Raw genomic sequence first — 55,014 nt, 5'->3', positions numbered from 1 at the left:
GTTACCCATGTGAGAGTAAGTCATCGCCAGCTCATTATTCTAAACACCCCCTTCAATACAAGGGGGTGTTTTTTTATATATATAAATTGAATTTGAAAATAATTAAACCCTTGTAATTAAATAAGAAGCTCCATTCAGTTAATTTATGCCAAAAGATTGATGATTCTTGCAATTAAAAAAACAACAATAAATGTCAGTATGCCTATGAGGATTTAAATAATTTCAGGGACATAGTTGATGCAATACAATCCGATCTATTACACAGATGAACACTTTGCATTTGCAGATGCAGTAAAAAAATTTGTAGAAAAAGAAATTATTCCCTATGTAAATGAGTGGGATGAAGCCGAATCTTTTCCACGAGAACTCTACAAAAAAGCTGCAGAAGTTGGATTGATGGCATCAGGTTTTGATGAAAAATACGGTGGTATCCCTGATACAGATGCATTCTATACTTTATTGGGGTGTGTGGAGTTGGCAAAGGCTGCATCAGGAGGGTTAATCGCTTCATTACTTTCACATATGATCGGTGCACCGCCAATCAATAGCTTTGCAAGTGAAGAGGTGAAAGCAGAGGTTTTGCCACAAATCTTATCAGGTGAGAAGATTTCGGCATTAGCAATAACAGAACCGGGAGGGGGGTCTGATGTTGCAGCACTTAAAACAAAAGCAGTAAAAGAAGGTAATTACTATGTAGTCAGTGGCGAAAAAACCTTTATTACTTCTGGTATTCGCGCTGATTACTATACCGTTGCCGTTCGAACTGATCCTGAAGGAAAAGGACCCAATGGTATCTCAATGCTACTGATTGATGCCCATACACCAGGTATTACAAAAACGAAGTTAGATAAAATGGGATGGTGGGCTTCTGATACCGCTCATCTACACTTCGATCAAGTTAAAGTGCCTGCAAGAAATTTGATTGGTCCTGAGAATATGGGTTTCTTTGTTATCATGAATAACTTCAATATGGAGCGTTTTTTCTTGGCTGCGAGTAGTTATGGTTATGCAAAAGTTTGTTATGAAGAAGCTCTAGATTGGGCTCAACAGCGACGTACTTTTGGTAAACGCTTGGTAGATCATCAAGTTGTTCGTCATAAATTGGTAGATATGGCAACACGTTTACAAACGACTCGCGCTTTACTTGAAGATACGGCATATAAAATGGGGCGTCCTGAACTTCAAGGGAATGAAATGATTGCACAAATTTGTATGCTCAAAAACGTAGCAACGCAAACTATGCAATTCTGTGCTGATGCAGCCGTTCAAACACTAGGTGGCATGGGCTTTATGCGTGGCATGAAATCTGAACGTATATATCGCGAAGTTAAAGTGAATATGATAGGCGGTGGAGCTGAGGAAATTATGAAAGATTTGGCAAGCCGACAGCTGGGCTTCTAAAAGAAATAAAAAGGTGGATAAGCCACCTTTTTTAATTGATCAGATATAAAGTTAAGCATTCATTGCCATATCCCAGACGATATTGGTTAACTCATCAAGTGACATTTTCCCTTCTGGATTGTACCAAGTTACGGTCCAAGCGATTGAACCACCAATCAGTCTTCGCCAGATAAAAGGATCGTGCTTAATTTTGCCTTTGTCATGTAATACCTTGATGACACTCAGCCATATCCCTTCATAATCATTTCTTAATTTTAATAGTTTCTTCTGATTTTCCTCAGAAAGTGAAAACCATTCATAGACCAATACAGCCATAGCGGAACCTGTATCCCCAGAGATCGCATCGAGTTCAGCTTTAATCAGAGCCTTGAGTTGTTGCTCTGGATGGTCTGAAGTGGATATGGCACTTTCAAGGCAAGCGTGATTGTAAATGATGGTTTGTTCCATCACATGCGCCAAAATATCGTCTTTGGTTTTGAAATGATGAAATAAACTTCCAGATTGGATGCCAATAAACTGTGCGAGTTCACGAACAGTGGTTTTGGCATAACCTTGTTTATGGAATAAATAAGCTGCCCCCAAAAGTAAACGACCACGTGGTGTATCGTCAAAGCAGGCTATTGGTTGAATTTGGTCAATAGAGGTCGCGATCATCTTGTTATTTTATCCTATTTTGTTTTCTAAACGCGTTGCTTCCATGCAAATTTTAGCGCAATAAGCAGATTTGCAAATAATAATAACATTTTGCACTTTACAAACCAAGCGCTTGCTTGGTAGATTAAGCTCAAATTCTAAACAGAATAATGAGATGGTTATGACAAATATTCAGGACGAACAAAAAATTGTAAAAATTGGCTGTGCTTCAGGTTTCTGGGGAGATACCAACACAGCTGCATTTCAATTGGTACACATGTCGGATATTAACTATTTAGTATTTGATTATCTTTCAGAAATCACCATGTCTATCATGGCAAAAGCCAAAATGAAAGATCCTTCTCATGGATATGCATTGGACTTTGTTAGTCGTGTTATGACACCGCTCATCAACAAAATTGCGGACAAGAAAATCAAAGTTGTAAGTAATGCTGGCGGTGTAAATCCATTGGCATGCCGTGATGCACTTCAAGAAGTGATCAAAAATGCTGGTTTAGATTTGAAAGTTGCGGTGGTACTTGGTGATGATTTAATGGATCAGCACGTTGAACTTCAAAAACAAAATATAAAAGAAATGTTTAATGGTGAGGATCTTCCTCCACATGTCGCAAGTAGTAATGCTTATTTGGGTGCTGTAGGGATTCGTGACGCTCTGGATTTAGGTGCAGACATTGTGATCACAGGTCGTGTCGTGGATTCGGCTGTGGTGATTGGGCCTTTATTGCATGAATACAAATGGGATTTAGCGGATTACGATAAATTGGCACAGGCGGCACTTGCAGGTCATGTGATTGAGTGTGGTGCACAATGTACTGGCGGTAACTTCACAGATTGGCGTTTGGTTGAAGGCTTTGACAATATGGGCTTCCCAATTGTTGAAGTGAAAGCAGATTCATCATTTGTGGTGACTAAGCCAAATGGTACAGGTGGTTTAGTATCTCCGGGTACGGTAGGCGAACAAATTGTATATGAGATTGGTCATCCACAAGCTTATCTATTGCCTGATGTAACGGCTGATTTTAGCCAAGTCAAACTTGAGCAAGTGGGTGTGCATCGTGTACTTGTGACAGGTGCAAAAGGTACAGCGCCAACACAACACTACAAAGTAAGCACGACCTATCCTGATGGTAACCGTGTATTAGTCAGCTTCTTACTTGCAGGCCAAGATGCAGAAGAAAAAGCTTATGCCGTTTCTAATGCAATTTTAAATAAAGTTGAGCGTGTAATGGCGCTTCGTTCAATTCCACCATTTACTGAAAAATCTATTGAGATTTTAGGTACGGAAACAACTTATGGTGCAAACCGACGTGTGCAAAATCCACGTGAAGTTGTGGTGAAAATTGCAGTTAAACATATGTTTAAAGAAGCATGTATGTTCTTTGCTTCTGAAATTGCACAAGCTTCTACAGGTATGGCACCTGCATTAACAGGGATTGTGGGGGGGCGTCCAAAACCATCTCCAGTAATTAAATTATTCTCGTTCTTGGTAGAAAAATCGAAATTAAATATCGAGGTGGATATCAATGGCGAGCGTCATAAAGTTGATGTTCCGCATGGTGAAGCACCACAAGAAATCCCAACCATTCCAGCAGGTGAAGTGGCAACTTTAACAGGTAATGAAGTTGAAGTGCCTTTAGTACAAGTTGCACATGCACGTAGTGGTGATAAAGGTAACTACAGCAACATCGGTGTACTTGCACGTAAACCAGAATTTTTACCTTGGATTCGTGCATCTTTAACTGAAGCGAATGTTGCGGAATATATGAAGCATGTGTTTGAAGGTGGTAATGGTGGCGAAGTACGTCGCTATGAATTGCCGGGCTTAAATGCACTTAACTTCTTGTTAATTGATGCGCTTGGTGGTGGTGGTGTTGCAAGTTTACGTATTGACCCACAAGGTAAAGCCTTTGCACAGCAATTATTAGATATGCCAGTGAAAGTGCCTGCAGATTTACTGTAAGCATAAATTTGGGCATCGCCATGGTGCCCAATCTAAAACAATTTACATCAATTAAAAATGGAAATATGCGCAATGGGTTATCAATCAATTTTTAGAAATGATGCATTCGCTGGCAAAGTCGTGATTGTAACAGGTGGTGGCTCGGGCATTGGTCGTTGTACGGCGCATGAGCTTGCATCACTTGGTGCGCAAGTGGTGATTACAGGTCGTAAGATCGAAAAACTTGAAAAAGTGATTGCTGAAATCACTGAAGATGGTGGTCGTGCACATGGCATCGTGTGTGATAACCGCGAAGAAGAACAAGTTAAAAAAATGATTGCGGAAGTGATCGAAAAATTCGGTCGTATTGATGGTTTAGTGAATAACGCAGGTGGTCAGTTCCCATCAACATTAGAAAGTATTTCTGCCAATGGTTTTGATGCGGTCATCCGTAATAACTTACATTCGACCTTCTATCTTATGCGTGAAGCCTATAACCAGTGGATGGCAAAAAATGGCGGTGCCATCGTCAATATGGCAGCAGATATGTGGGGCGGTATGCCGGGTATGGGGCACTCAGGTGCAGCACGTTCAGGTGTTGATAACCTGACCAAAACGGCTGCGGTGGAATGGGGTAAATCAGGTGTGCGGGTAAACTGTGTGGCACCGGGTTGGATTATCTCATCAGGGATGGATACCTATTCAGGCCCTGTCGCAGAATTCATTATCCCAAACCTTTCAGGCAATGTGCCTTTACAACGTATGGGAACAGAATCGGAAGTGTCTTCAGCGATTGTGTATTTACTTTCTGAAGCGGCCAACTTTGTTTCAGGGATGACAGTACGTATCGATGGTGCGGCTTCACAAGGTACACGCGTATTCCCATTATCATCTGCAGAAAATAGTGAGTCTTATAACGGCTTCCACCGTGCATTTATTCCAGATGTACTAAAGAAAAAAGACGAAAAGAATTAATCCAGATTATAAGGAACAAGGAGGAAACGGAATGGCAGTGATTCAGTCCGAAGTTGCAGTAGGAAGCGAAGTATTTGAACAGAATAAAGCGAAATTGCTCGAGCAAATCGAAGAGATTCGAGCGATTCAAAAAAGTGCGCTAGATCGTTCTTATAAAGCTAAGCCTAAGTTTGATAAAAAAGGAAAGATTTTACCGCATGAGCGTGTGCGTATGTTGCTCGATGCAGATTCTCCATTTGTAGAGTTGTGTGGTCTTGTGGGTTACAAGATGCATGATGATAAAGATGGTTCAGAAGCAGGTGGCGGGATCATTGCAGGGATTGGTTTTGTAAACGGTACACGTTGTATGGTGGCTGCCAATAATAGTGCGATCAAAGGTGGTACGATTGCTCCAATGGGTGTACACAAAAGCCTTCGTTTACACCAAATTGCGTTAGAGCAAAAATTACCAATCATTACTTTAGCAGAAAGTGGTGGTGCAAACTTAAACTACGCAGCAGAAGTATTTACTGCTGGTGGTACAACCTTTGCCAACCAAGCACGTTTATCTGCAAAAGGGATTCCACAAGTCTCTGTAGTCCATGGTAATGCCACAGCAGGTGGTGCATACCAACCGGGTCTTTCTGATTATGTGATTACGGTACGTAAGCAAACTGAAATGTTGCTTGCAGGACCGCCATTGTTATTGGCAGCAACAGGGGAAGTGGCAACTGCTGAAGAATTGGGTGGTGCAGAAATGCATGCACAAGTGGCCGGTACAGCAGAATACTTAGCAGAAAATGATGCTGATGGTATCCGTATCGCACGTGAAATCTTTAAGCATTTAAACTGGAAAGAGCAAGTTAAGCTTGAAACACCAGAATATAAAGAGCCACGTTATTCAGCAGAAGAATTACTTGGCATCATTCCATCAGATCCAAAACAACCATTGGATATGAAAGAAATCATTGCACGTATTGTTGATGATTCTGATTTCTTCGAATTTAAAAATGAGTATGATTCACATACGGTATGTGGTTGGTCGCAAATTGGTGGTATGCACTTAGGTATCATTACTAATAATGGCCCGATTACGCCACAAGGTGCAGCAAAAGCAGCACAGTTTATTCAATTATGTGAACAAACCAAACGCCCAATTTTATTCCTGCATAACACCACAGGTTTTATGGTGGGTACAGATGCAGAACAAAACGGCATCATTAAACATGGTTCTAAACTGATCCAAGCTGTTGCGAATTGTACAGTGCCGAAGATTTCGATCATTGCACATGGTTCATACGGTGCTGGTAACTATGCAATGTGTGGTCGTCCACTTGGCCCACAATTTATCTTCTCATGGCCGAACTCTCGTGTTGCGGTAATGGGTGGTGCGCAAGCTGGTAAGGTACTTCGTATTGTTGCAGAGGCGAAACAACGTGAATCTGGCATGGAGCCAAATGAGCAAATGTTGGACTTCTTAGAACAATCAACAGCGATGAAATTAGAGTCACAATCTACAGCGCTATTTAATACTGCAATGTTGCATGATGATGGCATTATCGACCCACGTGATACACGTAAATTGCTGATTTTCTTATTGCAAACGATTAATGAATCACAAGCACGTGAACTAAATCCAACATGTTTTGGTGTACCAAGATTCTAATAAATCCCTCTTGCGGAATATATTCCTCATCCCTGTGAAAAGTGAGGAATTCCCCCTCTTTTTAAAGTGGTGAGAAGCATGGCTTCGCAAGGGAGATTAAAGATTAAAAAAAATATTGAAATTTTAAGGAAGACAAAAATGAAATTTACTGAAGAACATGAAGCGCTACGCCGTACAACACGTCAATTTGTAGAAAACGAAATCAACCCATTTACAGCAGAATGGGAAAAAGCAGGTCGTTTCCCAATCCACGAAGTATTCAAAAAAATGGGTGATTTGGGTTTATTGGGTATCTGTAAACCTGAAGAAAACGGCGGTTTGGCACTCGATTATTCTTATAACTTGGTGGTTGCAGAAGAATTAGGTCGTATCAATGTTGGTGGTGTTGCACTTGCGATGGGTGTACAAACCGATATGGCAACGCCTGCGATTGCACGTTTTGGTTCTAAAGAGTTACGTGATGAGTTTTTAACGCCAGCAGTTGCAGGTGAAAAAGTTGCAGCGATTGCAGTATCTGAGGTTCAAGCAGGTTCTGACGTTGCAGCACTAAAAACCACAGCAACTAAAGATGGTGATGATTACATCATCAATGGTCACAAAATGTGGATTACAAACTCTCTACAAGCAGACTTCTTCTGTTTATTAGCGAATACCTCTGATGGTAAGCCACACTTTAACAAATCAATGATTGTGGTTCCTGCAAATACACCGGGTATTACATTCTCTGAGCCATTAGACAAGTTAGGTATGCGTTCAAGTACCACTGCACAGGTGTTCTTTGACAACGTACGTGTGCCACAGCGTAACTTAGTGGGTCAAGAAGGCATGGGCTTTATGATGCAAATGCTTCAGTTCCAAGAAGAGCGTATGTGGGGTGCTGCTAACGCCATGGGTGGTATGTTGCAATGTATCGAAAAAACAATTCAGTACACTAAAGAGCGTACGACATTTGGTCAGCCATTAATTGATAACCAATATATCCATTTCCGTTTTGCTGAATTAATGACTGAGATCGAAGCGCTGAAAGCATTAACCTATCGTGCTTGCCAATTACATATCGAAGGCGAAAACGTAACGCAAATGGCGTCTATGGCAAAACTGAAAGCAGGTCGTTTAACGCGTGAAGTTGCGGATAGCTGCTTACAGTTCTGGGGTGGTAATGGCTTTATGGCAGATAACCCAGCAGCACAATTCTACCGTGATGGTCGTTTAGTATCGATCGGTGGTGGTGCGGACGAAATCATGCTTGGCATTATCTGTAAGATGATGGACATCCTTCCTGGTAAGAAAAAATAAACAGGAGATCTGATATGACATTATCAAGTTCAATTGCCAATTTAGAGGTTGATGGCAGCATCATCCTAGAGCAAGACGGTGGCATTTTAACGTTATGGTTAAACCATCCTGAAAGCCGTAATGCCATGAGCCTAAAAATGGTGGAATCCATTCAGGCTGTATTTACAGCAATTAAAGATGATGTGTCTGTACGTGCTGTAATTTTACGTGGTAAAGGTGGTCATTTCTGTGCAGGTGGAAACATCAAAGATATGGCGGGTATCCGTGCTAAAGCCATGGAAGTCGGCAATAACACACCTTATACCGATTTTAACCGTACCTTTGGTGCAATGATTGAGCAAGTGGATCAAGCACCGCAAACTGTAGTTGCTGTACTTGAAGGTGCTGTACTTGGTGGTGGTTTTGGTTTGGCATGTGTATCTGATGTAGCCATTGCTCATGCAGAAGCACAATTTGGCTTACCTGAAACTGGCTTAGGGATTTTACCTGCACAAATCGCACCGTTTGTAGTGACACGTGTTGGCTTAACTCAAGCACGTCGCTTAGCACTTTTAGGAATGCGTTTTAAAGGTCAAACTGCTTTAGAGGTGGGGATTGTGCATCAAGTGGTTGCAGATGAAGTTGAACTTGCATCGGCACTTGAAGAAACCATTACCCAAATCAAACGCTGTGCGCCATTGGCATCTCGTGCAACCAAAGCATTATTACATCGTACCACCAAAGAAGAATTGGGGCCGTTATTAGATGATGCAGCACGCCAATTTGCAGAAGCAGTGGCAAGTGCAGAAGGCATGGAAGGTACTATGGCGTTTATCCAAAAACGTCAGCCAAGCTGGGCAGAATAAACCACATTCCAACGCCTGTATGAATGTGAATTAAAAAGGATACGCTCCTCAAAACAAGAGGAGCCTAAAGAATATTGGTGGAACTATGGCGTTTACAAAAGTATTAGTTGCAAACCGTGGTGAAATTGCTGCTCGTGTGATGCGTACAGCAAAAGCCTTAGGTTACGAAACCGTTGCTGTGTATTCTGATGCCGACAAAAATGCGCGTCATGTACAAGTAGCAGATGAAGCTGTTTATATTGGCCCTTCAAAAGTATCAGAATCTTATTTGTCGATTGCAAATATCATCGAAGCGTGTAAGAAAACGGGCGCAGATGCCGTGCATCCGGGTTATGGTTTCTTATCTGAAAATACTGATTTTGCTGCAGCATGTGCAGAAAATGGCATTACCTTTATTGGTCCGCCAGCAGGTGCGATCGAGCTCATGGGTAGCAAGCGTTTGTCTAAAATCGCCATGATTGAAGCAGGTGTACCTTGTGTACCAGGTTATGAGGGCGACCAACAAGACATCGACTTTTTAGCAGATCAAGCGAAAAAAGTAGGTTTTCCATTGATGGTGAAAGCATCAGCAGGTGGTGGTGGACGTGGTATGCGTCTTGTACATCAAGAAGCTGATTTGCTTGAAGCCTTAAAAACTGCACGTTCTGAAGCAGAAAATGCGTTTGGTTCGGGTGAGCTGATTATCGAGAAAGCAGTCATTGCACCTCGCCATGTAGAAATCCAAGTCTTTGGTGATACACATGGTAACTACGTGTATTTATTTGAACGTGATTGCTCGATTCAACGTCGTCACCAAAAAGTAGTTGAAGAAGCACCATGTCCAGTATTGACTGAAGAAACACGTCAAGCAATGGGGAATGCCGCAGTTGCAGCCGCTAAAGCATGTAACTACGTGGGTGCAGGTACAGTTGAATTCTTACTTGACCAATCAGGTGAGTTCTATTTCTTAGAAATGAATACACGTCTACAAGTAGAGCATCCTGTAACAGAAATGATTACTGGTCTTGATCTTGTAGAATGGCAACTTCGTGTGGCAAACGGTGAAACTTTACCGCTTAAGCAAGAACAATTGACTATGAATGGTCATGCCATTGAAGTGCGTTTATATGCAGAAGACCCACGCCAAGACTTCTTACCACAAACAGGTAAAGTATTGCGTTGGCAACCTGCGGATTTAGAAGGCGTACGTATTGACCACGGCATGATGCCAACCGATGAAGTTAGCCCATTCTATGATCCAATGGTCGCAAAAATTATCGTACATGGTAAAACACGTACCGATGCAATCCGTTTACTTGCACGTGCGGTGAATGACTCTGTACTGCTTGGTGTAAACAGTAATAAGGAGTTTTTAGTTAACTTATTACGTCATCCACTTGTGGTGGAGGGTGATGTGAACACTGGTTTTATTCAACAGCATTTCCAAAGTGATGTGAGTTTGAATAAACAGAGTCTAAATTTAGAAAGCTTAGCATTGATTGCAGCGTTGTTGATAAATGCATCTGCGCAAACAGATTGGAACACAGGAGTTTCTTCAGCATTACCACTGAAACTTCGATATGATGATCAAAAGTTAGATCTCATTGTGCATCGTGATGGTCGTTCAGTGAGTGTTGAAACCTGTGGTGAAAGCCAGTCGATTGAGGTTGTAGCGCAAAATACACAGCAATTGATTTATAGCATTAATGGAATTCGACGTCGAATCGACTATGTTCTTGATGGTAATTTTGTTTATTTAGATCGCGCGAATGGCAACGTCATGGTGGAAAATATTACCTATTTACCACCTGAGACTGCCGATGTGGCAGGGGATGGTAAAATTCGTGCCCCAATGGATGGTGCAATTATAAATGTCATTGCTCAACCTGGAGAGCGTGTAACTAAAGGGCAAACATTATTGATTCTTGAAGCGATGAAAATCCAACAGCAAATTAAGTCAGATGTCGACGGTGTTGTGGGTGAAATCGTAGGACAAGTTGGTCAGCAAGTGAAAAAACGTCAAATCTTGATGAATATTGAGGTTGATGCTGAATAAGCAATAAAAAAAGCCATCTAACGATGGCTTTTTTTATGACCGGATTTATGCAAATACTGTTTGTACGGCACAGTAAAGCACCCAAAGAATTGCAATCGCAACTACAGGTTCTAAAACTTTTGCCCAAGTTGGTGTAGCCACTACTTCTGGCTCAGCAACATCGTGGTGATCATGTTGAACTTGATTGACCATGTCATGAAACTCCTTCATCGTTTGGTCTAATGATATCTCTTCTTGAATGACAGGTTGAGAACCAATCAACTCATTTAGGTTATTTGTTAGCCAAACCCAATCTTTTGCTTTACCAGAGAGATGTTCAACTTGACCCTGAAGTAATTCATTCATGCCTTGTAGTTGATAATGACCTGTTACATCAAGTTGTTTAAGTTCATTAAGCTGTAAGGTCAAAATCTCTGATGTCGCAGTTTCAAGTTCTTGATGAGACAGCGTAGACTGATTATGTTGAGATGTCGTCAAATGCCGTGCGACTTCTTGAATATAAAGTTGGTCAGCGGCATGAATTTCTTGGTATATTTTTTTTTCGTCTTTACGCCATAGGCTGATGAGTTTACCTAAAGCTAAGATATTTAATTCATTGAGATATTCATGCCGTTGTTCAGCTGGATACTGTTTCAACAGCTGAGGCTTTTGAATTTTGGTCTGCTCAACAAAATATTGTACTAAATCAAAAGCCATTCAACTCTCCTGTAAGTTTTTTCAATCCAAAATTCTTAAACTCGGTTTTTTCTTTGGTGCTTCATTTTCTTGATTTTGTTGCTGTTTAGATTCTATCGGATTTTCATCCGTTTGTGCATTGGCATATTCATCAGGATCAAAGAATAATCCTTGACCATTTTCTTTTGCATATAACCCGAGTACAGCATTGATTGGCACATAAATATCTTTGGAAACACCACCAAAACGTGCAGAAAAGGTAATCGCTTCATTGCTCATGTGTAGTTGATGCACAGCATGTGGCACGATATTTAAAACAATCTGACCGTCTTGAACGAACTGTGTAGGTACATCGGTATAAGGCTGTGTGGCATCTACCAGTAGATATGGGGTGAGATTGTTATCGCAAATCCATTCATAAATCGCACGTGCTAAATACGGGCGAGTTGGACTTAATTTGATTTCTTGATCAGACATGTGACTCACTCTTTTGCTTTTTTAAGCGGATTTTAATTCAGGACTATAACGATTTTTTTCCTGAACCGTCATGGACTTAATGAAGGCTGGACGACTGAAAACACGCTGGCAATATAAATAAAACGGGCGGCATTGTTGCTTTGGAAGCTCAATACCCATCGTTCTTAACCGTATAAAAATCGGTGCCAACATGCAATCTAAAATTGTAAATTGTTCAGACATGAAATAAGGATAGTGCTGAAACAAAGGTGTCAGCGAGATAAGCGTATCTTTTAACTTTTTTTGGGCTGCCTTTTGTGCGTCAACATCAAGTGTGTCTGGGTGGCGCAACATATCATCTGCAAGTTTTAACCAGTCATTTTCAAAACGCCATATATATTGGCGTTGTTCTGCACGTGGAGCAGGAGCATCTGCATATAACTTATTCTGACGATAGCGATCATCTAAATATTCAGAAATGATGGATGTATTGAAAAGTTTTAACTCATTTTCAATCATCATCGGGAGTCGATTGTATGGATTTAAACTCGCAAGATCCTCGTTGTCTTCGTCGACAATAAATAAATTATGTTTAATTTGTTTTTCTGCCAGTAAGAAGCGAATCCAATGCGATCGAAAGTCATCTGCATGACTATAAATGGTGATGCCTTGTAATGGGGTGGTTTCGACTGACATATTCCAATCAAAGTATTAATGAATAGATAAGGATACTAAAAATGCACGCTAAAATCATCGTTTAATGAGCGATGCATATTAAAACACTTGAATTTTATATTGAGTCGTATTTATGTCTGGAACGTTTTTTTTTAATTTTTATCCTTGCATTGTTGAAATTCAATCTTAAACTTTTTTATCCAAAGCGATGTAAAAAGCCGATCTTTAAATCGGCCTTGTGCACTAATGTATGATTCCACTCCACCATTGACGGACGTCGCGATTGTTAGTTAATGCACTTGTGTCGCCTGGTCTAAGTTTATAGCCACACTTGTAAACCACTGAGAATTTTTGACCTAAAGATCGATGTACCAGACTGTTATTTTGTACAGGATATCCATCTGAGCATCCAACTAACTCTAATGCTTTATTTATGTTTTCATATGAAGACATTAATCTTTGTATGGGTCCATCACAAACATGCTTACCCGTATTGGATTGCCAGCACACGGCTAAAGCATCTATTGATTGTGAGTTATTTGCTTGTGCAATATTGGATGTACCTAATATTGTAGCGGCTACGGCGAATGATAAACATATTTCCCTATTTAACATTTTTATCCTCTTAATTTAAAAAACTGCATGAAAGTATTTTTAATGAAGTTATAAAAAGTTAACAATCCTCAAATTGGGATAGATGATTAAGCATATGTTTGTTTAAGTCAGTCAAAATAGAGCAATAAAAACTAGCGTCTTTTTATTGATATCAGAGTTTAATATTCATTTTAAAGTATCGTGTACGACTGATTTTCATGAGTAAGGGAAAATATAAAGATGAAAAAAAACCTTGGCATAAGCCAAGGTTTTTTTTGTCCGAATTCGGAAAACGAATTAACGTTTAGAGAATTGTGGACGTTTACGAGCTTTACGTAAACCAAGTTTCTTACGTTCAACTTCACGAGCATCACGAGTAACGAAACCAGCTTGACGAAGAGCAGGTTTTAAAGTTTCGTCAGCAGCGATCAATGCACGAGTAATACCGTGACGGATTGCGCCAGCTTGACCACCGATACCACCACCAGCAACAGTGATGTAAAGGTCATATTTCTCAGTAGCATCTAAAAGCTCAAGTGGTTGACGTACAACCATACGAGCAGTTTCACGACCGAAGTATTGTTCTAAAGAACGGTTGTTAATAACGAGTTTACCAGTACCAGCAGATAGGAAAACACGTGCAGTTGCGGTCTTACGGCGACCTGTACCATAGTTAGTAGCCATGTGCTGTATCCCTTAGATGTCCAAAACTTGTGGCTGTTGAGCTGTGTGAGGATGCTCAGCACCAGCATACACTTTCATTTTCTTGATCATAGCATAACCAAGAGGACCTTTTGGCAACATGCCTTTTACAGCGCGTTGGAAGATTTCTTCTGGCTTGTGAGCAACTAATTTTTCAAAGTTAGTTTCACGGATACCACCAGGGAAACCAGTGTGGCGATAGTATTTCTTATCAAGTGACTTATTACCAGTTACTTGAACTTGCTCAGCATTGATAATTACGATGTAATCACCAGTGTCAACGTGAGGAGTATAAGAAGTTTTGTGCTTACCGCGTAAACGACGTGCGATTTCAGTCGCAAGACGACCTAAAGTTTTGCCAGAAGCATCAACAACGTACCAGTCGTGTTGAACTTCAGCTGGCTTAGCGCTGAGAGTTTTCATTAACCACTACCTATTATAGTTGGTTTGGACGGTGGAATCTGTCCAAACAAAAAGGAGAGCGAATTCTAGCGGAAAAACACTAGAACCACAATCAAAATATTAAGATTTCGAGGGGCATATTCTATTTAATTTAGATTGAAAAGTATAGCGGTTTATTTAATCAATTTCTTTTAGAATGAGGAAATAATCATAATAATAGCTTTGAGTTTTGATGAGTTCACAAAATAATAATGATCGTTTCTCTCCTCCTGTTCATCATTCAGATTTATCTTCACGCCATGATCAAATCAAAGTGAGCAAGGTGACGAAATTTTTGACCGGATTTTTATTCATTTTTCTCGGAATATATTTAGTGTTAGGCATGGTGTTTGGCACTATTTATGGAATCGATGTTTTAAGTGTCATTCTTATATATTCAATGTATGCACATTTTATGATTTTCCCTTGGATCATCTATTTAATCGGTGGCTTTGGTTTCTTGTGCATTAAAGATTCAACATTTTATTCAGCGCGTTCAACGATTGGACAGATTCTTTTGTTGGGTTTGTTCTTCGTCATCGTGATTGTATGTGTATCCGAAGTCGCTCATGCTTTTGGTCTATTAAATGCAAGATTTCGTATGGATTGGCGCTAAAAGACTCAAAAGAACGATTAAAAAAATCAGAGGGCTAAGATTTTACCATTTTGGTATTGTTGAACATCCTACATTCGATCTGTATTAAAATAATAAAAATCCTTGAATGATGATCGTTATGCTTCCTTTGTATGTCACCAGCGGTGAGCCTGCTGGAATTGGTCCTGATATCTGTTTAAGCCTTGCGCAACGTTTGGATGAGCGTCCACTCGTCGTGCTTGCTGATATACAAATGCTCAAGCAACGTGCAGAAAAACTTCATCTTGAAGTTGAAGTGATTGAGTATCAAGGGCAACAAACATCGTCAAAAGTGGGTCAGCTTTATGTGGAACATATTCCTTTAAATGAAACTGTAGTACTTGGTGAGTTAAATGCTCAAAATGCGAGTTATGTCTTAGAGCAACTCCGCCGTTCTGCAGACTATGCGATGTCAGGTAAAAGCGTTGGCGTGGCGACAGCACCTGTACAAAAGTCAGTGATCAATGAGGCAGGTATTCATTTCAGTGGTCACACTGAGTTTTACCAAGAGTTTGCTGGTGTATTACGCGTGGTCATGATGCTGGCAACCAAAACCTTACGTGTTGCACTTGCAACCACGCACTTACCCCTTCGTGCGGTTGCGGATGCGATTACAGCTGAGCGCTTGCATCAGGTCATCGACATTCTGATTCATGATTTAAAATCAAAATTTAAAATCGAATCTCCCAAAATTTTGGTGTGCGGTTTAAATCCTCATGCAGGTGAAGATGGTTATTTAGGAGTGGAGGAGATCGAAGTGATTAATCCTGTACTTGAACGCTATCGTGCGCAAGGGATAGACATGAGTTTATGTCTGCCTGCAGATACCTTATTTACACCAGAAAATTTAAAAGATGCCGATGCAGTTTTAGCCATGTATCACGATCAGGGATTACCTGTGTTAAAATCGCAAGGATTTGGTGAAGCCATTAATATTACTTTGGGCTTGCCGTTTATTCGCACCTCTGTCGATCATGGCACAGCACTCTCCCTCGCAGGTACTGGACTTGCGAAAAGCTCGAGCTTACATGTGGCTGTGGACTTAGCGCTCGATTTAGCGCGTCAGTGATCTTGTCTTAATTACACGTTGGAAATCTTTATGTATCAGATTAATGCCTTAAACCCGAAAGATGAAGGGCATCACACGCGTAAGCGTTTTGGTCAAAACTTCTTACATGACCAACGTGTCATTGCCAAAATTGTGCGTTCGGTGAACCCGCGTACTGGTGACAATATTGTTGAAATTGGTCCAGGTCTTGCTGCTTTAACATCGCCTTTAATTGGTGAATGTGATGCTTTGACTGTCATTGAATTAGACCGTGATTTAGCAGCTGGATTACCCGGTCGTGTACCGCATCCTGAACGTTTAACTATTGTGGAAACTGATGCTTTACGCTACGACTTCACTGAATTGTTTGATGGTCGTCCGTTGCGTGTTGTCGGTAACTTACCTTATAACATTTCTACGCCTTTGTTATTTCATCTCTTAGAGTTTGGTGACAAGGTCAAAGACATGCACTTCATGTTGCAAAAAGAAGTGGTCGATCGTATTACGGCATCACCAAATACCAAAGAATATGGTCGTTTATCAGTCATGATTCAGTACTACTGTAAACCGACATTCTTGTTTGAAGTGCCACCAGGTTCGTTCAACCCACCACCCAAAGTAACTTCTGCGGTATTTCGCTTAGAGCCGTATGATGTAAAACCAATAGTGGCGAAGAATGAAAAAGCCTTGGCACGTTTAGTCTCCCATGTATTTACACAACGCCGTAAGACACTTCGCAACAGTTTAAAAGGCATGTTGCAAGAGGAAGGATTTGAAAAAGCTGGTGTTGATCCAATGGCGCGTCCAGAAACATTAACACTTACTCAATTTGTTGCACTTGCAGATCAAATGGTAGATGCATAAATGGCTGGTGAAAACATTCGATATAATTACGTGATTGGTGATGTTCAGGGCTGTTTTGAAGCTTTGAAAATGTTACTCAAGGAAATCAAATTTGATCCTGATCAGGATTTTTTATGGTTTGCGGGTGATTTAGTCGCACGTGGTGAAAACTCGATTGGCGCTTTACGTTTCATCAAGAAACTGGTCGATCGAGGCGTTGCTGCGACAGTCTTGGGTAATCATGATTTGACCTTGTTAGCGGGCGCAAGGGGCATTAAAGAGATTAAAGAGAAAGACAATACTCGTGATGTGATTGATGCGATTGACAGTGATGATTTAATCGACTGGTTACGCAAACAACCCTTATGTTTATGTCCAAATGAAAATATTGTCATTACACATGCGGGTATTCCACATATTTGGACAGTAGAGCAAGTGAAACAGTTTGCTCAAGAGGTTGAAGCGGTTATTGCGCATGATGATTTTGATGTTCTGGATGCATTTTTGAAAGAAATGTATGGTAAAGAACCTACATTATGGTCAGATGATTTAACAGGACATGAGCGCTTACGATGTATCGTGAATTATCTAACCCGTATGCGTTTGACTGATCCAGAGGGACGACTCGAATTTAGTTTTAAAGATGCTTTAGATGAGCCGATGCCAGCTGGCTATCAGCCATGGTTTGAATATGAGTCAAAAGCTGCTCAAACTCATCAAGTCATTTTTGGACATTGGGCTGCCTTACAGGGCAGAACAATATCTGCGCATATTCAGAATGTTGACGGTGGTTGTGTCTGGGGCAATCAATTAATGGCGTATCGTCTTGAAGATCAGCAAATGTTTGCTGTAGATAATCCTATGTTTGCATAGAATCTACTTTAGGTCGTTTTCGTCTAATAAAAAAGCCACTCATCAGTGGCTTTTTTATTTTCAATCGTGGGTAAATCAAGAGGTCGCTTTTAAAAAGTGAATAAAAGTAGGGAGCCAAACGGCTGTAAACGTTGCATTTACCGCCATACCAAATGCAGCATAACGACCAGCTACACTGCCTCGTTGCCAAGCTTGAGCTGTCCCAATTGCATGAGCTGCTAAGCCGAGTGCTAAGCCTGAGGCACGCTCATCATTAATATGACGTAGTATGAGTGGTGAAAAAGCTGCGCCGATAACACCAGATAAAATGACGATTAAAATGGCTAAGCTAATTGGTGCATGGAGTAAGGTCGCAATATTAATTGCGATTGGTGTCGTCACTGCACGTGTAGCGAAAGCCATAATGGTCGAATCCGCCATATGCAGTAAATAGGCTAAGCCCATAGGCAATGCGACTGCACTGACACTAGCAAACACTAATATTCCTAAAATGCCTTTTAGTGGTAAATCGTCATAACGCATCGCTGCAAGAGGGATCGCGAGAGCCACTGTGACGTATCCTAATAAATGATCAAAAATCGGATTGACATCTTTCATGTAGTGATCATAAGGAATACCAATAATCAGTAAGATGACGATCACAAAGAACATCCCGAATACAATTACAGGAACCTGTGGTACGACACGGTTACAGGGTTTTGAAATAAAATAGGCGAATAACGTAATAGCAAAGCCGATTAAAATTGCGAGCATATTTCTCTCCTATAACCAGCGTTTTGCCATTTTGGCGTAAACCCAAAGTGGAATAAGTGTACTTAACGTGAGTACGAGTAAAAAAAGAGGAATTTCTTTACCCATATGAACCAACATAACCAATGCCCCAGCACTAATTGGTAAAAATGCGAAAGCACTTTCTTTCATGATTTTATTATTTACATCGACAACTCTGGTTGGAAGAGTGCCAAATCTACGCCAAGCAAACAGTACAAGTAGTAAGGAAAGCAACCCGACAAGATTGCCCAGTTCGGGATGATTCAATTGAGTCATAAGCCAAACTGAACCTTCTCGGAAGCCAATAATAAGCACTATGGTGCCAATCCATGCTGGCCAATCTATCGTTTTCATCCACTGCATCATGATTATACTTTTAACATTATTTATCACGTTTTAACTGATTTATGATTTGATTTCAAACTCTTCTAAAGGTCTTTTAAATTGTTGCGCCTTATCACCAAGAATTTGATCAATTGGTAAATGTGCTTGTTTTATAAGTTGCTCTAATTTATGTGGCGCAATTTGAATATTTAAAATCAAATGACCTAGATCATCATAATGTTCAGACTGAATCACATTTAATTCATACAGTTGATTGCGTAATTTGCCATATTCAGGTCTGAGTGTGAGTTCAAATTGTTGTATTTGCCCCATTAAACACGCTTGAACGGCTTGTCGCAGTAAATCTAAACCTTGACTTGAGTGTGCTGAAACATAGACTCGATCAGGCAAATTGGGAGAAGCATAAATGATTTTAGGTTTTTCACCCGTTTGATCAATTTTGTTGTATACGCGTAGTATTGGCACTTGAGCCCCAATTTCTTTTAGGACTTTTTCAACAGCATCAATTTGCTCAAGCTTTTCTGGACTATTTGAATCGATAACATGTAAAAGCAAAGTCGCCTCAAGTGTTTCTTCAAGGGTTGCTTTGAATGACTCTACTAACGAGTGTGCAAGATTGCGAACGAATCCCACTGTGTCAGCCAAGACCAATGTTCCAATGCCATCCCAATTTAATCTTCTTAAAGTTGGGTCAAGAGTTGCGAACAATTGATCTGCTGCATACACATCACTTTCAGCAAGAATATTAAATAGAGTGGATTTTCCTGCGTTGGTATAACCGACTAGAGACACTGTTGGAATAGACGCTTTTTGACGCGCTGCACGACCTTGAATTCGTGTTTGGCGGACTTTTTCAAGTTTGTCTTTGAGCTGGGTTATGCGGAGACGAAGTAAACGACGATCTGTTTCTAATTGTGTTTCACCTGGACCACGTAAACCAATACCACCTTTTTGGCCATCTAAGCCCATGCGACCACCCACTAAACGTGAAGCGAGATGGTCTAACTGAGCCAATTCAACTTGTAGTTTACCTTCATGTGTGCGTGCGCGTTGTGCAAAAATATCTAAGATAAGGCGAGTACGATCGATGACACGACATTTAATAACACGCTCGAGATTACGTTCTTGAGATGGTGTGAGGGAATGATCGAAAATGACAATATCAGCTTCTACCGCTGCAACAAATTCGGCGATTTCTTCAGCTTTACCCGAACCAATAAAAAATTTAGGGTCAGGTTTAATGCGTTGAGCTTGTATATGTTCAAGAATCTCTGCACCAGCAGATTTGGCCAATAAACGAAATTCTTCTTGATCAAGATCTTCTAATATTTGGACATTAACACTCACCAAGACCGCACGTTCATTTGCTTGATTTTGTCCAGTAACTTCCACTCAGCTAATACTCCACATCAAAACTCTAGTGTAGAGGAAATTGAACAATTGAGGGAAATAGATTTAAATTAACCTAAAGCAGTTTTGAACATAAGTATAAACGCCAGCATAAATAAAAAGACGCCACCGACAATTGATGCCAATGAGAAGAGTGCCGACCAGATGGGAATGACTTGATTTGATGGTGATTGAGTTGTAGTTTGCATAATTTTTAAATCTATAAATTCGATTTAAAAATTATATTTTATTGGGTATTTGAATTGAAATTGAATTTTCAAATCTATGTATACGGTTTTTATAATCAATGCATCTCTGGTGAGCTCAGTATAGAATGGAGCTATAGTGGATAACGCCTGTTATTATTTAGTGAAATAATTTATGACAACATTAAAGCCTAAAAAACTCAATTTATTTTCAAAAACAGCGCTATATAGCCAAAAAATCATCTCAGGTACTGCTGCTGTCACTGAAGGGTTTTATTTAATTTTTAGGCATCAAATGTATAAAAATCCGAATAATCCAAACAATACTCGCTATGTACAACATTTTTGCCGTCGCTTATGCAAAGTTTTTAATATCGATTTACAAGTACATGGCAACATTCCTCGTGAACCCGCATTATGGGTGAGCAATCATATCTCTTGGTTAGATATTCCTGTATTAGGTTCGAGTGCGCGTGTATTTTTCTTAGCAAAAGCAGAAATTGAAAATTGGCCGATTTTTGGGAAACTTGCCAAGGGTGGTGGAACACTGTTCATTAACCGAGGTTCAGGAGATTCGGTCCGTATTAAAGAGCAAATCACAGAATTTTTGAAGCAAAATATTCCTGTCTTATTTTTTCCAGAAGCAACCACGACTGATGGAACTAAAGTCAAAAAAGTGCATGGAAGACTTTTAGCTGCAGCTATCGAGGCTCAAAAACCAGTGCAAGTTTGTTTAATCTGTTATGTCAATCAAGAGGGGGAGTTAGATCAGGTTGCTCCCTTTATCGGAAATATTGGATTTACAGCGCATCTCAAAGCAGTATTGGAAATGCCTCAAGTCGTTGCACATTTAACAGCTTTGCCCACGATTGATGTTACTGGACATACAGTTGAAAGCTTAACGAGAGAAGTGCAAATCAGAATGCAGGAAGGATTGGAAGTATTACATCAAAAAGTACTCAAAGCTTAATCAGTAAAAGCAGGGATCATGATGATCCCTGCTTTTACATGAATCCTTCGATTGGCAACCAGGAGATAACTTTCAAGCTTGCTTTTTGCCACCATTTCATTTTTGGTTCTTTGGTATAGATTTTAATACCTTCAGGTGTCGCTTGTTTCCAATTAATATTATTTTGTGAATCTAGAACTAATTTATAGGCATATTTTTTTAGGTTCTGATCCATGGTTTTATGCACAGCTTGCGCTAGGGGCTGGCTGTTTAAAATGACGCCTATTTCAGTATTTAAATTGGCTGAACGTGGATCAAAATTAAATGATCCGATAAATACTTGCTTATCATCCAAAGCCATCATTTTTGCATGCAGGCTTGAGCGACTCAGCCCTTTAAGGCTCACTTTGGACTGCTTAGAAATTTCAATATTATTTTTATTTTGGAATTCTTCTGGCAAAGCAGGGAGGAACTCATATAACTCTACGCCGTTTTGCAGTAAATCTTGACGGTATTTCGCATAAAACGCATGTACAAGTGCAACATCATTGGCTTTAAAAGAGTTGGTCAGTACACGAACTTTAACGCCATCTTGTGCGATTGCACTTAAACGTTGCTCACCCTTGCGCTCAGGAACGAAGTAAGCGGAAATGATATCGACACTTTTTTCTGGTTTCTCTAAGCGTTCAACCAGTTGAAAGTTGAGATGTTCTTCTTTCTTAGCTTTCGCTTTGATTTTTTCAGGAGAATCTTTGATGACTTCTGCTTTCACCCAATCCAGCTTAATTTCTTGATTGAGCCAACGATCAAAATCATGAGATTCACGAGTAATTTCAACATAACTACGTACAGCACCATCATCAAAGTGCTCTTGCAGTTGCTGTTTTAAACCTTTATAGCGCAATGTATATTGTTGATGATTGACAATATTTTTAACTGGATAGGCATATTCATGATTCCAGTACTCATCAAATGAGTGTGTAATATCACTTACTGCATGACCGACAAGCATGACATCAACATCTGAAAATTGATATCGGTCACTGACATTGTAGTATTGATTACTCATATTTCGGCCGCCAATCAGGGTAATTTGATTGTCAGCTGTAAACGTTTTGTTGTGCATCCGTCGATTGATACGTTTCAGATCCAAAATCATATCAACGGGTCTAAGGCGTCGGAATTTATAAGGATTGAATAACTTTACGTCAATGTTTTGATGTTGATCCAGCGCGAGATAAATACTTTCCATCGTCTTAGCGTTATTATCATCCATTAACAATCTGACTTTTACACCACGATCAGCAGCTTGAATGATTTTATAAAGAGCCAATGCACCTACACGGTCGTTATCCCAAATGTAATATTGAAGGTCGAGTGTTTTTTCGGCTTTCTCAATTAATTGAAAACGTGCAGCTATCGCTTCGATTGGATCATATAAAACATGAAAACCTGTTAATTCAGGATTCTTAATTTTCAAAGGTTCGACAATTTGCGCCAATGAAGTGTCATGAGTGTCGATGTCATACGCATATTGAGGTGCAACAGCTTGTTGAGTGGGTAAAGTTGAGCATGCGGGTAAAGCAAGAATCAAACATGAACTCATGATGAAGCGCATTTTAAAAGATGTTTTCTTTTGGCGATTCAATTGTTGAGATTGATTCTTTTCCATGTGATTTGCTTGCATAATCTATTCTTTGAACTCAATGTGCTAAAGTATAAAGAGCACCATTTAAAAGATAAATGAACCACTCAGATTATTCGTCTGATTTAATGAAAGAGATTGAATATGTGGACAACAAATAACATCCTTGCTGCGTTCTATATTATTTTCTCGCTCTTCGCTATTTGGGGAGTCACGCAAGCATGGATGAGCCAATCTCGAACTGAAACCATACATCCATTTAAAGCCTTTGTTCATCTCTTGGCATTTTATCTTTCTTATTTACTTGTTCCGTTGTGGTTTTTTAGTATTTTTGCTACTTGGCAAGGTATATTTTCATTGCATGAAGGTGTGTTTATTTTCTTGTTGAGCAGTGTATTGATTTATGCACGTTTCATTGAGCCACATCGTGTAGTAGTGAATAACCTGAGTTACAAGTTAAGTTCGGCGCAACCCTTTAAACATCCGATTAAAGTGGCATTAATTGCAGACTTACATATTGGATTGTTTTCTGGGCATGAAAGACAACTGAAAATTATCGTGAATAAGATTAATCAAGCTCAACCAGATTTAGTGGTTGTGGCAGGTGATTGGACCTATGAACCAGAAAATAAGCTGGCAGAAGAGCTCCGAGTATTAAGAGAAATTCAAGCGCCTGTCTATTCTGTGAATGGTAATCATGATGAGCAATATCCAGGTCCACCGATTCAGGCATTATTAAAAGATGCGCTAGCTTCAAATCAGGTGATGGATATTGAAGGTAAGATTGTTGAGTTTGATGAGTTTAGATTGATTGGTGTGGGGGATTTGTGGGCAGGTAAGGCTGACATGCGGGATATGCCTGATTTACCACAAGATAAGCCGTGGTTAATTCTGTCACATAATCCGGATACGGTGGATATGGTGCCAAAATTGCCAACTCATCCGTTGATGTTGTCAGGGCATACTCATGGGGGACAAGTGGAGCTTCCGTGGTTGACAGATTACATCATGAAAAAAGTGTCTATCTTGGGTCATAAACGTGGTTTATATAAGCATGAACATGCCAATGTTTATGTGTCCGTAGGTACTGGCATGGTAGGTGTCCCATTCAGATTCAGAGTACCACCGATGATTGATATCATTGAGCTCAGCTAATAAAAAAACCGGCTTAAGCCGGTTTTTTTATTAGCTGAAAGCATCAAATTTGATTATTCACATCATCATGTTTCGTTTCGCGAATCATGAGGAAAGCAATCAGCGAAAGGATTGATGCAGCCGTCAAATAATAGCCTACTGCAGACAAACCATATTCAGTTGCCAATTTCGTTGCAATCAAAGGTGCGAAAGATGCACCAAAAATACCAGCAAGGTTAAATGTTAACGCCGAACCAGTATAACGCACCGATGTCGGGAAGATTTCTGAAAGTACTGTACCGATTGGACCATAGGTTAAGCCCATAATCGCAAGACCAATACATAAGAATAAGAACACAATCAGTGTGCTTCCTGACTCCAACATGTCCGCAAAGAAAATACCAAAAATAGCAGAAATTACACACACCGCGATCGAAGTGGTTTTACGACCGAACTTTTCCGCAAAAATTGCAGAAAGGGGAATAAATGCTGCAAAACAAAGCGTTGCAACCAACTGAAGTTGTAGGAACTCTTCACGAGAGTAACCTAATTGTTTTGTACCCCATTGCAAAGCAAATACAGTGGTTAAGTAAAAAACTACGAAAGTACAAATGGCTGCAATCGTTCCGAGTACAAGCATTTTTGAATGCTTTTTAAAAACTTGTACAAAAGGAACATTCACTTCTTTTTGTTTATCAAGCACGTTTTGGAATGCTGGCGTTTCATGCAACTTTAAGCGAATCCACAAGCCTACAATCACCAATAAGGCACTTGAAATAAATGGAATACGCCATCCCCATGACATGAATGCTTCTTCACTCATGAATGCCCCAAGCGTAAGGAAAGAGCCTGTGGCAAGGATGAAGCCGATAGGTGCACCAAGTTGAGGGAACATACCGTACCAAGCACGTTTGCCTTCTGGCGCATTTTCAGTTGCGAGTAGAACTGCACCTGACCATTCGCCACCTAAACCTAAGCCCTGACCTAATCGGCACAAAGCTAAAAGTAAGGGTGCCACAATGCCAATTTGCGCATAGGTTGGAAGTAAACCAATCGCAACGGTAGAAAGCCCCATGGTTAGCAAGGCTGCCACTAAGGTTGCTTTACGACCGATTCGATCTCCCAAATGACCGAATAGTGCGGCGCCGATAGGACGTGCGATGAATGCGATTGCAAAAGTTGCTAATGATTGAATCGTTGCTGTCATAGGATCTGTGCTTGTTGGAAAGAACAAGTAGGGGAAAATTATGACCGCAGCTGTTGCGTAAATATAAAAATCGAAGAACTCGATGGTTGTACCAACGAGGCTTGCAGTTAATACCCGAGTTTTAGAGTTTGCGGGCTGAGCTTGTTGTGATGCTGTATTAGACGCCATGAGAGACCTTACACTTACTAAAAATAAAAAACTTAGATTTAATAGCGTAATCTTTTTAAAAAAGGCGTAATTTCTTAAAAAAATACGAAATACCAGCTTGCTCTACGGTGTTAGGGTTGCTAGACGATGTAGTTAAAGTGGTTATAGCACGTAAAGATAAATAGACAGGAAATGTGATCCTGCACCTATCAATACAAAAATATGCCAGATAGCGTGAGTGTATCTTACCTTTTTTAAGGCATAAAACAATGCGCCTATGGTGTAAGCAAGACCACCAACAATAAGGAAGGTTAAACTTTGATCAGATAAATATGTGCGCATATCATCGATCACAAGTAATGCTAACCATCCCATTGCGAGATAGGCAAAAAGCGATATTTTTTGAAAATGGTGAATAAATACCAATTTAAATAAAGTGCCAATCGCCGCAATTACCCAAAGTGCAATTAATAAATAGTGAGCTTTTTGCGTTGGTAAAGCTATAGATAGAAAAGGCGTGTATGTTCCTGCGATGAGATAATAAATAGCCGTGTGGTCCAATTTTTTAAACCAACCCCGACGCTCAGGTGTTTCCGCAAAATGATAAAGACTAGACGCCGTAAAGAGTAGAACTAAACTAAGTCCATAGACCCAAAGCCCGATCCATTGTGCCATAGGATAAGCAGCACCTTTTATAATCAATAAAATGGCACCGATGACGGCCAAGACAGCACCAATGGCATGACTGATGAAATTAATTTTTTCTTCTAATGGATCATACGAAGCAGGAGATGCTTTCATTGTTCACTTACACATTTAATTATACATCTGTATCGTAATTGAATTTTGCTTTTCGCGTAAGACGCATTAAAATTTAATAGCATTTCTTTTTTTGGCACTGTTTATGACCGTTTCGGCATCCTCCACACCGCAAGAGCAACAATTTCTTGAAGCATTTCATCAAGCATTAGCTTCTCAGCGTTTTGATCGTATGATTCTGAGTCAGTATCAGGGCGAGATAGAAGCTTTAGAGAAGATGACTTTACGCATGATTCGATTACAAGATGAATGGATGCTGAATGTTCTGTATCGCTTTAAAACTCAAGATGTGACCAAAAATTTTCCAATTGATGAAGCTGATCCGTTGGTGAGTAAATTGGTTAGTGAATGCAAACAAGCCAATCTTTTTACATTGGACAGCGAGTTACAGCTCAAGAAAAATAAGAAAAAATCGATCTTAACTCAAAGTAAAAAGGCTTCAGTCTCCAAGATCATTGAAAAATCACACGACCGTCAAAAACACCGTTTTGTTGAGCAAGAAAGTTATTTTCTTCAACCGTTGGGTATTACGGATCAAAAAGAACAAATTATTCCAAGCATGGCGCGTAAGTGGAAACAGATTAATAAATTTGTTGAGATTTGCTCAGGCGCATTAAACCAAATTCAAGTTGATCAGCAGCTCAACGTTGTCGATTTTGGCTCAGGTAAAGGTTATCTCACCTTTGCACTGTATGACTACTTACAAAAAAATGATTATAATCCTTATGTTACAGGTGTGGAACTGAACGAGAAAATGGTTCAATTCTGTCAAGATGTTGCCCGTAAATCAGATTTTAAGCATTTAGATTTTTTCCAAGGAGATGTACGAACTTACTCGCCTGAAAAACTCGATGTCATGATTGCGTTGCATGCCTGTGATGTAGCAACTGATTTTGCGATTCATACCGGTATTCGATTGAATGCGCAAATGATTATGTGCGCGCCGTGCTGCCACAAAGAGTTGAGACCTCAAATGCAAAGTCCCTCTGTATTAAAACCAATGTTGCAGTTTGGTATTCATGAGGGGCAACAAGCTGAAATGCTGACAGATACAATTCGAGCGCTATTGTTAAAAGCCTATGGTTACGAGACTAAAGTTTTTGAATTTGTGGCTTTGGAACATACCAGCAAAAATAAAATGATTTTAGCCACCAAGCGCAAAGATTTGAACGCACCAGATCAGCAAGTGTTAGATCAAATAATTGCATTAAAAAATATGTATGGTATTCAAAAGCACTCATTAGAGTTGCTTCTAAAAGGAGAGTGGGAGCAACAAAATATTGGTGAAAAGTGCTAACACACCTTTGGGAATTAACACATGAGTAATGTCTTCGATGTTCAAGTAGGTTTATGGTCGCAATTAAAGTGCTACGCGATGCAGATACGAGAGCAAGTATTTATTCTGGAACAACAAATTTCACCTGAAGACGAATGGGATATGGAAGATGAGACATCGATTCATTTCGTTGTTTTCCATGAAGGTGAGGCAATCGCCACGGCTCGACTACTTCAAAACCATAGTATTGGAAGGGTAGCAGTCATAAAGGCTTATCGAGGAAAAGGTGTTGGGTTTGAGCTCATGAAATTTATAATTGAGTTTGCTCAAAGGGAAAAGCGACCAACCTTGAATCTTTCTGCTCAAGTTCATGCATTACCATTTTATCAACGTTTAGGGTTTGAGCCCCAAGGTAAGGAATACTTAGATTGTGGTATTCCTCATGTTTATATGACGATGCAGCTTGAATAAAAAAACGGAGCCAATGCTCCGTTTTTTCATCACAAATATCAATGACTATGTGAACCTGATTCACCATCATGTGTATGACTGTGTTCGCCCATTGCTGCGTGTTCATCTTCAGTCATATTGTGTTCAGTTGCACTAGCTTGAGCAGCTTTGTTGGCTTCTATTTTTGCTGCTGCTTCTTCAGACATCACAGGTGATGCTTTGAATGCATGATGTTCACTGGTTTCTGTTCGTTGTTTACTTGGCATATAGTCAGGTTCATTTTCAATGGCTATATAGAAAATCACCATAAATATAATACTTAAAATGATCGCGATAATTAGCGCTTTCCAACCCCAAGGAGATTTTTCTGGTGAAGAATGATCAGTCATAATGCTATACCAAGTTGGGTAAAATGAATCTGAGAATATGTTACTTTATAACACATATTTATCGACAAGACCGAAAAAAACCTCTCCGAAAAGAGGTTTTTAATTTATATCAATCAGATTGATTGACCAGACTGAACTTTGTCCTTGAGGAGTTGAGGTGCTTTAAAACGCTCACCATACTTCGCTTCAAGCTGATTCGCGCGCTCAAGCGCTTGTGCGAGTCCATATTGATTGAGGAACTGTAAAGCGCCGCCAGTCCAAGGGGCGAATCCTATGCCAAAAATAGAACCGATATTTCCATCAATGACAGACTCTAAAACTCCCTCCTCCAAACAGCGCAGCGTATCCAAGGATTGAACAAATAGGAAGCGATCAATCATTTCTTGTTCAGAAATATCTGTTTCTTTCGTCCAATGGTTTAAACCATCCCAAAGGTATTTTTTACCACTTTCTGGATATTCATAAAAACCAGCACCAGCAGCTTTCCCTTTACGCCCAAATTCATGGATCATTTGCTTTAAAACATCTTCAGCAGGGGAGTGTGGTAAATCTTTGCCTTCAGCCTGAAGCGCTTTACGCGTTTCGTTGGTCACATGCTCAGACAAGGTTAATGCGACTTCATCTTGGATTGCTAATGGACCGACTGGCATACCTGCTTTTAAAGCAGCCATTTCAATTTTGGCTGGATGTACTCCCTCAGCCAGTAAACGCAAACCTTCGTTGACAAAAGTACCAAATACGCGGCTGGTGAAGAAACCACGACTATCATTAACAACGATAGGTGTTTTTCCAATTTGTTGAACATAATCATAGGCTTTAGCTAGTGTCTCAGCTGAAGTCTCTTTACCTTTAATAATTTCAACCAACTGCATTTTATCAACAGGGCTAAAGAAATGCAGTCCAATAAAGTTTTTCGCATCTCTACTTGCTGTTGCAAGACCTGTGATTGGTAAGGTTGACGTATTAGAAGCCATCACACCGCCGTCAACCAAATATTGCTCAGCTTCTTGAGTTACTTTAGCTTTGAGTTCTTGATTTTCGAATACAGCTTCAATGATTAAATCACAGCCTTGTAAATCGGATGCATTCGCTGTAGGGGTAATGAGAGATAAAATTTGTTCGCGCTTTTCAGCAGTCATTCGACCTTGTGAAACACGTTTATCTAACAGTTTTTGACTATATGCCTTACCTTTTTCCGCATTTTCAATCGATACATCTTTAAGGACGACTTGAATCCCCTTAACCGCTGTCGAGTAGGCAATGCCAGCACCCATCATTCCAGCGCCTAAAACACCTACTTTAGTCGCTTGCCATTTTACAGGCTCTTTAGGGCGGCTTTCACCTGATTTGATCGCATTCAGTCCATGCCAGAAAGTACCAATCATGTTTTTCGCAACTTGACCAGTTGCCAGATACGTAAAATAGCGAGATTCAATAGTTAATGCAGTATCAACATCTACCTGAGCACCTTCAACGGCAGCAGCCATAATGGCTTCAGGGGCTGGATAGCAACCTTTTGTTTTGTCACGCAACATTGCTGGTGCAATCGCAAGGACTTGAGCCACTTGAGGTGATGATGGCGTACCACCTGGAATTTTGTATCCTTTAACATCGAATGGTTGTTGAGATTTTGGATTTGCTTTAACCCAAGCAATCGCTTTATCCATGAGCTCTTGTTCAGAATCAGCCGTATCTTGAATTAAGCCTAGAGATTTTGCTTTTTCTACACCAAATTGTTTGCCTTCCATCAGGAAAGGAAAAGCATTCTGCAAGCCGAGCAGTCGTACCATACGCACGATACCACCGCCACCTGGTAACAATCCTAAGGTAACTTCAGGTAGACCAAATTTAGCTTTAGGATCATTTAATGCAATACGAGCATGACAGCCTAGTGCGATTTCCCAACCACCACCGAGAGCTGTTCCATTTAATGCAGCAACAACAGGTACACCCAAGGTTTCAATATAGCGGAATTCCGCTTTCATTTTTTGAATCATGCCAAAGAATTCAGTGGCGTGTTCTGGTTGAGCTTGAATCAACTCATCTAAATCACCGCCTGCAAAAAAGGTTTTCTTTGCAGATTTAAAAATGATACCTGTAATGCCAGATTCGGCTTTCAGTTTTGTTACCGTCTCTTCCAAAGCAACTCGGAAATCTGCATTCATGGTATTGGCAGACTGATTAGGTGAGTCTAAGGTGAGAATAACAATGCCATCAGCATTTTTTTCAAATTGAATTGCACTCATTATTCTTCTCCTTATACCAATTCAATGATCGTTGCGATACCCATACCACCACCTACACACAGTGTAGCCAAGCCACGTTTTTTACCTTGACGTTCAAGTTCATCGAGCAACGTACCTAAAATCATGGCACCTGTCGCACCGAGTGGATGACCCATTGCAATTGCACCACCATTTACATTGACTTTTGCAGGATCGACATTCAGTTCATTAATAAAGCGCATTACTACAGCCGCAAACGCCTCGTTCACTTCAAATAAATCGATATCATCAATGGTTAAGCCAGCTTTTTCCAAAGCTTTGCGTGCCGCAGGTGCTGGACCAGTTAACATGATTGTTGGATCAGTTCCGACAAGCGCAGTTGCTAATACTTTGGCACGTGGTTTTAAGCCTTGTTCTTGAATCGCTTTTTCAGATGCAAGTAGAACAACAGCAGCGCCGTCTACAATGCCTGAAGAGTTTCCTGCATGGTGAACGTGATTAATCTTCTGAGCTTCTGGATATTTTTGTAATGCGACTGCATCAAATCCCATACCACCCATCATTTCAAAGCTTGGATTTAATTTGGCTAAGCCTTCAACGGTAGTCGTTGGTTTGATGAACTCGTCTTTATCTAAAACGACAACGCCAGCTTTATCTTTTACTGGTACAACTGATTTATTGAAGTAACCATTCGCTTGAGCCGCTGCTGCTTTCTTTTGGGAATCTGCAGCAAAAGCATCTACATCAGCACGAGAGTATCCATCTAAAGTTGCGATTAAATCAGCACCAATCCCTTGTGGAACAAAGGTAGATTTCAGGTTTGTTTCTGGATCGAGTGCCCATGGCCCGCCATCGGAGCCCATTGGAATACGCGACATTGACTCTACACCACCTGCAACGACAACATCTTCCCAGCCTGAACGAACTTTCTGTGCAGCAAGATTGACAGCTTCTAGTCCTGAAGCACAAAAACGGTTGATTTGAACGCCTGCTACATCATCATTCCAGCCTGCAGCAATTGCAGCAGTTTTAGCGATATCACCGCCTTGATCACCAATTGGAGTTACACAACCCAGCACGATGTCATCGACTTTAGAAGTATCGAGTTGATGGCGAGTTTGAAGTTCATTTAACAGCGTTGTGAGTAATGTGATTGGTTTTACTTCATGTAAAGAACCATCTTTTTTTCCTTTTCCGCGTGGTGTGCGAATGGCATCAATGATGTAAGCCTCGCTCATAATAGTTCCTTTTTTATAGGTTGAAATTGTTATGGTGTTTTGAGTGTAGATGATCTATGTGATTGTGCAATGACGAGAACGGATGAGTCGTTTGATATTTTTGGTCACTGAAAAATTAAGTGTTTTAAATTGTGAAATGAAAGTTTTTGACGAATTAAAAAAAATTTGTATTGCGAATGCTTTGATTATAATTTTGCTATATCAAATCTTTGGCGCTTGATATGGCAAGCTTTACACCATAAGAACCTTCATCATCTTTATCAACATACCAACCACCGTTAATTACAGCGGGCACTTTTTTATTGATAATCTGCCCTTTCAGCTTTTCAGCTTCTAATTTACTTAAATAGCCAACTGTTAATCCGTTGATTTCAACTTTGATTGCATTTGGATCGTATTGGTTAAATGGTTCTGACAGAACATGAGCAGTACATTCATGAAATTTAGATACAGCTTTTTTTTGACCAGCTATTTTAAGTAAATTTTTTTGATATGCATTTTCTCCGACAATATTATAAGTGTACTGTATATCAGCTTGAGGTCGAGAGCTGTGCGATTTTACACTGTAAAAATAAATTGCTATTCCAATCAAAATTGAGATTAAGATTGCAGTAAGTGTCATCTTATTATTCCTTTAAATATTACGAATATTTTAATTTCAACTTGAATATTTTTGTTAAATAAGCACTTAAATCCATATGTAAAAAAAAGCCTGAACAATGTCAGACTTTTTTATGTTTGAATAAATTAATGATAACCATGTAATTGACGATACAGTCCTGGTGTTACCCCTGTCCACTTTTTAAATGCTCGGTGGAAGGTACTGGTTTCACTAAAGCCGACTTGTTGTGCCACATCTTCTAAAGTTAAAGATGGGTTTAACAGTAAGTGAATTGCAGCGTCTCGACGTAAGGCATCTTTTACACCTTGATAGCTCTTACCTTCAGCAGCTAAGCGACGGCGAAGCGTCTGTGGTGATAAATAAAGCATGGCTGCAACATCATTTAATGTTGGCATTTCTTCACCAATTTGGCTCTTCAATACTTCACGAATACGTGATGTGAGCGAATTGGTATTTTTGAATTTCACCAACAGTTTCGCTGGAGCACCTTTTAGAAACTCTTCCAAGGTGTTTTCATCTTGGCGAATTGGAAGATCTAAGTAGTCTGCAGCAAATGTGATTTCAGTACGAGCTGAATCAAATTGGATTACTGGCGCAAAAAATAACGCATCATATTCATCTGCATGTTGTGGGCGTGGATATGAAAAATGTACACGCTCTAACGGGATACGACGCTCAATGAGCCACGATGCCAAACCATGCCAGATCATGAGCATACTTTCAGTAATGAAATGGTCAGGATCCATTGTTTTTGGAATGAGTGGAACTAAGCGTGCTTCATGCTTATCGCGCTCTAAAGTCACAGACCACTCATCACCAAATAACTTGTAGAACTGTGATGATAACTCAAGCGCATCACCTAAAGTTTTGGCATGTATGATCAATTGACACATGATCGCAAAGGTCCCTAAGCGACGTGGCTGGATATCAAAACCAACGTGTTCATCTTGGGTGACCATCCACAGCATTTTAACAAAGCGTGTGTACTGCTCAGGAGAAATACGTGCTTTAGGTTGGCGGAGTAGTTCAGCTTCAATGCCGACATGTGAAAGTAAAGTGTCAACATCCATCCCTAGACGTTTTACCCCAGTCAGGGCTGCATTCACAAAATGGATACTTATCGTATCGCGACTCATGTTAAATCCTTCAGTCTCTTTGATGTTCACTGCTACTTGACCTAAATGACACAAAAAATAATTTAATTGGCAATTATCACTAGAGTAATTGCTCTTTTACATCATAAATTGCCGAAATGATCAAGGTAAATGGCTGAACATGACATTGTTAATCTTGTTTTATATTTCTATTATGGGTGAAAAATCAACATATTCTTGGTGAAAATAACAATGACAGCTGCATTAAAGGGATTGAAAGTTTTAGATTTTTCCACATTATTACCCGGACCCTTTGCGACCTTGTACTTAGCAGATCTAGGGGCAGAGGTGGTCCATATAGAGTCACCAAATCGACCAGACCTTGTCAGAATGTTGCCACCTTATGCAAATGGTCAAGCCACGGCGCACAGTTATTTGAATCGTAACAAGCAGTCGATTGCCCTAGATTTAAAAGATAGTCAGAGTATTGAACTCATTAAATCAAAAATTTCAGAATACGATATCGTCATTGAGCAGTTCCGTCCTGAAGTGATGCGACGTTTAGGACTCGACTATCAAACTTTATCTGAAATAAACCCACGTCTGATTTATTGTTCAATAACAGGATATGGGCAAACAGGTCCTTATAAAGATAAAGCGGGACATGACATTAATTATGTTTCGCTTTCAGGGATTGCTGGACATTCAGGTCGACAGGAAAATGGACCACCACCAATGGGGATTCAAATTGCAGATGTCGCAGGCGGTTCTTTACACGCAGTGATCGGCATTTTAACAGCCGTGATCGAAAGGCAACGAAGTGGTTTAGGTCAATATATTGATATCTCTATGACGGATTGTGCGGTGACTTTAAACAATATGGCCGCGGCAGCTGTACTTGCAGGTGGGCAGAATCAGTACCCTGAAAATGAACATCTGAACGGGGGAACATTTTATGACTATTATCAAACGCAAGACGGGCGCTATATCTCAATTGGAAGTTTAGAACCTCAATTTATGACAGGTCTGGCAACTGTATTAGAACTGCCTATCTTATTGGAAAAAGGAACTTCATTTGATGTTGAAGATCGAAAAGCAGTCAAGACTGCCATCGCTGATAAAATCAAGGAAAAAAGTTTTGATGTATGGCGTAAAACATTTTCTGAATTAGACGTATGTGTAGAACCTGTGTTAAATCTAGACGAAGCTCTGACGTCAGATTTGGCTCAACAACGTGCTTGGACAGTGGATGTACCTCTAAGGAAAGATGCAAATGAGGTAGAAAAACAGTTGGCTTGCCCAATTAAATTTTCAAGATCCAAGGCACAATATCATTATATTGGCCAAACACTGGGTGAAGGGAACTGGTAGTCAAAGTATTGAATATATGAAAAAAAAGAACCGATTTGTATCGGTTCTTTAATCTATGTTTTCATACAATAAATGAAATACTTTAGACTAAAGTCTATAATTGTCATGGAATGAAATTAGGCTGAGTCCCAATGGATTTAATTCAAGTAAATGGTCAACCGCGCTATGGGCGTTTTACAGAATTGCCAAGTGCAATTTCTGTCTCAAAATATATTTATAAAACGCCATATGGCAAAGTGCTCAAAGGATGGAGAAAAAAACTTAAATATAAGAAATTTAAGTTTTGTAGTATCCAACATGAGCATTACAGCATTGGGATGGCTATCGTCGATATCGCTTGGGCGGGACATGGTTTCATCTATATTTATGACCATAACACCGGACAAGTCGTCGAGTGGAATGCGATTAATGTATTGGCACACAGTACGGTTTTAGATGAACAGCCACTATTTAATCATAGCCATTTTCAACATGGAAAAATCCAACTCGATATCCAACATGCCAATGGTGTTCGTTATATCAAAGTGATCAAACATGGTGAAGAAAAACTGTCTGCACGAATCTTTTGTGCTGGAACAGATCCTTTGTCGATGTGCAGTCCTACTGGTATAAATGGTTGGACCTATACTCAGAAACTAACTACATTGGCCGTTGAAGGGTATTTCATTAATAAACAAAAAGAAAAAATTGAATTTAACTCACGAACTTTTGCTTCGCTTGATGATACTTGCGGTTTTCTAAGACCTGAAACGGCTTGGTTTTGGCTATCTTCTAATTTTTGGGATGCGCAAGGAAACCGTGTGGGTTTGAATCTTGCCTCTGGCGTGAATGAAAGCTTTGGCAATGAAAACTGTTTGTGGATTAATGGACGCCTTTATGCGTTGACGGATGTTCTTTTTGAAATGCAAAATGATCAGATGTGGACCATACGATCTATGGATGACAAATTACAATTGACCATTGAAACAGGCTGGCGCCGTTATGAAAATCTTAATCTTAGAATGGTAGGCAGCCAGTTCAGTCAGTGGCAATCTAAAATTACGGGTTTTATTATTTCAGATGATGGTCAGCATATTGAGCTTAATCAAGAGTATGGACTATTAGAGCAACATTACGCTAAATGGTAACGGCGTCATAACAACAAAAAAGTCCGATTGATCGGACTTTTTTTACATTCTTTTTTATATCGCAGCTTCCCAAAAAGCTTCACCTGCTTGAAGTGGATCTTGAGTTTCAGCGAGCGTATCAACCCAAACTTGGTATTGATGAATAATAGGGTGTTGATTTGGGTGAAAATCAGCTTTAAACCAGTCTAAATATTCTCGTTTTTTTGCCGTTAAAATGCCATCTTTTCCAAGCAACCATTTCAAGCCTTGAGCAAACATTTTTAACCTTTCAATTCGAGTAAAACCATCTTGTTTGAGAAGTCCATGTGTTCTTTGCATGGTAAATCCAAACATCATAAGCGTAACTAAAACCAAGGCGGTATAACGTGTAAGGTTTGAAGTCTGCGCTACCTCGATCATAACATCATAAGCAACATCGCGATGTTCCATTTCTTCAATACTATGCCATGCAAATAAACCCCGGACAAAAGGATGTGCATGGGCCATCGTACTTTTATGACTGAAAAATGTCGTTGCCATTAAAGCGGTTAAGTGTTCGCATGAAGCGGTGATCGCAATATTAAAACGATCAGGATACCTTTTTAACGCATGTTTGAAACGTTGATTGACTTGATGAATATATTTTTCAATCGGCATACCTTGCTCAATTAAAATTTTATTCATTTTGTCATGGGCAATACCGTGTTGCGCTTCTTGTTGAATAAAGTCTTTCACACGTTTGGCTAAGACAGGATCTTTAATATGCGGTTGAAATAGTCGGACACACTGTATGAAATATCGTTCTCCATCTGGAAATGTCAAACTCAAAGCATCAAATACACGTGTTTTAAAAGGATCGTTGTTAAACCAAAATCGTGGTACTTCGTTGAGTCGGAAATCAAGGTGCTTACGAATCACTGGATGGTATGTGGTAATTGCATTCATTTTATTTTTATCACTTATGCAGAAAGAACAAGTATGTAAAAAAATCACATTAAGGTCATTATCTCTACAGGACAAAAGAAGAGAGAAGGAGATTAAAACTGTAAGTAATGTTGGCTAAATCATCCGAATAAAAATGATTTAGCCAGTAATAGAAATACTATCGAGCTGCTTGCCAGAATGCTTCACCAGCTTGAATTGGATCATTGGTCTCGGCTAATGTTTTTACCCATACATCATATTGGGCAATCACAGGATGTTGGCTTGGATGGAAGTCTTTTTTAAACCAATCTAGGTATGGACCTTTCATTCTCGTTAACATGCCATTTCGACCGATAAACCATGGAAGTCCTTTGACGGTCATTTTGAAACGGTCTAAACGACTAAATCCGTCATACTTCAACATGATATTGGCACGATAAGTTGTAAATCCAAGCATCATGAAAGTTGTAAATGCCAAAGCAAATTGTCGAGTAAGTTCTGGAACATCACCGACTTGTTTCATGACATCAAAAGCCACATCACGATGCTCCATCTCTTCGATAGCATGCCATGCTAAAAGCGCGCGCACATAGGGGTGAGCATCTTCAAGGGTTGCTTTTTGACTATAAAAAGTATCAGCCATTAATGCAGTTAAGTGTTCGGCTGCAGCAGTCATGGCAATATTATATTGAGGTGAACGACGTGTCAGTTCGAATTTAAAAATTTTGTTAAGAACCTTAATAAATTGATCGACAGGCATACCTTGATCTTTCATGACCTGATTCATCTTGTCATGCGCAATTCCATGCTGTGCTTCTTGTCGAATAAAATCTGCGACGCGTTTTTGTAATTCAGGGTCTTTGATTTTATCTCTAAATAATCGAACTGATTCAATGAAGTAGCGCTCTCCGTCTGGGAAAGTTAGACTCAATGCATCAAACATACGGGTTTTGAATGGATCTCCACCAAACCAAAAACGAGGAATTTCTGAGAGCTTGAAATTGAGATTCGTGCGTACGACAGGATCAACCTGATATTTTACCAATGCGTTCATCTTATTTTCATTCATCCGCTTTAGATCGTTTAAGTATGTATGGCATTGGTCTGATTGTTTTGACAGTACTTGCCATTTTTTATACATTTTACGACAAATGAAAATGAATAAAGTCAATTTTGCCTAAAGGAATAGTGCATCGTGAAAGATATTCAAATACCCAATGGATATTTCCATTTATGGCAAACATTTATTCAAGTGAAACAGCTCGATAAAGAGATAAAGACTGCGTTAAATCAGGATGTTGATACGCTGAATAAAATTTTGGCAGCACCGATTGCCATGCAATCATCATATTCTTTTTTCTTAAAACTTAACTCTCTCACGCAGGTTTATTTGAATCGCGCCAATTATATTTTTGAAATGGCTCAATATGTGAAACCTGAGCATTTTGGTGTGCTTGGATATATGGCGACACGAAGTGAGACGGTGGCGGAAGCACTGAACTATATTTTAAGATTTAGCCGCTTGGTGATTGATGGTGAAGAGATTACACCCATGCAGATTCACCAGAACGGTGAAATACTGATTTTAAGCTGGCCGTTTATTTGTGATGACTATAATTTTATCAATGAGCTGACGAATGCCATGATGGTTTCATTGGCAAAGCAAATATTAGTGCATGATACCTTTCCACTGTATAAAGTGATCATGGCGCATGAAGCTATCGCACCATTGTATGAATATCAAAAGTTCTATGGTTGTCAGGTAGAGTTCAGCCAAGTTGAATATCAGTTTCAAATTCGCACTCAGGGGTTGCAGCTAAAACCCCAACAAGCAGATCCTTCACTTATGCAATTGTTGGTTCAACAAGCGGAAGAGGCGATTGCATCAAAACCCGTGCAATCGAGTCTTGATCGGCAACTCCACTTAATTATTGCTGAGTATTTGCGTATTCGTCACGAAGCGCCAAAGATTGAAGATATTGCGACAGAATTATGTTTGTCGGTGAGGACTTTGCAACGACAATTAAAAGATCGCGGAACATCATTTAAACGCATACTTGAGCAAGAGCGGATGTCACAATGTGAGCGCCTATTAAATCAGGGGCTAGAGTTAACGGATATCGCAGTGCAACTCGGTTACTCAGATCAGTCTGCGCTTGCTAGAGCATTTAAAATGTATAATGGAATAACGCTGTTGCAGTTTAAAAAACAACTTAAACAACGACCAACTCACCACCATAATCTAAGTTAGATTATGGAAATAAAAAAGGTAAGCATGTAGCTTACCTTTAAAGACTTCACTTTTATGCCAGTCTAAAATTGATTCATCTGTATTTTGGGATATCTAAAAGCAATGGAGAGTATAGCAATCACCGCTAAGATCCAGCAGTAATAAACGTTTTGGATCATTTCCATTGGCGATAATTTTGCAATTGAACATGCCAATAATAATTGTGCGCCAAACGGAATTAAGCCTTGAACAACACAAGAAAAAATATCCAACAAAGCAGCCGAGCGTTTTGGGTCAACACCATATTCTTTAGCAACTTCACGTGCCATATCGCCAGATAGAATAATGGCAACCGTATTATTTGCCACAAAGAAATTAGACAAGATTACCAGAAGGCAGATTCCGATTTCACCAGCTCTTTGCGTTCCCACTTTGAATAAACGCGTAAGTTGATAAATGCGTTGTATTAGCCACTCTAAGCCACCTTCTTTTCGCATAAGGGCAGAAATACCACCGAGTAACATTGAAAGCAATGCGACTTCAAACATGCCCAAAAAGCCATCGTAAATCGCAATATTTAATTTAAGTAGGTTAAAGTCGGGGGCTTGAATCAGACCGACGAGTCCAGACATAACAATGCCCAGCATCAGTACAGCCAACACATGTAATCGGGTAAAAGCCAAAGCAAATACAGCTAAATAAGGTAAAATCAGCCAAAAATTATAGTCATTGAAAGAAACTTGTTGCGTATCACGACTCATCACAAAATAAATCAAAATCGTGAAAAGTGCTGCTGGTACTGCAATCCATACATTGACTTTAAATTTATCTTTTAGTTCTACACGTTGACTACGAGTTGCGGCGATAGTGGTATCTGAAATCATTGACAAGTTATCACCAAACATGGCTCCTCCAACCACAGCACCAATCGCAACAACAGGATTTATATCGGTGACTTGAGTGAAGCCAAATGCGATCGGCGCACAAGCAGCGATAGTACCCATCGAGGTGCCCATCGCAGTAGCAATAAACGCTGAAATAACAAAGAGCATTGGCAGGACAAAAGCCGAAGGAATGAGAGATAAACCTAATTGTACTGTTGCATCAACACTACCAATGGCACTACTAATACTGGCAAAAGCACCTGCCAGCATAAAGACCATAAACATTAAAATAAGATTAGGATGGCTTGCCCCACGGAGAAACTCATCTATACCTGTATTTAATTTGCCACGATAAAGTAATACCGCAAGAATGAGGGCAGGGATAGCAGCAATGGGTGCTTTAATTTGGTAGAAGGCAAACTCAGTGCCAATCAGAGTGTGATAAATACCGCTGCCCAAAAAAATGGCTAAAAACACAATAAGCGGTAGAAGGGCAAGCGCTCGCGAAGAAGCTTTGCCTGGGGAGATTGTGGTCATAACATAAGAAATAAAAGAGTAAGCATGTATAGTATAGAACAGCTTTGGCTAATTCAGAAAAGTTAAAATGTAAGTGCTAAGCTATTTGTTTTTAAACATTTTTAATCAATAAACATAAGTTCATATAAATATTCATGATTTAGAAAAAACAGAAAAAATCGAGCTTTTTGATCATTGTTAAAAAAATCAAAACATTGATAAATATGCACTTGGAATACTTAACTGAAAAGAGTGTTTGGTGCTTTTCATCACACTCTGTTCAATGAGTAAAAAATAGCGTTACAATGGGCCGTCTTGTATTTTACAAAACCAACTCCTCAATTCTATACAATTCAAGGAAAGTACATCCCTATGTCACGTTTAGCCACACGATTTGCACAGCTTAAATCTCAACAGCGTAAGGCTCTAGTTTCTTATGTCATGGCAGGTGACCCTCATCCACACGTAACGGTTCCTTTGTTACATCAAATGGTGGAAGCAGGTGTGGATGTAATTGAACTTGGCTTACCATTTTCAGATCCAATGGCCGATGGTCCAGTGATTGCACTTGCGGCTGAGCGTGCATTGGCAGCCGGTACAAATACATTGGATGCATTGGAAATGGTCAAGCAATTCCGTGAAAAAGACACAGATACACCAGTGGTGTTGATGGGTTATTTGAATCCTGTAGAAGTCATTGGATATGAAAAATTTGTATCAACTGCTCATGACTGTGGTGTGGACGGTATTCTGTTGGTGGACTTACCACCTGAAGAAGCACAAGCGCTCGATGTTGTCTTGAAAAAGTTTGATATGGATCAGATCTTCTTGTTGGCGCCAACATCTACAGATCAACGTATTCAACATGTCGCTAATCAAGCGAGTGGTTTTATTTATTACGTGTCTTTGAAGGGTGTAACAGGTGCAGCGACTTTAGATGTGAATGAAGCTGCTCAACGCATCGAAAAAATCAAGTCGATGACGGATGTACCTGTTGGTGTAGGTTTTGGTATTAGTGATGCAGCCTCTGCAAAAGCAATCGGAAGCGCAGCGGATGCGGTCATTGTTGGTAGTGCTTTTGTTAAACCATTTGCACAGACAACTCCTGATCAAGCAGTTGAACAGGCGGTCAATAAAGTCAAGGAGCTTCGAGCAGCGCTCGATGAGTTAGTATGAATCAAGAAGTTAAATCAGGGAAAACTTTAGCACCTGCAACACCTTGGACAGATCGTTCAGTACCAGGTATTCAAATCCCTGATCAACAGCAATCGTTAAAAGCGACGTTTACTGAGCCTACGATTGAATGTCCAGAATGTCATGCTCTGGTGACTCGTACGGCGATGTCTTTCAATGCTTATGTTTGTCCTCAATGTGATGAGCATTTAAAAATGAAAGCACGTGACCGCTTAAATTGGTTCTTTGATCAAACCGCAAAAGAATTAGGTCAAGAGTTTGTTGCAAAAGACCCACTCAAGTTTGTGGATAGTAAAGCTTATCCTGTGCGTATGAAAGAAGCACAAGAGAAAACTGGCGAAACTGAAGCACTCGTGGTGATGGAAGGACAAATCAAAGGTTTATCATTAATCGCTTGTGCATTTGAATTTGATTTCATGGGCGGTTCGATGGGAACTGTAGTTGGTGATCGATTTGTACAAGCAGCAGAGCGTGCGATTGAAACCAAACAGCCAATGATTTGTTTTGCTGCCTCTGGTGGTGCTCGTATGCAAGAAGGAATGTTATCTTTAATGCAAATGGCACGTACGTCAGCTGCGATTCAAAAAATGAAAGATGCTCGTATTCCGTACATTGTTGTATTAACTCATCCAGTATATGGTGGTGTGACCGCATCTTTAGCCATGTTGGGTGATGTGCATATTGCTGAGCCTAAAGCAATGATTGGTTTCGCTGGTAAACGTGTCATTGAACAGACTGTACGCGAAAAGTTAGAAGAGCCGTTTCAACGTGCTGAATTCTTGCTTGATCATGGTGTAGTCGATCAAATTGTTCATCGTCACGCATTACGTGATACAGTTTATCGTATCGTAGCGAAATTGATGAATTTGCCTTGAACCTCACTGCTCCACTCAGTACAGATAATTTACAAACATGGCTCGATTATTGGAGCCATGTTCACGTTACAGGAATTGATTTAGGGCTTGAACGCGTCATTCCTGTGGCTGAAAAATTGGGCGTTACACACCCGCAAGCGAAAGTCATTACTGTCGCTGGTACGAATGGTAAGGGTTCAACAACCACAACCTTAGCTTCTATTCTGAATGCTCAAGGATATCAAGTCGGTTTGTATCAATCTCCGCATATCTATCGTTTCAATGAGCGTGTAAAACTCGCAGGTCAGGAAGTTTCAGATGAGCTTCTGATCGAAGCATTTGTTCAAGTTGATCAAGCACGACGTGAATGTGATTTAAGTTTATCTTTTTTTGAAGCAACAACCCTTGCAGCTTTTGTCATCTTCAAACAACAGAAATGTGATGTTTGGGTATTGGAAGTTGGACTTGGGGGACGTTTGGATGTTGTGAATGTCGTTAATCCAAATGTTGCGGTCATTACCAATATTGGATTGGATCACACAGATTGGCTGGGTGACACCATTGAAAAAATTGCTTTTGAGAAAGCGGGTATTATTCGTCCAGATATTCCAGTCATTTTTGGTGGGCAACAAATACTTCCAACATCAATTCAGGATAAAGTCATTGCATGTAATGCGACGCTGTCATGTCTAAATCAGGATTATTTTTATCAAGCAAATGGTGATGGTAAAACTTGGACATTTTCAAGTTCAGCACTGACCTTAAAATTACCATGTGGTCAGTTGGCCCTAGATAATGTTTCTACTGCCGTAGCTGCATTATTGGTCAGTGGATTGAAAATTTCTCAAACTGCACTAGAGCAGGGCATTATTCAAGCACATTTACCAGGTCGATTTGAAATAAGGGAAATCGCAGGAAAAACAGTGATTTTCGATGCGGGACATAATCCGCATGGTGTAGAATTTTTGTTAAAGCAATTGCGAAATTATTTAGAATACAATAAACAGTACACAGAAGTTATCGCTGTGTTTTCGATGTTAGCGGATAAAGATATAGATTCAGTCGTTAATTTATTGAAAAACACGGTATTTACGTGGAAAATTGCGCCGATGGATGTGCCTCGTGCAGCACCATTAAAACAATTAAAGTCAGCGCTTCAAGGTGAGACAGTACAACAGTATTCAAATGTACAGGTCGCATTTAAATCAGCACTTGAAGAAACAAAAAATAATCAGCTGATTTTGGTGTGTGGTTCGTTTCATACCTTAGAAGCGGTCTGGGAGTATTTAGAGAATGTCAATGAATAACAAACAACGCTGGATGGGTGGTGTTGTTTTATTGGGTGGTGGTGTTTTATTGGCAGCATTACTTCTAAAAGGCAAAGAAGAGATCCACCAAAATAATGTTGAACAACCGGTTGAAGCTGTTCAACAAAAAAAGAATGAACCTGAAGCAGTACAACTTCAACCTCTCACAGTTGATGTGGAAACTGAAAAGCGTTTACTTGAAGAGCAACGACGTGCTCGTGAGAAAGCTGTGGCAGAGCAAGAGGCGCGTGCTGCTGAATATTTAAGAATGCAACAAGAGGCCGAAGCTGAAGCCGCACGTCGCGCTGCTGAAGAATATGCTGCAATGAATGCTCGTCGAAACGCTGCTCAGCAAAGTTCAGACAATATTCCTCCTGAATTGGTTGAGGATGAAGCTGAAAAGAAAAAGCGTTTGGCTGAAGAAAAACGCATAGCTGAACAGAAGCGTTTAGCTGAGCAAAAAGAACAACAGGCGAAATTCTCAGAAGAACAAAAGCGTAAAGCCGAAGCAGAAAAACGTGCAGCTGAAAAGAAAGCAGCAGAGCAAAAAGCTGCTGAGGAAAAACGTAAAGCAGAAGAAGCGAAGAAGAAAGCTGAAGCTGATAAAAAAGCTGCAGAAGAGAAAAAACGCAAAGCTGCTGAAGAAGCGAAGAAAAAAGCTGAGGCAGAAAAAGCTCGTGATCTGCTGGAAAATGGAGATCGTCAATGGATGGTTCAAGTGGCATTGGCTGCGAATGAGGCGAATGCAGATGCGCTTGCGGCTAAGCTTCGTGCCAAAGGATATAAGGTAACGAAGAGTCCAACGTCGAAAGGTATTCGAATTATGGTTGGTCCATCTAAAGATCGTGATTCGGCAGATGCGTTACGTAAGAAAATTAACAGTGATGCAAGTTTAAATATGAAATCAGCATGGGTGATTGATTGGGTACCACTGGATAAGCGTCAATAGTTTCTTGCTTTGTTTTAGAAAAAAGGATTCAAACTATAATTTGAATCCTTTTTAAATCAATATGTTAAAGATTATAAGCCATAATCAAAAAAAGCCTATCTGAGGATAGGCTGAACGCTGAAACTTGATGGTTCGTCAAAATTAATCAAGATCAGGTTGAGGTGTTAAACGTAGATAAGGTGTCACTGCCTTGTACCCTTTAGGGAAGCGTTGTTGAATTTCATTTTCGTCTTTAATAGACGGAACAATCACAACATCTTCACCATGTTGCCAGTTTGCAGGGGTTGCCACTTTATAGTTATCTGTTAACTGTAATGAATCTATAACACGTAAAATTTCATGGAAATTGCGACCAGTTGACGCTGGATAAGTAATAATCAAGCGTACTTTTTTATTTGGATCAATGATCACAAGAGATCGGACCGTTAGGGTCTCGTTGGCATTGGGATGGATGAAATCATATAAAGTCGAAACTTTACGATCCTGATCAGCAATGATTGGGAAGTTCACCGTGGTAGACTGAGTTTCATTGATATCTTTAATCCAACCATGATGTGATTCAACATCATCTACAGAGAGAGCAATCGCTTTAACATTACGTTTTTCAAACTCGTCTTTTAGTTTTGCTGTAAAACCTAATTCCGTCGTACATACGGGAGTATAGTCGGCAGGGTGTGAAAATAAAACTCCCCAATGATCTCCTAGAAAATCATAAAAATTAATTACTCCTTCACTTGATTGCTGTTCAAAGTCTGGAGCGGTGTCACCTAAACGTAATGCCATATATACCTCTATTCTTATCAAAACCTTAATGTGCTGAAATTAATATGGCGGAAACTCTTTATAATTAAAAATAGTGTTTTTTTATTTGGTTATGAAAAAAACAGATTTATTTGAATGTCTGAAGGCAAATAAACGTTCGTAAATTTGAATTTGAACGATATATATTTCTGATCAAATTTGCTACATTAACTCGCCGTTGCTCATGCGTCATGGAAAATAATCCAGAAATTTTTTGATTGCATTTGTTTAAAACCCTTGTACTTCAAATTTCTAGCACCATAATAACGTTTGAGAAAAATCATTTTGATAAGTAAGTTTTAGAGAGTCTATATGTTGGCAAGTCTGATCGGAGGAATCTTCGGTACTAAAAACGAGCGCGAATTGAAGCGTATGCGCAAAATTGTCGAGAAGATCAATGCGCTCGAGCCGACGATATCTGTGTTAAGTGATGCAGACTTATCTGCAAAAACAGAAGAATTCAAACAACGTTATAAAAACGGCGAAAGTCTTGATCGCTTGTTACCAGAAGCTTTCGCAGTATGTCGTGAAGCTGGTAAGCGTATTATGGGTATGCGTCATTATGACGTACAGTTGATTGGTGGTATTACCCTACATGAAGGTAAAATTGCAGAAATGCGTACAGGTGAAGGTAAAACCCTAATGGGTACTTTGGCTGTATATTTAAATGCAATTAGTGAACAAGGTGTTCACGTTATTACTGTCAATGATTATCTGGCGCAACGTGATGCTGAGTTAAACCGTCCACTTTATGAATTTTTGGGATTATCTGTTGGGGTGATTTACTCCATGCAGAATCCTGTCGAAAAAGCAGAAGCTTATCGAGCAGACATTACCTACGGTACAAACAACGAATTTGGTTTCGACTATCTTCGTGACAATATGGTGTTCTCGTTAGCCGAGAAAAAACAACGTGGTCTTGCTTATGCGATTATCGATGAGGTTGACTCAATCTTAATTGACGAAGCACGTACTCCACTTATTATTTCGGGTCAAAGCGAAGATTCCTCACAACTGTACGCGGCAATGAATGCGATTCCGCCAAAGTTACATGCTCAAAAAGAAGAAAAAGTTGCAGATGGTGGGCACTTCTGGATCGATGAAAAGCAACGTTCAGTCGAAATCACAGAAGCTGGTTTTGAAGCCATTGAAAGTGAACTTATTGCGATGGGATTATTGGCAGAAGGTGAGAGTCTATATTCTGCAGCCAACTTAAATCTTGTTCATCATGTCACAGCTTCTATTCGTGCACATTACTTGTATCATCGTAACGTGCATTATATCGTCCATGACGGTGAAGTGATTATTGTCGATGAAAATACAGGTCGTACGATGCCTGGTCGTCGTTGGTCTGAAGGTTTGCATCAAGCGGTAGAAGCGAAAGAAGGTTTAGAAATTCAACCTGAAAACCAAACGCTTGCAACGACCACATTCCAAAACTATTTCCGTTTATACCGTAAACTTTCAGGTATGACAGGTACAGCAGATACTGAAGCTGCTGAAATGAAAGAAATTTATGGCTTAGATGTGGTGTTGATTCCAACCCATCGTCCAATGATTCGTAAAGATCTGAATGACTTAATTTATTTGAATCGTAATGGTAAATACAATGCGATTATTGAAGAAATTAAGAAAATTCATGAAGCTGGTGTTGCACCGATTTTGATTGGTACGGCAACAATTGAAGCTTCTGAAATCTTATCGGATAAACTGAAAGAAGCGGGTATCGCACACGAAGTGCTGAATGCCAAACAGCATGAGCGTGAAGCGGATATTATTGCACAAGCCGGCTCTCCACGTGCCGTGACTATTGCGACCAACATGGCAGGGCGTGGTACGGATATCTTGCTCGGTGGTAACTGGAAAGCGAAACTGGCGAAAATTGAAAATCCAACTCCTGAAGATGAAGCACGTTTAAAAGCAGAATGGGAACAAAATAACCAACTGGTGCTGAATTCTGGTGGTTTACATATTATTGGTTCTGAACGTCATGAATCTCGTCGTATTGATAACCAATTACGTGGTCGTTCAGGTCGTCAAGGTGATCCAGGTGTTTCGCGTTTCTTCTTATCGTTAGAAGATGATTTGATGCGTATCTTTGCGGGTGATCGTGTCGTCGCAATGATGCGTGCAATGGGTCTGCAAGAAAATGAAGCCATTGAACATAAAATGGTGTCTCGTTCGATTGAAAATGCGCAACGTAAAGTTGAAGCGCGTAACTTCGATATTCGTAAGAACCTGTTGAAGTATGATGATGTAAATAACGAACAACGTAAAATTATATACTCACAGCGTGATGAAATTCTGGCAGAAAGTACATTGCAAGAATACATCGAGTCAATGCATGAAGAAGTGATGAAAGGGGTGATTGAAACGTATATCCCACCTGAATCAATTCATGATCAGTGGGATGTACCAGGTCTTGAATCTGCATTACGCTCAGACTTTAATATTGATCTTCCTGTGCAGCAATGGTTGGATCAAGATCGTCGATTAGATGAAGAAGCATTAGCACGTCGTATCACTGATGAGGTTTTACAACGCTATCGTGCGCGTCGTGAACAAATGGGTGCTGAATCTGCAGCAGTGTTAGAACGAAACTTTATGTTAAGTTCTTTAGATCGCCACTGGAAAGATCATTTAGCAGCGATGGATTATTTACGTCAAGGTATTCATTTACGCGGTTATGCGCAAAAGAATCCTGAGCAGGAATATAAGAAAGAAGCATTCAATCTGTTTGTAAATATGTTAGCTGTCATTAAGTCTGATGTTGTGACAGATCTTTCATTAGTACGTTTACCAACGCCTGAAGAGTTGGCAGAAATGGAAGCACAGCAGCAAGCTCAAGCTGAAGCGATGCAACTTTCACTTTCTCATGCTGAAGTTGATGGTTTAACAGGTGAGCAAACAGTTAATACTCAAGAATTGGATCAGAATGAAGTTGAGATTACGCCACCTCAAAGCCGTAATGCACCTTGTCCATGTGGTTCTGGTTTAAAATACAAGCAGTGTCACGGTAAAATCTAAATTTCATGAAGCAGAACTTAGGTTCTGCTTTTTTTATTTTATTATAGTGCTTGGTCAGTTCATGTGAATAAGCATTGCCAATTTTCTCAGTTAATGCTATTTAATTTTGCATGATTGAATATATGGAAGCGACAATGAAAAAAATACTAAAACCGGCTTTATTTGCAGTTTTTGCTTTACCAGCTTTTGCATTTGCCAATACTGATACAAAAACTGTACCTCTAGCGAAAGTTCAAGCAGCTGCGGGTGTTACTCAAGCACAAACTGAAGTTAAAAATGACTCCACAACGGTGATAAGTCCACGCACTGGTATTCGTTATACACTTGGTAATACGGCTGGTCGACCAATTATTCTTCAAACAGCTGCAATAGCACCAGCAACACCAGCTACAGCAAATCGTATTGTTGCATCAAATCCAGCTCTTTCAAGTTCAAGTCAAGAAAAAGCAAAACAAGCTTTATTAGAACAAACTGTATCTAATTAATTTTAGAATTTCGTACTAAAGCCAGTCTTTGACTGGCTTTATTGTTTTTAGGGATCGAGATTTATTTCAAATCATTCATTTCAATCAACCCTAATGCCTTATTCACTCGATTTTTTTTCTAATTTCTAATAAGCTTAGCCATCATTTTTTTTAATTCGGACAATCAAAAATGGCGGTGGGTGACGTATCAATGCCACAAATGCATGTGGTAAAGGGTGTAAGAATTGGCTCAGCAGAAGCGTATGTACGTTACCCAAATCGACGTGACTTGGTTGTATTTGAATTTGCACAAGGCACTCAAGTTGCAGGTGTATTTACCCAAAATGCTTTTTGCGCAGCGCCAGTACATATTTCAAAACTGCATTTGTCTCAAACAAATCCACGTTACCTTGTAATTAATACAGGCAATGCGAATGCAGGTACTGGTCCTACAGGTATGAAAAATGCAAAGGACACTTGTGCTGAATTTGCCAAAATTGCTGGTGTAAATGAGAACGAGGTTTTGCCATTCTCAACAGGCGTAATTGGTGAACAATTACCCATGGAGCGTTTGATTGCTGGGTTAAAACCAGCATTTGAGAGTCTTGAAGATGATGTATGGCCTCAGGCAGCATCAGGTATTATGACGACGGATACTTTACCTAAGGGTGCTTCTGAACAATTTGAAATTGACGGGGTTGTTTATACAATGACGGGGATTTCAAAAGGTGCAGGAATGATCCGTCCTAATATGGCAACAATGTTGTCTTTCGTAGCGACAGACGCGCCTATTGCTCGTGAATTGGTTCAAAAACTATTAAAAACCACGGTTGAACAATCATTTAATCGCATCACGATTGATGGTGATACATCTACTAACGACTCTTGTATTTTTGCAGCAACTGGTCAAGCAGGTGGTGCTGAAATTACATCTAAAGAAGATGCTCGTTACTCTGTTGTTTTAGATGTACTTACACGTGTCATGAAGCGCTTGGCTCAGTTGATCGTTCGAGATGGTGAAGGTGCAACCAAATTTATAACTGTTTCAGTTGAAGGTGGTGCAAATACGCAAGAGTGTTGTGACATCGCTTACAGCATTGCACATTCACCTTTGGTAAAAACAGCGTTCTTTGCTTCTGACCCTAACTGGGGGCGTATCTTGGCTGCAATCGGTTATGCTGGTGTCCCAGATTTAAATGTCGACAAAATCCAAGTATGGTTAGATGATGTCCAGATCTGTAAAGATGGTGGTGCAGCGGCAGATTACACAGAAGAGGCTGGTGCTAAAGTAATGAATCAATCAGAAATTACTATCCGCGTTGATTTGGGCCGTGGTTCTGCCAAAGATACGGTTTACACCTGTGATTTGTCATATGATTATGTCAAGATCAACGCAGATTATCGTTCTTAAATAAATTAAGCCTCCCTGTTGAGGCTTTTTATTTATCAAATTTTAATGATTGGTCAAATCCAATCGGTGTGTAATTGCTTATATTGATAAGCGCTATGGATAGAGATGCAAATAATGAATGATGCAACCAATTTAATTGCAAATGATGCGAAAGCAATTGTTCAAGCTCATTTAGACCTGATTGGTGAATCTAACAATCAAGATTTAACACCAGAGTTAAAGCAGCAAAAATTTGCTGAGATCCAGGCTGAATTGGAAAAGCGTAATGCGGTATTGGTTGCTCATTATTATTGTGATCCGGTCGTACAGGAGCTTGCGGAGCTTACTGGTGGTTGTGTTTCAGATTCACTTGAAATGGCACGTTTTGGACGTGATCATGATGCGACAACACTCGTTGTGGCTGGTGTGAAGTTTATGGGTGAAACTTCTAAAATTTTATCACCTAACAAAACCATTTTAATGCCTACTTTAGAGGCAACTTGTTCACTCGATCTAGGTTGTCCTGTAGATGAGTTTACCAAGTTCTGTGATGCTCATCCTGATCATACTGTTGTGGTTTATGCAAATACCTCAGCTGCGGTAAAAGCACGTGCAGATTGGGTGGTAACATCAAGTTGTGCTGTCGAAATTGTTGAGCATTTAGATAGTTTAGGTGAAAAAATTATTTGGGCACCTGATCAGCATTTAGGACGTTACATTCAAAAGAAAACTGGAGCGGATATGTTGCTCTGGGATGGTTCTTGTATCGTACATGAAGAATTTAGAGCACGTGGCATCGCTCAGATGAAAGCCATCTATCCTGATGCTGCAGTTTTAGTACATCCTGAATCACCAGAATCGGTAATTGATGTTGCTGACGCAGTAGGAAGTACCTCACAATTGATTAAAGCTGCAAAAGAACTACCGCATGAAACAATGATTGTTGCGACCGATCGCGGTATTTTTTATAAGATGCAACAAATGGTGCCGAATAAGACTTTGATTGAGGCTCCTACGGCAGGTGAGGGGGCGACTTGTCGTTCTTGTGCACACTGTCCATGGATGGCAATGAATGAATTGGATGGCATTTTGCATGTTTTACGACATGGTGATCAGGAAGTGCATGTTGATCCCGCTTTAGCAGAGCGCGCTAAATTACCATTAGATCGAATGTTAAACTTTAGTGCGTCATTAAAGCGTTAATATTAGTCAAAATGCTTGATAAATATACATTTGAAGTGTTTTTTTGATTTTTTTTGAAGATAGGTGTTGACGTTATCCAGCGTCACGCCTAGAATGCACACCGTACCGAACGATACATCAAACGATAAGTTGAACGGTATAAAAGCTGAGATGAATCGGAGTATAGCACAGCCTGGTAGTGCACCTGGTTTGGGACCAGGGGGTCGTAGGTTCGAATCCTACTGCTCCGACCAATTCTTCAAGGCAAAGGTTTTCCAATGATCTCGCAATCATGGGTAATGCGCCTGTAGCTCAGTTGGATAGAGCATCCGCCTTCTAAGCGGATGGTCACAGGTTCGAATCCTGTCAGGCGCGCCATTGGTCGCTTGATTTTATAGAACCAAATTTTGTGATGGTGGATGTAGCTCAGTTGGTAGAGCCCCGGATTGTGATTCCGGTTGTCGCGGGTTCGAATCCCGTCATTCACCCCAACACAAACCGATGTAATCGGAGTATAGCACAGCCTGGTAGTGCACCTGGTTTGGGACCAGGGGGTCGTAGGTTCGAATCCTACTGCTCCGACCATTTATTTCATTATAAATGGTCAGATAAAATATACCGCGTTAAGCGGTTTTTTTATGTCTGATTTTTGCTGTTAAAAAAAGATCCTATCAGGATCTTTTTTTGTTGAATGTTTAAGGCACGATAATAACAGCAACGCGTCTATTTTCTGCATGGGCAGCGTCAGTATTTGCAGTATTAATAGGTTGGGTGGAACCGCGACCAATGGTTTGGATATGAGTAGGGTTAAAACCCTCTTCGATAAAAATAGTGCTTACGCTTCGGGCACGGCTTTCAGAAAGTTTAAAATTATAATCTGGATTGCCAATAAGATCGGTATGACCGACGATACGGACTTTCTTTAAATTGTATTTTTGTAGTTGTGCTGCGAGATGTTGAATCTGTTCACGATTTTTTTTAGAGATTTCAGCCTGATCGAAATCGAAAAGAAGTCGTTCGGGTAGTCCCAAACTCCAACCTTCCTCTGTGAGTACGAAACCTTGTTGTTTTAACATTTTTACTTGTTTATAGCTTAAAGATCCCATACCCAAGCATGCGCTTAATCCTATACAAAGAATGCTCATGATAAAAAGTTTGAAACTACGATTGAGCATAGGTATTAATCCTCAGTAAAAACTCTATTGTTGAAATATGTGCCAATGATGTTTTAGATTCTTCGCTTTGTACATCGCTTGGTCTGCTTGAGAAATTAAGTCCTCTGGGTTATGAGCTTCTTTAGCCAAAGCAATACCAAGACTAAAACTAAAATGAATTGATTGTCCGTTATATTTTAAGGGCTCATCAGAACATTTTATAAGATTTTCGGCGATCGAAATTAAGTGATCCACCTGACTGACAGGACTTAGGATAATTGCAAATTCATCACCGCTTAATCTTGCGACAAAATCATTTTGACGAGTGTTTTGTTTTAATCGTTTAGCCATTTCTTTCAACACTTCATCCCCTACTAAATGACCATATTGATCGTTAATAGACTTAAATTTATTGTTATCTATAAAAATCAAAACAGTATTTTCAAGTTTATCAGGCTGATCGAAAAGGCTACACAAAACTTTATAAAAGTAATGTCGGTTTGGTAATTGTGTTAATTCATCATGTTGTACTTGATAATTAAGCTGAGTATTTTCAGACTGTAACTGATTGTGCCAAGATTGAATTTCTTCTAATAGTTGATTAAATACTGAGTTTAGATGATGAAATTCTTGAATATCATTTTTTGGAAAGCGGAGATTATATGCTTTTTGTTGACTCACTAATTGTGCTGTATGAATAATTGGTGATATAGAATTCATAATATGACGATAGGTTGCATTAACCGACCACCATAAGGCGAAAATCATAAAAAGCATACCTAAAATCAAGGCTAAGCAAATCTTGATAATGAATAAAATGATATCTTGAGAACTGCCGAATAGATGAAGCTCACCGACCAATTGTCCATTGTGAGTAACTTCAATTTGAATCGGCTTAGAAAAAAATAATCCATCAAACCAAGTTTGAAGTTCTGAATGGCGATCTATCAGTTTACTGCTTTCAGTTATTTTAACTTTACTGCTATCCAATACTTGGATAAGGCGAATTGAATGTTGTTGTGTGTACTCGTGTAAAATATTGTCTAAAGTGTATTTATCTTGGAAAACAAGAGCAGGTTGAATGCGTTCCGCAATTGTGCGACTCACTAAGGTTAAGTTTTGATTGGCGTATGATTTCACCGTAAAAATTGAAATCGTTGCAAAAATTAAAGTGCAGATCAAAAAAGTAATCGCAAAAATTAAAAATTGTGATCTTCTAAATAGTGATTGGAGTGAAGTTAATCCAAAAAATTTATCAATCATCTGAATTACTCCATTTCTGTGCAAGAAGTAATACACGAGGATCAACGTGGATTTTGGTTTTTGCAAGACTGTCTAAATTGACTTTAAATTTTGTAATACCTGCTTTATTGCTATAGAGACAGAAAACACTTCCAACCTCGCAATCTTCATTATTTGTTGAAAATGAGAGAATTGACTTATTTAGTGATTCTCGGATGAGTTTTTGTTCGACTGTTGGAGAAGATTTAGAGAAAAATATAACATCACAATTGGTCTTGTTTAATTCATAATCATGAATATTTTGTGCTTTGATATTTGAATTTTGCTTTTGAATAGTTTGATTAAACTCTGCTAATGCCACAGTGTTATCAATTAGACATAAATCTGGTTGTGGAGATGAAATTTTGGCATAGCTCAAAATAGATAGAGTCATTTGATAAATGTTCTGGTTGGAATTGGCATGGCTAAAGCTGCACATCAAAAGCAGTAGGGAGATCAATACGGCTTTTTTGATTTTAAATATAGCCATTTAGTAACATAGTTCTAGTCAGTTAAATAATAGTGACTATTCTAATCTAATTTTAATAAAGTTAAAGTGTTCGATTTTTTATCAATATCATACTGAATGATGTGAATTTGACTATTAAATGCCCACTCAAAACTCATAATTTAAAAAAATACTAAAATATTGAAAAAAGAGGTTGCATTGGGGGAGGAATACTGTAGAATGCACATCCATCGGCGGTGATGTTGATTAAAACTTGTTGAAAAACAAGGGTTTA

General features: G+C 39.7%; 50 protein-coding genes and 4 tRNA genes. 30 read left to right on the top strand and 24 right to left on the bottom strand.

Going from position 1 to position 55,014, the window contains the following annotated elements; genetic code table 11:
- Window positions 1-237: 237 nt before the first annotated feature.
- Complete coding sequence (locus AC1M9B_RS13635; RefSeq protein ID WP_481592314.1) at window positions 238-1,401, top strand: acyl-CoA dehydrogenase family protein; 1,164 nt, start codon at window positions 238-240, stop codon at window positions 1,399-1,401.
- 51 nt (window positions 1,402-1,452) lie between these two features.
- On the opposite strand, the gene AC1M9B_RS13630 is transcribed toward AC1M9B_RS13635, so the two are convergent.
- Entirely contained in the window at window positions 1,453-2,055 is a 603-nt protein-coding gene (locus AC1M9B_RS13630; protein ID WP_035269534.1) for a TetR/AcrR family transcriptional regulator, read from the bottom strand.
- 154 nt (window positions 2,056-2,209) lie between these two features.
- On the opposite strand from AC1M9B_RS13630, the gene AC1M9B_RS13625 reads away from it, so the two are divergent.
- The 6 genes from AC1M9B_RS13625 (at window position 2,210) to AC1M9B_RS13600 (ending at window position 10,790) form a co-directional block, all read left to right on the top strand.
- Complete coding sequence (locus AC1M9B_RS13625; protein WP_481592315.1) at window positions 2,210-4,015, top strand: acyclic terpene utilization AtuA family protein; 1,806 nt, start codon at window positions 2,210-2,212, stop codon at window positions 4,013-4,015.
- Window positions 4,016-4,087: 72 nt separating this feature from the next.
- Window positions 4,088-4,969, top strand: a complete 882-nt coding sequence (locus AC1M9B_RS13620) for an SDR family oxidoreductase (protein ID WP_481592316.1) — start codon at window positions 4,088-4,090, stop codon at window positions 4,967-4,969.
- Window positions 4,970-5,000: 31 nt separating this feature from the next.
- Window positions 5,001-6,614, top strand: a complete 1,614-nt coding sequence (locus AC1M9B_RS13615) for an acyl-CoA carboxylase subunit beta (RefSeq protein WP_481609295.1) — start codon at window positions 5,001-5,003, stop codon at window positions 6,612-6,614.
- Between the two features lie 138 nt (window positions 6,615-6,752).
- Window positions 6,753-7,910 (top strand): acyl-CoA dehydrogenase family protein, encoded by a 1,158-nt coding sequence (locus AC1M9B_RS13610; RefSeq protein ID WP_481592318.1) that lies wholly within the window; start codon window positions 6,753-6,755, stop codon window positions 7,908-7,910.
- 14 nt (window positions 7,911-7,924) lie between these two features.
- Window positions 7,925-8,755, top strand: a complete 831-nt coding sequence (locus tag AC1M9B_RS13605; RefSeq protein WP_481592319.1) for an enoyl-CoA hydratase/isomerase family protein — start codon at window positions 7,925-7,927, stop codon at window positions 8,753-8,755.
- Between the two features lie 85 nt (window positions 8,756-8,840).
- On the top strand, window positions 8,841-10,790 hold the full coding sequence (locus AC1M9B_RS13600; protein ID WP_481592320.1) for an acetyl/propionyl/methylcrotonyl-CoA carboxylase subunit alpha: 1,950 nt from the start codon (window positions 8,841-8,843) through the stop codon (window positions 10,788-10,790).
- A gap of 45 nt (window positions 10,791-10,835) precedes the next feature.
- On the opposite strand, the gene AC1M9B_RS13595 is transcribed toward AC1M9B_RS13600, so the two are convergent.
- The 5 genes from AC1M9B_RS13595 to rplM form a co-directional block, all read right to left on the bottom strand.
- Window positions 10,836-11,486: a hypothetical protein gene (locus AC1M9B_RS13595; protein WP_035269490.1), complete on the bottom strand. Its 651-nt coding sequence runs from the start codon at window positions 11,484-11,486 to the stop codon at window positions 10,836-10,838.
- Between the two features lie 21 nt (window positions 11,487-11,507).
- Window positions 11,508-11,942, bottom strand: a complete 435-nt coding sequence (locus tag AC1M9B_RS13590; RefSeq protein ID WP_035269488.1) for a ClpXP protease specificity-enhancing factor — start codon at window positions 11,940-11,942, stop codon at window positions 11,508-11,510.
- 21 nt (window positions 11,943-11,963) lie between these two features.
- Window positions 11,964-12,617, bottom strand: coding sequence for a glutathione S-transferase N-terminal domain-containing protein (locus AC1M9B_RS13585; RefSeq protein ID WP_481596613.1), 654 nt, complete (start codon window positions 12,615-12,617; stop codon window positions 11,964-11,966).
- An 870-nt stretch (window positions 12,618-13,487) separates the two neighbouring features.
- Window positions 13,488-13,874 carry a 30S ribosomal protein S9 gene (rpsI, locus tag AC1M9B_RS13580; RefSeq protein ID WP_035270019.1) on the bottom strand — a complete coding sequence of 129 codons (387 nt, stop codon included), beginning with the start codon at window positions 13,872-13,874 and terminating at the stop codon, window positions 13,488-13,490.
- Between the two features lie 12 nt (window positions 13,875-13,886).
- On the bottom strand, window positions 13,887-14,315 hold the full coding sequence (gene rplM, locus AC1M9B_RS13575) for a 50S ribosomal protein L13 (protein ID WP_035270016.1): 429 nt from the start codon (window positions 14,313-14,315) through the stop codon (window positions 13,887-13,889).
- A 211-nt stretch (window positions 14,316-14,526) separates the two neighbouring features.
- On the opposite strand from rplM, the gene AC1M9B_RS13570 reads away from it, so the two are divergent.
- The 4 genes from AC1M9B_RS13570 (at window position 14,527) to AC1M9B_RS13555 (ending at window position 17,731) form a co-directional block, all read left to right on the top strand.
- A complete protein-coding gene (locus AC1M9B_RS13570; protein WP_481609294.1) occupies window positions 14,527-14,949 on the top strand; it encodes a hypothetical protein in 423 nt (140 codons plus the stop codon).
- Window positions 14,950-15,067: 118 nt separating this feature from the next.
- Entirely contained in the window at window positions 15,068-16,036 is a 969-nt protein-coding gene (gene pdxA / locus AC1M9B_RS13565) for a 4-hydroxythreonine-4-phosphate dehydrogenase PdxA (protein ID WP_481592345.1), read from the top strand.
- 30 nt (window positions 16,037-16,066) lie between these two features.
- The gene (gene rsmA, locus AC1M9B_RS13560) at window positions 16,067-16,879 is read left to right on the top strand and encodes a 16S rRNA (adenine(1518)-N(6)/adenine(1519)-N(6))-dimethyltransferase RsmA (RefSeq protein ID WP_481592324.1); all 813 of its coding nucleotides are present in this window, start codon (window positions 16,067-16,069) and stop codon (window positions 16,877-16,879) included.
- On the top strand, window positions 16,880-17,731 hold the full coding sequence (locus AC1M9B_RS13555; protein ID WP_481592325.1) for a symmetrical bis(5'-nucleosyl)-tetraphosphatase: 852 nt from the start codon (window positions 16,880-16,882) through the stop codon (window positions 17,729-17,731).
- A 75-nt stretch (window positions 17,732-17,806) separates the two neighbouring features.
- Here AC1M9B_RS13555 and AC1M9B_RS13550 read toward each other — a convergent pair whose 3' ends face one another.
- The 3 genes from AC1M9B_RS13550 to hflX are packed head-to-tail and all read right to left on the bottom strand — an operon-like array spanning window position 17,807 to window position 20,239.
- On the bottom strand, window positions 17,807-18,484 hold the full coding sequence (locus AC1M9B_RS13550; protein ID WP_481609293.1) for an LrgB family protein: 678 nt from the start codon (window positions 18,482-18,484) through the stop codon (window positions 17,807-17,809).
- Between the two features lie 9 nt (window positions 18,485-18,493).
- Complete coding sequence (locus tag AC1M9B_RS13545) at window positions 18,494-18,865, bottom strand: hypothetical protein (protein ID WP_092768555.1); 372 nt, start codon at window positions 18,863-18,865, stop codon at window positions 18,494-18,496.
- 42 nt (window positions 18,866-18,907) lie between these two features.
- Entirely contained in the window at window positions 18,908-20,239 is a 1,332-nt protein-coding gene (hflX, locus tag AC1M9B_RS13540) for a ribosome rescue GTPase HflX (protein ID WP_481592327.1), read from the bottom strand.
- A 378-nt stretch (window positions 20,240-20,617) separates the two neighbouring features.
- On the opposite strand from hflX, the gene AC1M9B_RS13535 reads away from it, so the two are divergent.
- The gene (locus AC1M9B_RS13535; RefSeq protein WP_481592328.1) at window positions 20,618-21,412 is read left to right on the top strand and encodes a lysophospholipid acyltransferase family protein; all 795 of its coding nucleotides are present in this window, start codon (window positions 20,618-20,620) and stop codon (window positions 21,410-21,412) included.
- Between the two features lie 34 nt (window positions 21,413-21,446).
- Here AC1M9B_RS13535 and AC1M9B_RS13530 read toward each other — a convergent pair whose 3' ends face one another.
- Window positions 21,447-23,009 carry a phospholipase D family protein gene (locus AC1M9B_RS13530; RefSeq protein WP_481609296.1) on the bottom strand — a complete coding sequence of 521 codons (1,563 nt, stop codon included), beginning with the start codon at window positions 23,007-23,009 and terminating at the stop codon, window positions 21,447-21,449.
- Window positions 23,010-23,180: 171 nt separating this feature from the next.
- Here AC1M9B_RS13530 and AC1M9B_RS13525 point away from each other — a divergent pair, with 171 nt between their 5' ends.
- Window positions 23,181-24,191 carry a metallophosphoesterase gene (locus tag AC1M9B_RS13525; RefSeq protein ID WP_035270000.1) on the top strand — a complete coding sequence of 337 codons (1,011 nt, stop codon included), beginning with the start codon at window positions 23,181-23,183 and terminating at the stop codon, window positions 24,189-24,191.
- Between the two features lie 43 nt (window positions 24,192-24,234).
- Here the strand turns inward: AC1M9B_RS13525 and AC1M9B_RS13520 are convergent, their stop codons facing one another.
- Together AC1M9B_RS13520 and trhA are read right to left on the bottom strand one after the other, a co-directional pair.
- Window positions 24,235-25,545, bottom strand: coding sequence for an MFS transporter (locus AC1M9B_RS13520; protein ID WP_035267948.1), 1,311 nt, complete (start codon window positions 25,543-25,545; stop codon window positions 24,235-24,237).
- Between the two features lie 141 nt (window positions 25,546-25,686).
- Window positions 25,687-26,325, bottom strand: a complete 639-nt coding sequence (trhA, locus tag AC1M9B_RS13515) for a PAQR family membrane homeostasis protein TrhA (protein ID WP_092768508.1) — start codon at window positions 26,323-26,325, stop codon at window positions 25,687-25,689.
- Window positions 26,326-26,428: 103 nt separating this feature from the next.
- Between trhA and AC1M9B_RS13510 the strand changes: the two genes are divergently transcribed.
- Window positions 26,429-27,640, top strand: a complete 1,212-nt coding sequence (locus AC1M9B_RS13510) for a class I SAM-dependent methyltransferase (protein WP_481609292.1) — start codon at window positions 26,429-26,431, stop codon at window positions 27,638-27,640.
- A 21-nt stretch (window positions 27,641-27,661) separates the two neighbouring features.
- On the top strand, window positions 27,662-28,090 hold the full coding sequence (locus AC1M9B_RS13505) for a GNAT family N-acetyltransferase (protein WP_481609291.1): 429 nt from the start codon (window positions 27,662-27,664) through the stop codon (window positions 28,088-28,090).
- Between the two features lie 38 nt (window positions 28,091-28,128).
- On the opposite strand, the gene AC1M9B_RS13500 is transcribed toward AC1M9B_RS13505, so the two are convergent.
- From AC1M9B_RS13500 to AC1M9B_RS13480, 5 genes are all read right to left on the bottom strand, one after another.
- Window positions 28,129-28,458: a hypothetical protein gene (locus AC1M9B_RS13500; protein WP_481592331.1), complete on the bottom strand. Its 330-nt coding sequence runs from the start codon at window positions 28,456-28,458 to the stop codon at window positions 28,129-28,131.
- 113 nt (window positions 28,459-28,571) lie between these two features.
- Window positions 28,572-30,704 (bottom strand): 3-hydroxyacyl-CoA dehydrogenase NAD-binding domain-containing protein, encoded by a 2,133-nt coding sequence (locus AC1M9B_RS13495; RefSeq protein ID WP_481609290.1) that lies wholly within the window; start codon window positions 30,702-30,704, stop codon window positions 28,572-28,574.
- 11 nt (window positions 30,705-30,715) lie between these two features.
- The gene (locus AC1M9B_RS13490; protein ID WP_481609289.1) at window positions 30,716-31,921 is read right to left on the bottom strand and encodes an acetyl-CoA C-acetyltransferase; all 1,206 of its coding nucleotides are present in this window, start codon (window positions 31,919-31,921) and stop codon (window positions 30,716-30,718) included.
- Between the two features lie 196 nt (window positions 31,922-32,117).
- Window positions 32,118-32,543 (bottom strand): hypothetical protein, encoded by a 426-nt coding sequence (locus AC1M9B_RS13485; protein ID WP_481592333.1) that lies wholly within the window; start codon window positions 32,541-32,543, stop codon window positions 32,118-32,120.
- 125 nt (window positions 32,544-32,668) lie between these two features.
- Complete coding sequence (locus tag AC1M9B_RS13480; protein ID WP_092768523.1) at window positions 32,669-33,679, bottom strand: AraC family transcriptional regulator; 1,011 nt, start codon at window positions 33,677-33,679, stop codon at window positions 32,669-32,671.
- Window positions 33,680-33,889: 210 nt separating this feature from the next.
- Between AC1M9B_RS13480 and AC1M9B_RS13475 the strand changes: the two genes are divergently transcribed.
- Both AC1M9B_RS13475 and AC1M9B_RS13470 read left to right on the top strand, forming a co-directional pair.
- Window positions 33,890-35,008 (top strand): CaiB/BaiF CoA transferase family protein, encoded by a 1,119-nt coding sequence (locus AC1M9B_RS13475; RefSeq protein ID WP_481592334.1) that lies wholly within the window; start codon window positions 33,890-33,892, stop codon window positions 35,006-35,008.
- A gap of 131 nt (window positions 35,009-35,139) precedes the next feature.
- Window positions 35,140-36,135: a DUF2804 domain-containing protein gene (locus tag AC1M9B_RS13470; protein ID WP_180028606.1), complete on the top strand. Its 996-nt coding sequence runs from the start codon at window positions 35,140-35,142 to the stop codon at window positions 36,133-36,135.
- 54 nt (window positions 36,136-36,189) lie between these two features.
- On the opposite strand, the gene AC1M9B_RS13465 is transcribed toward AC1M9B_RS13470, so the two are convergent.
- Both AC1M9B_RS13465 and AC1M9B_RS13460 read right to left on the bottom strand, forming a co-directional pair.
- Window positions 36,190-37,059, bottom strand: coding sequence for a metal-dependent hydrolase (locus AC1M9B_RS13465; protein WP_481609288.1), 870 nt, complete (start codon window positions 37,057-37,059; stop codon window positions 36,190-36,192).
- A 157-nt stretch (window positions 37,060-37,216) separates the two neighbouring features.
- Window positions 37,217-38,092 (bottom strand): metal-dependent hydrolase, encoded by an 876-nt coding sequence (locus tag AC1M9B_RS13460; protein WP_035267930.1) that lies wholly within the window; start codon window positions 38,090-38,092, stop codon window positions 37,217-37,219.
- Between the two features lie 141 nt (window positions 38,093-38,233).
- Between AC1M9B_RS13460 and AC1M9B_RS13455 the strand changes: the two genes are divergently transcribed.
- Complete coding sequence (locus tag AC1M9B_RS13455; RefSeq protein ID WP_481590896.1) at window positions 38,234-39,289, top strand: AraC family transcriptional regulator; 1,056 nt, start codon at window positions 38,234-38,236, stop codon at window positions 39,287-39,289.
- Window positions 39,290-39,351: 62 nt separating this feature from the next.
- On the opposite strand, the gene AC1M9B_RS13450 is transcribed toward AC1M9B_RS13455, so the two are convergent.
- Entirely contained in the window at window positions 39,352-40,689 is a 1,338-nt protein-coding gene (locus tag AC1M9B_RS13450) for a Na+/H+ antiporter NhaC family protein (RefSeq protein ID WP_481592336.1), read from the bottom strand.
- Window positions 40,690-41,040: 351 nt separating this feature from the next.
- Here AC1M9B_RS13450 and trpA point away from each other — a divergent pair, with 351 nt between their 5' ends.
- Genes trpA through AC1M9B_RS13430 form a run of 4 tightly spaced genes read left to right on the top strand, consistent with a single transcriptional unit; the run spans window position 41,041 to window position 44,972 of the window.
- Window positions 41,041-41,844, top strand: a complete 804-nt coding sequence (gene trpA, locus AC1M9B_RS13445; RefSeq protein WP_035267926.1) for a tryptophan synthase subunit alpha — start codon at window positions 41,041-41,043, stop codon at window positions 41,842-41,844.
- The gene (gene accD / locus AC1M9B_RS13440) at window positions 41,841-42,737 is read left to right on the top strand and encodes an acetyl-CoA carboxylase, carboxyltransferase subunit beta (protein WP_035267924.1); all 897 of its coding nucleotides are present in this window, start codon (window positions 41,841-41,843) and stop codon (window positions 42,735-42,737) included. Before trpA ends, accD begins: the two co-directional genes overlap by 4 nt.
- Entirely contained in the window at window positions 42,734-44,023 is a 1,290-nt protein-coding gene (folC, locus tag AC1M9B_RS13435; protein ID WP_481609287.1) for a bifunctional tetrahydrofolate synthase/dihydrofolate synthase, read from the top strand. The genes accD and folC overlap by 4 nt, the downstream gene beginning before the upstream one ends.
- Window positions 44,010-44,972, top strand: coding sequence for an SPOR domain-containing protein (locus AC1M9B_RS13430; RefSeq protein WP_481592339.1), 963 nt, complete (start codon window positions 44,010-44,012; stop codon window positions 44,970-44,972). Before folC ends, AC1M9B_RS13430 begins: the two co-directional genes overlap by 14 nt.
- A gap of 141 nt (window positions 44,973-45,113) precedes the next feature.
- On the opposite strand, the gene AC1M9B_RS13425 is transcribed toward AC1M9B_RS13430, so the two are convergent.
- Window positions 45,114-45,755 carry a peroxiredoxin gene (locus AC1M9B_RS13425; protein ID WP_481592340.1) on the bottom strand — a complete coding sequence of 214 codons (642 nt, stop codon included), beginning with the start codon at window positions 45,753-45,755 and terminating at the stop codon, window positions 45,114-45,116.
- Between the two features lie 330 nt (window positions 45,756-46,085).
- Here AC1M9B_RS13425 and secA point away from each other — a divergent pair, with 330 nt between their 5' ends.
- From secA to AC1M9B_RS13385, 8 genes are all read left to right on the top strand, one after another.
- Window positions 46,086-48,800, top strand: a complete 2,715-nt coding sequence (gene secA, locus AC1M9B_RS13420) for a preprotein translocase subunit SecA (protein ID WP_092768537.1) — start codon at window positions 46,086-46,088, stop codon at window positions 48,798-48,800.
- Between the two features lie 134 nt (window positions 48,801-48,934).
- Window positions 48,935-49,285 (top strand): hypothetical protein, encoded by a 351-nt coding sequence (locus AC1M9B_RS13415; protein WP_092768561.1) that lies wholly within the window; start codon window positions 48,935-48,937, stop codon window positions 49,283-49,285.
- A gap of 169 nt (window positions 49,286-49,454) precedes the next feature.
- On the top strand, window positions 49,455-50,675 hold the full coding sequence (gene argJ, locus AC1M9B_RS13410) for a bifunctional glutamate N-acetyltransferase/amino-acid acetyltransferase ArgJ (RefSeq protein WP_481592341.1): 1,221 nt from the start codon (window positions 49,455-49,457) through the stop codon (window positions 50,673-50,675).
- A gap of 114 nt (window positions 50,676-50,789) precedes the next feature.
- Window positions 50,790-51,857 carry a quinolinate synthase NadA gene (nadA, locus tag AC1M9B_RS13405; RefSeq protein WP_481590904.1) on the top strand — a complete coding sequence of 356 codons (1,068 nt, stop codon included), beginning with the start codon at window positions 50,790-50,792 and terminating at the stop codon, window positions 51,855-51,857.
- Between the two features lie 156 nt (window positions 51,858-52,013).
- Window positions 52,014-52,090, top strand: a tRNA-Pro gene (locus AC1M9B_RS13400).
- 47 nt (window positions 52,091-52,137) lie between these two features.
- Window positions 52,138-52,214 (top strand) — tRNA-Arg (locus AC1M9B_RS13395).
- A gap of 37 nt (window positions 52,215-52,251) precedes the next feature.
- Window positions 52,252-52,327 (top strand) — tRNA-His (locus tag AC1M9B_RS13390).
- A gap of 17 nt (window positions 52,328-52,344) precedes the next feature.
- Window positions 52,345-52,421, top strand: a tRNA-Pro gene (locus AC1M9B_RS13385).
- Window positions 52,422-52,531: 110 nt separating this feature from the next.
- Here the strand turns inward: AC1M9B_RS13385 and yfiB are convergent.
- Genes yfiB through yfiR form a run of 3 tightly spaced genes read right to left on the bottom strand, consistent with a single transcriptional unit; the run spans window position 52,532 to window position 54,710 of the window.
- Window positions 52,532-53,011, bottom strand: a complete 480-nt coding sequence (gene yfiB / locus AC1M9B_RS13380) for an outer membrane lipoprotein YfiB (RefSeq protein ID WP_481592342.1) — start codon at window positions 53,009-53,011, stop codon at window positions 52,532-52,534.
- A 24-nt stretch (window positions 53,012-53,035) separates the two neighbouring features.
- The gene (dgcN, locus tag AC1M9B_RS13375) at window positions 53,036-54,253 is read right to left on the bottom strand and encodes a diguanylate cyclase DgcN/YfiN (protein WP_481596631.1); all 1,218 of its coding nucleotides are present in this window, start codon (window positions 54,251-54,253) and stop codon (window positions 53,036-53,038) included.
- Complete coding sequence (yfiR, locus tag AC1M9B_RS13370) at window positions 54,246-54,710, bottom strand: regulatory sequestration protein YfiR (protein ID WP_481598035.1); 465 nt, start codon at window positions 54,708-54,710, stop codon at window positions 54,246-54,248. The genes dgcN and yfiR overlap by 8 nt, the downstream gene beginning before the upstream one ends.
- Window positions 54,711-55,014: the final 304 nt, after the last annotated feature.

It is taken from the genome of Acinetobacter sp. ANC_7513, from assembly GCF_056779915.1.
Note: the sequence above shows the minus strand (reverse complement) of the source record. Positions and strands in the feature narration are given on the sequence as shown.

Coding starts and splice junctions, on each gene's coding strand:
- AC1M9B_RS13415 (WP_092768561.1), top strand. CDS start 48,935: ATGAAAAAAATACTAAAACCGGCTTTATTTGCAGTTTTTGCTTTACCA.
- rplM (WP_035270016.1), bottom strand. CDS start 14,315: ATGAAAACTCTCAGCGCTAAGCCAGCTGAAGTTCAACACGACTGGTAC.
- AC1M9B_RS13500 (WP_481592331.1), bottom strand. CDS start 28,458: ATGACTGATCATTCTTCACCAGAAAAATCTCCTTGGGGTTGGAAAGCG.
- AC1M9B_RS13525 (WP_035270000.1), top strand. CDS start 23,181: ATGTGGACAACAAATAACATCCTTGCTGCGTTCTATATTATTTTCTCG.
- AC1M9B_RS13550 (WP_481609293.1), bottom strand. CDS start 18,484: ATGCTCGCAATTTTAATCGGCTTTGCTATTACGTTATTCGCCTATTTT.
- AC1M9B_RS13635 (WP_481592314.1), top strand. CDS start 238: ATGCAATACAATCCGATCTATTACACAGATGAACACTTTGCATTTGCA.
- nadA (WP_481590904.1), top strand. CDS start 50,790: ATGAATGATGCAACCAATTTAATTGCAAATGATGCGAAAGCAATTGTT.
- AC1M9B_RS13470 (WP_180028606.1), top strand. CDS start 35,140: ATGGATTTAATTCAAGTAAATGGTCAACCGCGCTATGGGCGTTTTACA.
- rpsI (WP_035270019.1), bottom strand. CDS start 13,874: ATGGCTACTAACTATGGTACAGGTCGCCGTAAGACCGCAACTGCACGT.
- AC1M9B_RS13465 (WP_481609288.1), bottom strand. CDS start 37,059: ATGAATGCAATTACCACATACCATCCAGTGATTCGTAAGCACCTTGAT.
- pdxA (WP_481592345.1), top strand. CDS start 15,068: ATGCTTCCTTTGTATGTCACCAGCGGTGAGCCTGCTGGAATTGGTCCT.
- argJ (WP_481592341.1), top strand. CDS start 49,455: ATGGCGGTGGGTGACGTATCAATGCCACAAATGCATGTGGTAAAGGGT.
- AC1M9B_RS13480 (WP_092768523.1), bottom strand. CDS start 33,679: ATGAGTCGCGATACGATAAGTATCCATTTTGTGAATGCAGCCCTGACT.
- AC1M9B_RS13570 (WP_481609294.1), top strand. CDS start 14,527: ATGAGTTCACAAAATAATAATGATCGTTTCTCTCCTCCTGTTCATCAT.
- AC1M9B_RS13595 (WP_035269490.1), bottom strand. CDS start 11,486: ATGGCTTTTGATTTAGTACAATATTTTGTTGAGCAGACCAAAATTCAA.
- AC1M9B_RS13520 (WP_035267948.1), bottom strand. CDS start 25,545: ATGGCGTCTAATACAGCATCACAACAAGCTCAGCCCGCAAACTCTAAA.
- AC1M9B_RS13460 (WP_035267930.1), bottom strand. CDS start 38,092: ATGAACGCATTGGTAAAATATCAGGTTGATCCTGTCGTACGCACGAAT.
- yfiR (WP_481598035.1), bottom strand. CDS start 54,710: ATGTGCAGCTTTAGCCATGCCAATTCCAACCAGAACATTTATCAAATG.
- AC1M9B_RS13630 (WP_035269534.1), bottom strand. CDS start 2,055: ATGATCGCGACCTCTATTGACCAAATTCAACCAATAGCCTGCTTTGAC.
- AC1M9B_RS13535 (WP_481592328.1), top strand. CDS start 20,618: ATGACAACATTAAAGCCTAAAAAACTCAATTTATTTTCAAAAACAGCG.
- AC1M9B_RS13605 (WP_481592319.1), top strand. CDS start 7,925: ATGACATTATCAAGTTCAATTGCCAATTTAGAGGTTGATGGCAGCATC.
- AC1M9B_RS13590 (WP_035269488.1), bottom strand. CDS start 11,942: ATGTCTGATCAAGAAATCAAATTAAGTCCAACTCGCCCGTATTTAGCA.
- AC1M9B_RS13545 (WP_092768555.1), bottom strand. CDS start 18,865: ATGCAGTGGATGAAAACGATAGATTGGCCAGCATGGATTGGCACCATA.
- secA (WP_092768537.1), top strand. CDS start 46,086: ATGTTGGCAAGTCTGATCGGAGGAATCTTCGGTACTAAAAACGAGCGC.
- trpA (WP_035267926.1), top strand. CDS start 41,041: ATGTCACGTTTAGCCACACGATTTGCACAGCTTAAATCTCAACAGCGT.
- trhA (WP_092768508.1), bottom strand. CDS start 26,325: ATGAAAGCATCTCCTGCTTCGTATGATCCATTAGAAGAAAAAATTAAT.
- AC1M9B_RS13555 (WP_481592325.1), top strand. CDS start 16,880: ATGGCTGGTGAAAACATTCGATATAATTACGTGATTGGTGATGTTCAG.
- AC1M9B_RS13485 (WP_481592333.1), bottom strand. CDS start 32,543: ATGACACTTACTGCAATCTTAATCTCAATTTTGATTGGAATAGCAATT.
- AC1M9B_RS13425 (WP_481592340.1), bottom strand. CDS start 45,755: ATGGCATTACGTTTAGGTGACACCGCTCCAGACTTTGAACAGCAATCA.
- AC1M9B_RS13625 (WP_481592315.1), top strand. CDS start 2,210: ATGGTTATGACAAATATTCAGGACGAACAAAAAATTGTAAAAATTGGC.
- AC1M9B_RS13430 (WP_481592339.1), top strand. CDS start 44,010: ATGTCAATGAATAACAAACAACGCTGGATGGGTGGTGTTGTTTTATTG.
- rsmA (WP_481592324.1), top strand. CDS start 16,067: ATGTATCAGATTAATGCCTTAAACCCGAAAGATGAAGGGCATCACACG.
- AC1M9B_RS13620 (WP_481592316.1), top strand. CDS start 4,088: ATGGGTTATCAATCAATTTTTAGAAATGATGCATTCGCTGGCAAAGTC.
- AC1M9B_RS13615 (WP_481609295.1), top strand. CDS start 5,001: ATGGCAGTGATTCAGTCCGAAGTTGCAGTAGGAAGCGAAGTATTTGAA.
- dgcN (WP_481596631.1), bottom strand. CDS start 54,253: ATGATTGATAAATTTTTTGGATTAACTTCACTCCAATCACTATTTAGA.
- AC1M9B_RS13610 (WP_481592318.1), top strand. CDS start 6,753: ATGAAATTTACTGAAGAACATGAAGCGCTACGCCGTACAACACGTCAA.
- AC1M9B_RS13585 (WP_481596613.1), bottom strand. CDS start 12,617: ATGTCAGTCGAAACCACCCCATTACAAGGCATCACCATTTATAGTCAT.
- AC1M9B_RS13510 (WP_481609292.1), top strand. CDS start 26,429: ATGACCGTTTCGGCATCCTCCACACCGCAAGAGCAACAATTTCTTGAA.
- AC1M9B_RS13600 (WP_481592320.1), top strand. CDS start 8,841: ATGGCGTTTACAAAAGTATTAGTTGCAAACCGTGGTGAAATTGCTGCT.
- AC1M9B_RS13490 (WP_481609289.1), bottom strand. CDS start 31,921: ATGAGCGAGGCTTACATCATTGATGCCATTCGCACACCACGCGGAAAA.
- AC1M9B_RS13450 (WP_481592336.1), bottom strand. CDS start 40,689: ATGACCACAATCTCCCCAGGCAAAGCTTCTTCGCGAGCGCTTGCCCTT.
- yfiB (WP_481592342.1), bottom strand. CDS start 53,011: ATGCTCAATCGTAGTTTCAAACTTTTTATCATGAGCATTCTTTGTATA.
- AC1M9B_RS13505 (WP_481609291.1), top strand. CDS start 27,662: ATGAGTAATGTCTTCGATGTTCAAGTAGGTTTATGGTCGCAATTAAAG.
- AC1M9B_RS13530 (WP_481609296.1), bottom strand. CDS start 23,009: ATGCGCTTCATCATGAGTTCATGTTTGATTCTTGCTTTACCCGCATGC.
- AC1M9B_RS13495 (WP_481609290.1), bottom strand. CDS start 30,704: ATGAGTGCAATTCAATTTGAAAAAAATGCTGATGGCATTGTTATTCTC.
- accD (WP_035267924.1), top strand. CDS start 41,841: ATGAATCAAGAAGTTAAATCAGGGAAAACTTTAGCACCTGCAACACCT.
- AC1M9B_RS13475 (WP_481592334.1), top strand. CDS start 33,890: ATGACAGCTGCATTAAAGGGATTGAAAGTTTTAGATTTTTCCACATTA.